This is a genomic window from Streptomyces sp. NPDC046215, assembly GCF_040646215.1.
Lineage (GTDB): Bacteria > Actinomycetota > Actinomycetes > Streptomycetales > Streptomycetaceae > Streptomyces > Streptomyces stramineus.
Window position 1 is genome coordinate 1 of record NZ_JBEYZW010000065.1, and the last position, 40,976, is coordinate 40,976.

A 40,976-nucleotide genomic window follows, 5' to 3' on the forward strand; every position below is an offset into this window, starting at 1 on the left:
TCCCTTCGGTGTTTCGTGTTTCCAACCTTACCAGATCCGTTTTCCGTTCCGTTTCCGGTTCGGATTCCATTTCCGGCCCCCTGCTGGAGCGGGGTCTGCCTTCTTGCTTTCGCTTTCCGGCTTTTCCGACTTTATCAGATCTCTCTGAGTCGGAATTCCCACCCGCCGGCCGGAACGGTCCTGGTCGCCCATGGCGTCCGGGGGTTCCCCTTGCGGTGGAGCCGTAAACGTACTGGACGGCCGCACCCGGATGCAAATCGAACCCGGGGCGGCCGCCCAAACGGCTGATGCGACGTCAGACCTCGACGACCACAGGGAGGATCATCGGGCGCCGACGGTACTGGTCGGACACCCACTTGCCCATGGAGCGGCGGACCAGCTGCTGGAGCTGGTGCGGCTCCGCGACCCCGTCCGCCGCGGCCTTGGCGATGGCTTCCTCGATCTTCGGGATCACCGCGTTGAACGCGGCGTCGTCGATACCGGAACCCCGGCCCTGGATCTGCGGACCGTTGACGATCTTGCCCGTCGTGCTGTCGACCACGACATAGACGGAGATGATGCCCTCGTCGCCGAGGATGCGGCGGTCCTTGAGGTGGGCCTCCGTGACATCGCCGACCGAGAGGCCGTCCACGTACACATATCCGGCCTGGACCTTGCCGACGATCTTCGCGGAACCGTTCACCAGGTCCACCACGACGCCGTCCTCGGCGATCACGATGTGGTTCTTGGGAACGCCGGTCAGCGCGCCGAGCTCCGCGTTCGCCCTCAGGTGGCGCCACTCGCCGTGGACCGGCATGAGGTTGCGGGGCTTGCAGATGTTGTAGAAGTACAGCAGCTCGCCCGCGGAGGCGTGGCCCGAGACGTGAACCTTGGCGTTGCCCTTGTGGACGACGTTGGCGCCCCAGCGGGTGAGGCCGTTGATCACGCGGTAGACCGCGTTCTCGTTGCCCGGGATGAGGGACGAGGCCAGGATGACGGTGTCGCCCTGGACGATCCGGATCTGGTGATCGCGGTTGGCCATGCGCGACAGGGCCGCCATCGGCTCGCCCTGCGAACCCGTGCAGACCAGCACGACCTCGTCCGCCGGCAGGTCGTCGAGGGTCTTGACGTCGACGACGAGCCCCGCCGGCACCCGCAGGTACCCCAGGTCGCGGGCGATGCCCATGTTGCGGACCATCGAGCGGCCGACGAAGGCCACCCGCCGGCCGTACTCGTGCGCGGCGTCCAGGATCTGCTGGATGCGGTGCACGTGGCTGGCGAAGCTGGCCACGATGATGCGGTTCTGGGCGTTGGCGAAGACCGTCCGCAGCACGTTGGAGATGTCGCGCTCGGGCGGTACGAAGCCGGGAACCTCGGCGTTCGTGGAGTCCGACAGCAGCAGGTCGATGCCCTCCTCGCCGAGCCGCGCGAAGGCGGGCAGGTCGGTGAGGCGGCGGTCCAGCGGGAGCTGGTCCATCTTGAAGTCGCCCGTGTGCACGGCCATGCCGGCCGGGGTGCGGATGGCGACCGCGAGGGCGTCCGGGATCGAGTGGTTGACCGCGACGAACTCGCAGTCGAACGGACCGATGCGCTCGCGGTGCCCCTCCACGACCTCAAGGGTGTAGGGGCGGATGCGGTGCTCCTGGAGCTTGGCCTCGATCAGGGCCAAGGTCAGCTTGGAGCCGATCAGCGGGATGTCCGGCTTCTCGCGAAGCAGGTACGGAACACCGCCGATGTGGTCCTCGTGGCCGTGCGTGAGCACGATGCCGTCGATGTCGTCGAGACGGTCCCGGATGGACGTGAAGTCCGGCAGGATCAGGTCGATTCCGGGCTGCTCCTCCTCGGGGAAGAGCACTCCGCAGTCGACGATCAGCAGACGGCCGCCGTACTCGAAGACGGTCATGTTGCGGCCGATCTCACCGAGCCCACCGAGGGGCGTGACCCGGAGGCCGCCCTCGGGGAGCTTCGGCGGAGGACCGAGTTCAGGGTGCGGGTGACTCAAAAGACTCTCCTCACCACGCACGCCACATGCCTTCTGGGGCACATGGCGCGCGTGACATTCGTGCACTTGCAGTTGTTTTCGGATGTTCAGTTATGAAGTCTGTGGGCCGGGCGCGTCCGTGCCGTGCCTCAAGGCTGCAGCCGGACGCCGCCGGCCGCGAGGTCGCGCCGCAGCTGCTCGGTCTCCTCCGGGGAGAGCTCGACGAGCGGCAGGCGCAGGGGGCCGGCGGGCAGGCCCTGCAGGGCCAGGGCGCCCTTGGTGGTGATGACGCCCTGGGTGCGGAACATACCGGTGAAGACCGGGAGCAGCTTCTGGTGGATCTCGGTCGCCTTGGTGACGTCACCGGCGAGGTGGGCCGCGAGCAGGGCGCGCAGGTCGGGGGTGACGACATGGCCGACGACGGACACGAAGCCGACGGCGCCGACGGACAACAGCGGCAGGTTCAGCATGTCGTCGCCGGAGTACCAGGCGAGGCCCGAGCGGGCGATGGCCCAGCTGGCGCGGCCCAGGTCACCCTTGGCGTCCTTGTTGGCGACGATCCGCGGGTGGTCGGCCAGGCGGACGATCGTCTCGGTGTTGATCGGGACGCCGCTGCGGCCGGGGATGTCGTAGAGCATCACCGGCAGGCCGGTGGCGTCCGCGATCGCGGTGAAGTGGCGGAACAGGCCCTCTTGCGGGGGCTTGCTGTAGTACGGCGTGACAGCGAGGAGGCCGTGGGCCCCCGCCTTCTCGGCCGCGCGGGCCAGCTCGACGCTGTGGTGGGTGTCGTTGGTGCCGGCTCCGGCAACCACATGGGCGCGGTCTCCGACCGCTTCGACCACGGCTCGGACGAGCTGGGCTTTCTCCGCATCGCTGGTGGTCGGTGACTCACCGGTGGTGCCGTTGACGATCAGGCCGTCATTGCCGGCGTCCACCAGGTGGGTGGCAAGCCGCTGTGCGCCGTCGAGGTCGAGTGCGCCTTCTGCCGTGAAGGGCGTGACCATCGCGGTAAGGACCCGCCCGAAGGGCGTCTGCGGTGTGGAGGTCGGAGCCATGGGGGCCACGCTACTCGTTGCTCACCGTGAGGTGCTCCCTCGGGGAGTGCGAAAGGGATCCCGGCACTGCCTGCTCGGGGGTTCAAGCAGTGCCGGGTCCGTTTGTTCAGCCTAGATGAAAGTCATGAAAGGCCGCAATACGGACATCGTTCCTACTGGTCCGTACGCCGGTCCTTCCCGACGTCCCTTAGGGGGCGACGCGGCCGTTCTTGTTGAAGGCGGCGTAGGTGAGCGGCATGAGCTCGGCCCACTCCGCCTCCATCTTCTCGCCGACCATCTCGATCTCCCGCTGCGGGAAGGAGGGGACGGTTGCCAGCTCGTGCTGGGTGCGCAGGCCGAGGAAGTGCATCAGCGAGCGGGCGTTGCAGGTGGCATACATGGAGGAGAAGAGGCCCACCGGCAGGACCGAGCGGGCGACCTCGCGGGCGACACCGGCGGCGAGCATCTCCTGGTACGCCTCGTAGGCGTCCCGGTAGGCGCTCTCCATGGCGCGGCTGGTGACGTCGTGCTGCTCCTGGGTGCCCTCGACGAAGACGTACTTGCCGGGGCGGCCCTCCTGCACCAGCTTGCGGTCCGCGTCCGGAACGTAGAAGACCGGCTGGAGCTCGCGGTAGCGGCCGGACTCCTCGTTGTAGGACCAGCCCACGCGGTGGCGCATGAACTCGCGGAAGACGAAGATCGGGGCGCTGATGAAGAAGGTCATCGAATTGTGCTCGAAGGGGCTGCCGTGGCGGTCGCGCATCAGGTAGTTGATGAGCCCCTTGGACCGCTCCGGGTCCTTCGTGATCTCTTCCAGGGACTGCTCCCCGGCGGTGGAGACGCGGGCGGCCCACAGGACGTCGGAGTCGGAAGCGCTGTGCTTGACCAGCTCGACGGTCACATCGCCACGGAATGTGGGCTTGGCGGTCTCGGTGGGGCTCTCGGTCACCGGCGGGGTCCTTCCACTTGCATGTGCTGGGGCGGCGCCCAGCCTACGGGCCACCACTGACACTCGGCCCGTGACGGAGCGGGGTGCGCGCGCGCCCCGGGGCGCCGGTTGAGATTTTTCACAGAAGTTACAGAAAACGGGCACCTCCAGCGCCTTTCGCACGTCCTTATGTGTGACAGCGCACTTTCGAGGTTCCTAGGAGAGCCCCTTCATGTTCCGCCGGCGAGAGCCCGTGCCGTTTGCCTTCGTCGCCGAGGCAGAGCGTTACCGCAGCAACGTCACGCCGCCGCCCCGAGATCGCGCCAGCCGCTCCCAGATAGCCGGCCGGACGCTCGTGGGGCTGACGGTCGCGTCGGGGCTGGTCGGGGCGCTGCTGTTCGGAATGCCGTCGTTGCAGGCGGGCACGCAGGAGAGGCACCACTCCCAGCAGTCCGAGGCTTCGGACGGCCGCTGACCGACGGCGCGGGGCCCGGCGGCGAGCCGGGTCCCGCACCCCTGGAGTCACCGGCTCCGGCCCGCATCGATACCCTCACCCGGCACAGCCATCGGAGCGTGCCCATGAGTGAGGATCCCCATCGTCGTGCCCCTGCCCTTCCTGACAGCTGACCGCGACGTCGACGCACTCGCGCCCGCCACCGACGACACCGACGCCATCACGCCGCTGTACGAGGACCGCAGCCGCTGGCACCGCGCGTACCGCCCCGGCCCCTGGCGGGTGGGCGGCGCCGCGCTGGTGCTGCTGCCGGCGGGCGGCGTCCTGTTCGCGGCCCTGGTCATGGGTCTCGCGGGGTCGCTGCCGGGCACAGCCGTCTGTCTCGTGCTCGCCGCGCTGCTGATCACGCTCGCCGTGCGCCTGGTGCGCGCGGGCCTCTGGGTGAGCACGCGGGGGCTGCGTCAGGCCCGTCTGCTGTCCTCGGTGACGCTCGCGTGGCCGGACGTCGCGGCCGTTCGCACCGTCCAGCAGCCCGTACGGTGGCTGGGCCTGCCCCGGACCGTGCAGGGGCAGGCACTGCTCGTGCACCGGGCGTCCGGGGGGCCGCTGCCCGCGCTGGTCACCGACCACAACGCGGACTTCCTGGGCCGCCCCGAGGCCTTCCGCATCGCGGCGGACGCGGTCGAGGACCGGGTCGCCGAACACCGCGGCTGAGCCGGCCGGCCCACCGCGGCGCCGGTGCCGCCGGCCGTCACACGGCGTCGGCGCGCACCGGCTTCCGGTCGTGCAGGGCGATGGCGCGCTGCATGGCCTTGCGGGCCCGCGGCGTGTCACGGGCGTCGTGGTAGGCGACCGCCAGCCGGAACCACGTGCGCCAGTCGCCGGGGGCGTCCTCCGTCTCCGCCTGGCGGCGGGCGAAGACGGCGTCCGCGGAGTCCCGGTCGATGCGGCCGCCGGGCGTCCGCACCAGCTCGTCGACCGGCAGCCCGCCCTCGGCGTCCAGTTCCCTGGCCAGGCGGTCGGCGTCCCGGGCGAACTTGGTGGTCTGGTAGAGGAACCAGGCACCGATGAACGGCAGGACCAGCACCGACACGCCGAAGGCGACGGTGACGAGGGTGCCCTGCTGGATGAGCATGACGCCGCGGCTGCCGACCAGGACGAAGTAGACGACCAGGACGGCGGCCAGGGCGAAATAGACGATCTTCGCGCGCACGGTTCTCAGCCCAGGTCCAGGAAGTTTTCCAGGCCGAACGTCAGGCCGGGCGTGTCCACGACCCGCCGTGCGCCCAGGAGGATGCCGGGCATGAAGCAGCTGTGGTGCAGCGAGTCGTGCCGGATGGTGAGCGTCTCGCCGGTGTCGCCGAACAGCACCTCCTGGTGGGCCAGGAGGCCGCGCAGCCGCACCGCGTGCACCGGGACGCCGTCGACGTCCGCGCCGCGCGCGCCCGCCAGGCCGTGCGTGGTCGGGTCCTCCTGGCGGGGCAGGCCGGCCTCCTCCCGCGCCGCCGCGATGAGCTGGGCGGTGCGGGTGGCGGTGCCGGACGGCGCGTCGGCCTTGCCGCGGTGGTGCAGTTCGACGACCTCTGCGGACTCGAAGTAGCGGGCCGCCTGCTGGGCGAAGACCATGGTCAGCACCGCGCCGATGGAGAAGTTCGGTGCGATGAGGACGCCGGTGCGGGGCGAGGCGTCGAGCCAGGAGTTCAGCCGCGCGAGACGGTCCTCGGTCCAGCCGGTGGTGCCGACGACGCCGTGGATGCCGTGGGTGACGCAGAACTGGAGGTTCTCCATCACCGAGTCGGGGTGGGTCAGCTCGACGGCGACCTGGACGCCCTTCTCGGTCAGGGTCTCCAGGCTGTCGCCCCGGCCCAGGGCCGCCACCAGTTCCATGTCGTCGGCGGCTTCCACGGCTCGCACGGCCTCGGAGCCGATGCGGCCCTGGGCGCCGATGACCGCCACGCGCAGCTTGCTCATCCTTGGTGCTTCCTTCTCTTCAGGATCTGTCCGGACCCGGCGGCCGCGCTCAGGCCACGACGTCGTCGAGCTTGGCCGCCTGCTTGTCCTTCAGCGGGCCGATGACGGACAGCGAAGGACGCTGTCCCAGTACATCGCGGGCCACCGAGCGGACTTCCTCCGGGGTGACGGCCGAGATCCGGGCCAGCATGTCGTCGACCGACATCTGGTCGCCCCAGCACAGCTCGCTCTTGCCGATGCGGTTCATCAGCGCGCCCGTGTCCTCCAGGCCCAGGACCGTGGAGCCGGAGAGCTGCCCGATGGCCCGGGTGATCTCCTCGTCCGTGAGCCCCTCCGACGCGACCTGGTCCAGCTCGTCGCGGCAGATCTTGAGGACGTCCTGGACCTGGCTCGGGCGGCAGCCGGCGTAGACGCCGAAGAGGCCGCAGTCGGCGAAGCCCGAGGTGTAGGAGTAGACGGAGTAGGCCAGGCCGCGCTTCTCGCGGACCTCCTGGAAGAGCCGGGAGCTCATGCCGCCGCCCAGGGCGGTGTTGAGCACGCCCAGCGCCCAGCGGCGCTCGTCGGTGCGGGCCAGGCCCGGCATGCCGAGGACGAGGTGCGCCTGCTCGGTCTTGCGGCCCAGCACCTCCACCCGGCCGGCGGTGCGGATGCCGCGCGCGCCGGCGCGCGGGGCGACGGGTACGGCGTCCGTGCGGCCCAGAGCACCGGCCTTCTCGAACGCGGCCCGCACCTGACGGACGACCTTGGCGTGGTCGACGTTGCCCGCGGCGGCCACGACCAGGTGGGTCGGGTCGTAGTGCTTCTTGTAGAAGCGCGCGATCTGGTCGCGGGTGAGCGCGTTGATCGTGTCGACCGTGCCGAGGACCGGGCGGCCGAGGGGGGTGTCGCCCAGCATGGTGTGCGCGAACAGGTCGTGCACGCAGTCACCGGGGTCGTCCTCGGTCATCGCGATCTCTTCGAGGATCACTCCCCGCTCGGCGTCCACGTCGGAAGCCTCGATCAGCGAGCCGGTCAGCATGTCGCAGACGACGTCGATGGCCAGCGGCAGGTCGGTGTCGAGGACACGTGCGTAGTAGCAGGTGTACTCCTTCGCCGTGAACGCGTTCATCTCGCCGCCGACCGCGTCGATCGCGGCGGAGATGTCCAGCGCGCTGCGCTTGGCGGTGCCCTTGAAGAGCAGGTGCTCCAGGTAGTGCGTGGCGCCGTTCAGCGTGGGGGTCTCGTCGCGGGAGCCGACGTTCGCCCAGATGCCGAAGGTGGCGGAGCGCACCGACGGCAGCGTCTCGGTGACGATGCGCAGGCCCCCGGGGAGGGTGGTCCGGCGCACCGTGCCGATGCCGTTCTCACCCTTGAGAAGCGTTTGGGTACGGGCGACGGCCCGCCCCTCCGTGGAGGTGCGGGCCGTCTTCCGTGTACTACGGGACGTCACTTGTCGGTCTCGTCCTTGTTCTCGTCGGCCTTGTCGGCGTCTTCGCCCTCGATCACGGGGATGAGGGAGAGCTTGCCGCGCTGGTCGATCTCGGCGATCTCGACCTGCACCTTGGCGCCGACGCCGAGCACGTCCTCGACGTTCTCCACGCGCTTGCCACCGGCGAGCTTGCGGATCTGCGAGATGTGCAGCAGACCGTCCTTGCCGGGCATGAGGGAGACGAAGGCACCGAAGGTGGTGGTCTTGACGACCGTACCCAGGTAGCGCTCGCCGACCTCCGGCATGGTCGGGTTGGCGATGGCGTTGATCGTGGCACGGGCGGCCTCGGCGGCCGGGCCGTCGGCGGCACCGATGTAGATGGTGCCGTCGTCCTCGATCGTGATCTCGGCGCCGGTGTCCTCCTGGATCTGGTTGATCATCTTGCCCTTGGGGCCGATGACCTCACCGATCTTGTCCACGGGGATCTTGACGGTGATGATCCGCGGGGCGTTCGGGGACATCTCGTCCGGCGTGTCGATGGCTTCCATCATCACGTCGAGGATGTGGAGGCGGGCGTCACGGGCCTGCTTGAGCGCGGCGGCCAGGACCGAGGCCGGGATGCCGTCGAGCTTGGTGTCGAGCTGCAGGGCGGTGACGAACTCCTTCGTACCGGCGACCTTGAAGTCCATGTCACCGAAGGCGTCCTCCGCACCGAGGATGTCGGTGAGGGCGACGTAGTGCGTCTTGCCGTCGATCTCCTGGGAGATCAGGCCCATGGCGATGCCGGCGACGGGGGCCTTGAGCGGCACACCGGCGTTCAGCAGCGACATGGTGGAGGCGCAGACGGAGCCCATGGACGTCGAGCCGTTGGAGCCGAGGGCCTCGGACACCTGACGGATCGCGTAGGGGAACTCCTCGCGCGAGGGCAGCACGGGCACGATGGCCCGCTCGGCCAGGGCGCCGTGGCCGATCTCGCGGCGCTTCGGCGAACCGACGCGGCCGGTCTCGCCGACGGAGTACGGCGGGAAGTTGTAGTTGTGCATGTAGCGCTTGCGGGTCACCGGGGAGAGGGTGTCCAGCTGCTGCTCCATGCGGAGCATGTTGAGGGTGGTGACGCCCAGGATCTGGGTCTCGCCACGCTCGAACAGCGCCGAGCCGTGCACGCGCGGGATGGCCTCGACCTCGGCGGCGAGGGTACGGATGTCCGTCACCCCACGGCCGTCGATGCGCTTCTTCTCCTTGATGACGCGCTCACGGACCAGGGACTTGGTCAGCGAGCGGTACGCGGCGGAGATCTCCTTCTCGCGGCCCTCGAACTTCGGGAGCAGCTTCTCGGCGGCCACGTCCTTGACGCGGTCCAGCTCGGTCTCGCGCTCCTGCTTGCCGGCGATGGTGAGCGCCTTGGCGAGCTCGCCCTTGACGGCGGCGGTCAGCGCCTCCAGGACGTCGTCCTGGTACTCCAGGAAGACCGGGAAGTCGCCGACCGGCTTGGCGGCCTTGGAGGCCAGCTCGGCCTGGGCGCGGCACAGGACCTTGATGAACGGCTTCGCGGCCTCGAGGCCCGCGGCGACGATCTCCTCGGTCGGGGCCTCGGCGCCGTCCTTGACCAGCTGGACGGTCTTCTCGGTGGCCTCGGCCTCGACCATCATGATCGCGACGTCGCCGTCCTCCAGGACGCGGCCGGCCACGACCATGTCGAAGACGGCGTCCTCGAGCTCGGTGTGGGTCGGGAACGCCACCCACTGGCCCTTGATCAGGGCGACGCGGGTCGCACCGATCGGACCGGAGAAGGGCAGGCCCGCGAGCTGCGTGGAGCAGGAGGCGGCGTTGATGGCGACCACGTCGTACAGGTGGTCGGGGTTGAGCGCCATGATCGTCTCGACGATCTGGATCTCGTTGCGCAGGCCCTTCTTGAAGGAGGGGCGCAGCGGGCGGTCGATCAGGCGGCAGGTGAGGATCGCGTCCTCGGAGGGCCGGCCCTCGCGGCGGAAGAACGAGCCGGGGATCTTGCCGGCCGCGTACTGCCGCTCCTCGACGTCCACCGTGAGGGGGAAGAAGTCGAGCTGGTCCTTGGGCTTCTTGGAAGCGGTGGTGGCCGACAGCACCATGGTGTCGTCGTCCAGGTAGGCCACGGCGGAGCCTGCGGCCTGACGGGCCAGGCGGCCCGTCTCGAAGCGGATGGTGCGGGTGCCGAAGGTGCCGTTGTCGATGACGGCTTCGGCGTAGTGGGTCTCGTTCTCCACCAGGGATATCTCCTCGTCGGCGTCCCCTGCCCGTGTGGCGGGGACGGTGATCCGTCCCTGCCCGTGTGGCGGGGGACGGTGGTGGAGGGGCGCCCGTGGCTCTGTGCGGGCCGGTCTTCGATCGAAGCACCCGGAATCCCTGTTCCGGGGGCCACTACCGAGGACCGGCGGAGAGGCCGGCGCCTCCTCCTCGTACTCTTCTTCGTTCTCTTCTTCGTTATGCCACTGTGGGGACCAGACTACAAAGCTTCTGCTTCCCACGAGATACGCGAAGGGAGCGGCCCCCAGATGTGGGAACCGCTCCCTCCACGGTGTCTTACTTGGCGCCCGCGGCGCCGCGGCGGATGCCGAGGCGCTCGACCAGGGCGCGGAAGCGCGTGATGTCCTTCTTGGCCAGGTACTGCAGCAGGCGGCGGCGCTGGCCGACCAGGAGCAGCAGACCACGGCGGGAGTGGTGGTCGTGCTTGTGCTGCTTGAGGTGCTCGGTCAGGTCCGAGATACGACGGGTGAGCATCGCCACCTGGACCTCGGGGGAGCCGGTGTCGCCCTCCTTGGTGGCGAACTCGGTCATGATCTGCTTCTTCGTAGCGGCGTCGAGCGACACGCGTACTCCTCAAATTCTCAGTTTTCAGCCGCCGAGTGCCCCTGGTCTGTGTCTCAGGGGAGCTTCCGTTACTCGGGAGGCGGGGTCCGCTGGGCGCTGTCCCCAGATCCCCTGCGGGGCGGTCCGGAGGCGCGTACACAAACGGCCACTGCACACAGTACCAGCCCGGGTCGGCGGCCCCGGCCGCGGCCGGGCTCTAGCTGCCTGCGAGGCCCCGCGCGGCGGAGTACAGGTCGAGGACCGCGAGGGCGAGCGGGACGAGGGCGAGGAGGAGGGCGTTCTCGAAAAGGTCGGACGCGCGCCCCCAAAAGGGTGACAGGCCCTTGCTGGGGACGATGAGCGCGACGGCCGTGAGCAGGGCGCCACCGAGGGTGACGGCGATGACGATCCACAGGGCCCGGAGATCCAGGGAGCCGTGGGTGGCGTCGGCGGGCGGCTGCAGGGCGAGGCCGAGGACCAGCAGGGCCAGGGCGGTGAGCCCGGCGCCGAGGACGGCGGCGACCTGCGCGGTGTAGCGGAAGAGCCGGGCGCGCAGCAGCATGACGAGGCCGGCGGCCAGGGCGAGGAGCCGGGCCCAGGGGCCGGCGGCGGGGGCGGCGAAGGCGAGGACGGCGGCGGAGCCCACGACGACCGCCGCGCAGCCGCCGACGAGGCCGAGGAGCAGTTCGTGGCCGCGCCGGACCTGGGCGGCGATGCGCTCGCCGTCTATGGGGTCGGGGCCTGGTCCGCCGCGGGGCGCCACGGGGTCGGCGGCGGGGGTGCGGGGCGTGGCGTAGCCGATGGGGAGGCGGGCGGCGCGGGCGGAGAGGCCGGGCAGGAAGGCGATGGCGCCGATGGCGACGGCGGCGCAGACGGCGGCGGCGTCGGCCGGGCGGGCGTCGGCGAGGATCGCGAAGAAGGCGGCGAAGGTGCCGGTGGCCGCGGCGGTGAGGGTGGCGACGAAGGGGGCGTCGCCGGTGGGCACCGTGGCGACGAGGGCCGCGGAGGCGATGAGGACGACTGTGCAGCCGAGCAGGAACTGCAGCCGCCCGGCGCTCTCCCCCGGGTCGGGGGCGACGATGCCGGAGCCGGCGATCATCAGGTGGGGCAGGGCGGCGAGCCCCAGGGCGACGGCGGAGGCGCGGTCGGCGTAGACGCGGGCGCGGACGCCGGCGAGGGCGGTCAGCAGGACGCCGGCGGCCGCGGCGACGAAGCCCGGCAGGCCGTGCATGTCGTGGCGGGGGTCGGCGAACCAGAGGGTGAAGCTCATGAGGCCGAGCAGCAGGGCGCCGCCGAACAGGCCGCAGGCGCGCAGGAGTTCGTCGGTCCACAGGGTGCGGTCGCGGGTGACCGCGGAGGCGACGGCGTCGGTCACGTCGTCGTGGACCGCGGGCGGGAGGGATTCGGCGAAGGGGCGCAGCGAGAGCAGTTCCCCGTCGACGACGCGCTGGGCGGTGAGGCTGCGGGCGCTGTCGAGGACGGTGCCGTCACGGCGTACGAGGTGGTAGCCGGTGGGGGCGCCGGGGGGCTGGGTCTGTCCGGTGAGGCGCAGGATCTCCGGGTACACGTCGGCGACGGCGATGTCGTCGGGCAGGGCGACGTCGATCCTGCTGTCTGGTGCGACGACGGTCACTCTGCTGAAGCCGGTCGCAGCGGACGTACTCACCTGTCAGGCCCCTTGGTTCGCTCTGCTTCGACGCTGCCGACCCCTCGCGCCCCAGCGCGCCGGTCGTTCGTGCATACGTGTGGCGGCCACCCTATCGGGGGCGGGCGGCCGTACGTCGATAGGATCACCGTTCCGCGCGGGGGAGGCCGTCGCCGTCGGGGCGACAGGCGGTGCCGCGCGAAACATCCTTGTGGTGCGGAGGGGTTGAGGCATCCGGTGAGCCAGATCGTGGTCAGTCGTCCACCGAGGTCCCTGCCGCCGGAGGTGCCCGGTGCGGAGATCCGGCTGGAGGCGCCACCGGAGTTGCCGCGCGGTCAGCAGGACGGCCTGTTGATGCAGTTGCTTCCCACGCTGGGCATGGCCTCGTCGATGGTCTATTTCTTCATGCCGGGCGCCGCTCCGATGATGAAGATCATGGGCGTGCTGATGATGTGCTCGACGCTGGGCATGACGGTCGCGATGATCGTGCGGCACCGGCAGGGCACGCAGGGACAGGCCGCGGACATGCGCCGCGACTATCTGAAGTACCTGGCGCAGACGCGGCGCACCGTGCGGCGGACGGCCAGGGCGCAGCGGGACGCGCAGTTCTATCTGCACCCCTCCCCCGATCAGCTGTGGTCGGTGGTGGCCGAGGGGTCGCGGATCTGGGAGCGGCGGGCGGGCGACGCCGATTTCGGGCAGGTCCGCGTCGGGCTGGGCGTCCAGCAGCTGGCGACGCCGCTGGTGGCGCCCGAGACGGCTCCGATAGACGATCTGGAGCCGCTGACGACCGGGGCGATGCAGCAGTTCCTCGCGACGCACAGTTCGCTGGACGGCATGCCGGTGGCGCTGTCGTTGCGGGCCTTCTACCACGTGACCTTGTCGGGTGATCCGGAGACGGTGCACGGGACGGCCCGGGCGCTGGTGGCGCAGCTGGTGACGCTGCACTCGCCGGAGGACCTCGTGGTGGCGGTGGTCTCGGCGCGGGGCGCGGCGTCGTACTGGGAGTGGACGAAGTGGCTGCCGCATGTGCAGGTGCCCGGTGCGGTGGACGGGGCGGGTGCGCGGCGGCTCATCGGCAGTGACCTCGGTGAGCTGGAGGACCTGCTGCGGCCCCGTCTGGAGGGGCGTACGCGCTTCAGCCGGGACGGGCAGCCGGCGCTGGACCAGCCGCATGTGGTGGTCGTGCTGGACGGGGGCGCGGTGCCCCCGGACTCGGTGTTCGCGGCGCCCGAGGGGTTGCAGGGCGTGACCATCGTCGAGGTGGTGCCGGGCGACCTGGGCGAGCCGCGCGGCGGGCTGTCGGTGGTGGTGCGGCCGGGTTCGCTGCAGCTGGTGTCGCAGGTCGCCGTCTACGACGGGGTGCCGGACACCTTGGCCATGGAGGCGGCGGAGGCGCTCGCGCGGCAGCTGGCGCCGCTGCGCATGGGCGGTGACGACGGCGACGAGCCGCTGCTGGCGAATCTGGACTTCACCGATCTGCTGGGCCTGGGGGACGCGGGTTCGGTGGATGTGGCGCGGACGTGGCGGCCCCGGTCGGCGGCGGAGCGGCTGCGGGTGCCGATCGGGGTCAGCGAGGACGGCGCGCCGGTGATGCTGGACCTGAAGGAGGCGGCGCAGGACGGTATGGGTCCGCACGGCCTGTGCGTGGGCGCGACCGGCTCCGGCAAGTCGGAGCTGCTGCGCACCCTCGTGCTCGGGCTCGCGGTGACGCACACCTCGGAGACGCTGAACTTCGTCCTCGCGGACTTCAAGGGCGGTGCGACGTTCACGGGCATGTCGTCGCTGCCGCACGTCGCGGCCGTGATCACGAACCTCGCCGACGACCTGACGCTCGTCGACCGCATGCGGGACTCGATCACCGGTGAGCTCCAGCGACGGCAGGAGCTGCTGCGCGCGGCGGGCAACTACGCCAACATGCACGACTACGAGAAGGCGCGGGCGGCGGGTGCGCCGCTGGAGCCGCTGGCGTCACTCGTCCTGGTGATCGACGAGTTCAGCGAGCTGTTGACGGCCAAGCCCGATTTCATCGACATGTTCATCCAGATCGGCCGGATCGGCCGCTCGCTGGGTGTGCACCTGCTGCTGGCCTCGCAGCGGCTGGAGGAGGGCCGGCTGCGCGGCCTGGAGACGTATCTGTCGTACCGGATCGGTCTGCGGACGTTCTCGGCGGCGGAGTCGCGGACGGCTCTGGGGGTGCCGGACGCGTACCACCTGCCGTCCGTGCCGGGTTCGGGGTACCTGAAGTTCGGTACGGACGAAATGACGCGGTTCAAGGCCGCGTACGTGTCGGGGGTCTACCGTTCGAGCGCGGGCGGTGGCCCGGGGAGCGGCGGTCCGCTGCCGATCGAGCGGCGGCCGGTGCTGTTCACCGCCGATCCGGTCCCGGTCACTTTCACCGCCCCGGCGCCGGTGACCCCGGCCGTGCCGCGGGGGGACGACGCGCTGGCGGACACGGTCCTGGACGTGATCGTGCGCCGGGTCGAGGGGCAGGGCCCGCCGGCGCACCAGGTGTGGCTGCCGCCGCTGGACCGGGCCGCGGCGCTCGACGAGCTCCTGCCGGCGCTGTCGGTGGTGCCGGGGCGCGGTCTGACCGCCCCGGAGCACCCGCGTCCCGGGCGTCTCACCGTGCCCATCGGTCTGGTCGACAAGCCCTTCGAGCAGCGGCGGGACGTCCTGTACCGCGACTTCTCGGGTGCGGCGGGCAACATGCTCGTCGTCGGTGGTCCCCAGTCCGGCAAGTCGACGCTGATGCGGACGCTCGTCTCGGCCTTCGCGCTCACGCACACCCCGGCGGAGGTGCAGTTCTACGGGCTCGACTTCGGTGGCGGCGCCATGAGCTCCATCGCGGACCTGCCGCACGTGGGCGGGGTGGCCTCCCGCCTCGACCCCGAGCGGGTGCGCCGCACGGTCGCCGAGGTGGCGGGGATCCTGGCCCGCCGCGAGGAGTACTTCCGGGCGCACAACATCGACTCGATGGGCACCTTCCGGCGGCTGCGCGCCTCGGGTGAGATCACCGACCAGCCGTGGGGCGACGTCTTCCTGATCGTCGACGGGTGGGGCAACTTCAAGCAGGAATACGACATGCTGGAGGGTGTCGTCACCGATGTGGCGGGCCGCGGTCTGGGCTACGGCATCCACGTCGTGGTGACCGCTTCCCGCAACATGGAGGTCCGGGCCTCGCTCAAGGACCAGCTGCTCAACCGGCTGGAGCTGCGGCTCGGCGACACCATGGACTCGGAGTTCGACCGCAAGGTCGCCGCGAACGTGCCCGCCGGTGTCCCCGGGCGCGGCCAGCTCCCCGAGAAGCTCCACTTCATGGCGGCGCTGCCGCGCATCGACTCCGACGCCGACCCCGAGACGCTCACGGACGGCACCGCCGCCATGGTCCGGGCCGTCGGTGACGCCTGGACCGGCCCGCGCGCGCCCGGCGTCCGTCTCCTGCCGCGCCGGCTGCGCGCCGACGAGCTTCCCAAGGGGTTCGAGTACCCGCAGCACGGGGTGGCCTTCGGCATCGACGAGACCAACCTCGAACCGGTCTTCGTCGACTTCGAGACCGATCCGTTCTTCCTGGTCTTCGGTGAGAGCGAGTCCGGCAAGACGGCGCTGCTGCGGCTGCTCGCCAAGCAGATCACCGAGCGCTACGGCCCGGAGGAGGCGAAGATCGTGGTCGGCGACTACCGCCGCACGCTGCTCGACGTCGTCCCCGACAGCCACCTGCTGGAGTACGCGCCGATCGCCTCGGCCCTGACCGTCCACGCGAACGCGCTCAACGGCCTGATGGAGCGACGGGCTCCGCAGCCGGACATCACCCCGCAGCAGCTGCGCGACCGGAGCTGGTGGACGGGCCCGCGGTTCTTCGTCTTCGTCGACGACTACGAGCTCGTGTCGACGAGCAGCGGGAACCCGCTGGCGGTGCTGACGGAGAACCTCCCGTTCGCGCGCGACGTGGGGGTGCGCTTCATCATCGCCCGCAGCGCGGCGGGGGCGTCCCGCTCGATGTTCGAGTCCTTCATGCAGCGGGTGAAGGAGCTCGGCGCCCAGGGCGTCCTCCTCTCCGGCGACCCGGGCGAGGGCGACCTCCTGGGCGGCGTCCGGCCCCGCCAGATGCCGCCGGGGCGCGGCTACTTCGTCTCCCGCAAGCGGGGGACTCCGCTGGTGCAGGTGGGGTGGGTGCCGGAGGAGTCGTAGGGGTGGGGCGGCCGTAGGGCCCCCAAGGACCGACAAAGATCCGAAGAAGGGGGGTGCGCCCAGGCCACCCCCCTTGTTAGTTTCGAACACATGACTGTCCCTGAGGTCTCGGGGAGCGGGTCTTGGCGTCCGGGGGGAACGGAACGACATGACATTCGACAACGAGTGGGAAGAGCTGCGGGCCGAGTCGGCGGCGCACTTGGGGGAGAGCCGGTCCGGGGCGGCGGAGTCCGGCACCCGGCTGAACGGCACCGGGCCGGTCGGTGGGGACGGGGGCGGCCACGCTGCCGGGCTCGCTTCCTCCGCCGCGAAGAAGAAGGCGGCCGTCGCGGCCCTGGAGCAGCACATACAGCCCGACACCCAGAAGGCCGGCAAGGTCATGGACGACACCTCGGAAGCCGCGGCCAAGGGCTTCAAGGACTGGGCCACGGGCGCGGGCATCAACGAGGCCCTGAAGGGCTGGCGCGCCTCGGTCAAGGCGCTGGAGAACCGTCTCGCCGGCGAGAAGGCCGGCCTGTCCGGTGCCAATGCGCTCTACCAGGGCACCGATCAGAGTCTCGGCGGCCGGTTCGGCCGGTACGCGCCGCCGCTGCTCCCGCCCCCGCCCGGTGGCGGCCCGCCCTTCACGTCCCGCGTGGCGGGCTTCTAGGCCCGCGAGCCACAGGCACGTCAGCACCCGGAGGATGTCTCAGAAGGAGCCGGCCGCAGCATGCTCACGTACCACCAGGTCATGACCACGGATCTCGCCCTGCTGACCACGGCCGCCGCTCAGTGGGACGCCGCCGCGAAAGACTTCGAGTCCGTGCAGAAGACCTACGACAGCCAGGTGCGCAACGTCACCGTCGACGGTCAGTGGGCCGGTGTCGCCAGCACATTCGCCCGGAGAGCCAACACTCTGACGTACGAGCAGTACTCCGCGGCGGCGAAGGAGGCTCGGGCGATCGCCTCCCTGCTGCGGGATGCCCACGAGCAGTTCGTGGAGCTGCGCGGCAAGGTGAAGTCGGCTGTCGCCGACGCCGAAAAGGCCGGTATGAAGGTCGGCGCCGAGGGTACGGCGACCTTCAACTACGACAAGGCCGACAAAGCCCTCGCCGACGCGGCCCGGCACGACCCGGACCTGCACCGGACGGAGTCCAACTGGACCGGCCGCATAGCCGATGCGGTGCGGGCCGTCGACGACGCCGACCACGGCGTCAAGCTCGCCCTCAAGGCCGCCACCGAGGACTCCGATCCGAACGACCAGATCTGGAACGGGTTCAACGCCAAGGCCGAGGGCGACATCGAGGTCGTCGAGGGGCGCAGGTCGACCGAGCTCGCGACCAAGCTGAATTCCACCGGCCGTCTCGACGCCGAGGAACTGGCCGAGATGCAGAGCCTGCTGCGTGACAACAGCCACAGCAAGGAATTCAGCCGAACCTTCCTCGCCGGGCTCAGCCCGGACAAGACCATCGGCTACGCCGACAAACTGCGCGGCCTGGCAGACGGTGACAGCAAGAAGGACTACGCGCCACTGCGGGACGGGCTCGCCGCCACCCTTGCGACGGCCACTCAGGACACGAAGGCGCCCTTCTACGACACGTGGCGCAAGGGCCTGCGCGAGGCGGGTGCGAAGAACTACGGCAGCAACACGAGCCCGGTGTACGGGTATCAGTCGTTCGTCGAGATGATGAAACATGGCAAGGGGTACGGGAAGCAGTTCCTCTCGGACATCGGTGACGACATCATCAGCACCGAGAAGAAGCGTCCCGGCATCTGGAACAAGATCTCCGGACACAAAGACGTCCCCCACGACCCGCTCGACGGGCTGCTGGGCATCATGGGCAAGCAGCCGGATGCCGCGACTTCTTTCCTCGACCCCGGCGCCGACGGCAAGAACGGCCGCTTGACGTACCTGCTCAAGGATCGCGACTGGCCCGGCTTGACCGTGATAGGTCCGGCCGGGGTGAAGAACTTCGACGACCCGGCGTCCCGGCTGGGTCTCGGGGCCGCACTGGAGGCGGCGGCCACCGGGGACGTGCCGGGGACGAAGCACGTGCTGGGTGGGCATACGGAGGCCGAGGCACGGGTCATGCAGCACACCGTCCAGGTCTTCAACGAGGGCAAGAAGATCGGCGACGTCCACGCCAACCTGCGACCCTCGCTGGGGCACATGCTCACGGACTACACGAGCGACACCCACGAGATCCTCTCCCTGACGAGACGCGCCTACACCGACGGGGCGCCGAGCGAGGGCATCGGCAAGGTCTGGACGGCCGACGGGACCACTCGCATGGCCGTGCACCCTGCGGACCTGGCCCGTCTCATGCGGGAGGTCGCCGAGGATCCGGCGGCCTTCGCGGGCATGTACAACGCCGAGCGTCAGTACACCGCCGACACCCTGACTCGGACCCCGTTCGACGAAGAGGAACCGCGGAAGCTGGCCATCAGGAACGCGTCATCGGCTTTCGGCTTCTACGACGGTGTGAGCGCCGATGTCGTGTACGACAAGCGGGACAAGGCCATCCAGTGGGCCCGCGACGTCAGCCACGCCGTGACCGCCACGTCCGGGGCGGCCCTCAACTTCATCCCGTCGGAGGTCGGCGGGGTGGAGGTCCCGAAAGGGGTCAAGATCGGGGCCGACGGTATCAACCGCATAGTCGACTTCGCCATGTACGACTGGACGAAGGAACAGATCGCGCATGCCAACGAAGCAGCCGGGCAGGACAACCGGCGCGACTACTACGCCGGCCAGTTGCAGGTCGACCATCTGGTCACGGAATGGGCGAAGAGAAACGGCCATGCCGATCCGGATGATCCGTTCGTGAGAAACCTTGTCGGTGGCGCCAAGGACAAGCACTTCCTGGCTCGCGAGCAGGGCCTCAACGCACTGGATCGCAACCATTAACCGATGGCGTTCCGAACGGCGCCCGACCATTCCGCAGAGACGGGGACCAGAACTGTGCACAAGCGCCGCCGATGGCTGATCGCGGGCTCCGCGGTTCTCGTCTTCCTCGTGGCCATCGCCGGTACCGCCTTCTACTTCACGGGCGGATACGAGAAATGGCGGGACGAGCGTTCCCTGGCCGGTGCCTGCGAGGGTGTGCTGTCGAAGGATGACGTGCGGGCAGCACTGGGAAGTGACCGGGTCCACGCTCAGTCCGGTGAGAAGCTCAATTACATCTTCTCCAACTTGGAGAAAGACCGCATCACCAAGTGTGTCCTGGAGAGTCGGGGCAGTGGTGAGAACGTCGTCATCAACGCCGGCTGGGCGACAAGGGACACCGACGTCAGGTGGCACTACGCGCATCTGTTCCTCGACGAAGGCGGGTATGGCACCGTGCCGATAGGCAGCGGCTGGCATGGCTCGCTGGTGTTCCTCAGAGACTCCCTCCAGGGTGCCGTCGAACTCACTTGCCGGAACCAGAAGGACAAGACACTTCTGGTGAACTTCAAGACTGTTCACACCGGGTATAACCAACCGCAGCTGGACTCCCAGCAACGCGCTGACGACCGCGCCGGCTTCGCCCGCCTGGTCACGAGCACGGCCGGCGGTCTGGCCGACAAATACGGCTGCGACGCCCCGCTGGGCAAGACCGTCGGCTCTGTCGCGCCCGATCCGGTCCGGAACCCCGCGCCACTCGACAAGTCGAGGGGCATCTGCGCACCGGTCGTCAGGCTCGGCGGCGGAGCCGAGCAGGCCGGCGCGGTGACCGCGTCGGACGCCCCCACCGACCCGACCACACCGGCTGAGGACTGCTACCTCAACAATGCCAAGGGGTACCCGCTGTATCGGCTGACAGCGCTCTACGGAGGTTTGGCAGAGAAAGGACGAGCCGAATCCACCTGGTCCGACCCGGCTGCTGACGCGGAATTCCAGGAGCGGTCCCACCGGGGCTTCGGCACCGCCCAGTGCGGCGACGGGAAATCTGCCTATTACTCGCTGACAGCTCCCTACACCAGCCTGGAGGAGGGCCGTACCGTCAAGAACCCCGACCCGCAATTCGAGCGCGCGGCGCTCAAGGCGTTCGCCGAGCAGTCCGCGAAGACACACGGCTGCCACGGCCTCCGGCTGCCGTGACCTGTCCGTCCGTCGGCGGACACACGTGCTCTGCCTCCCCGACCTTGTTCGAAGCAGGTCTCCGGCCCGCCGGGCCGGAGTACGCTGCTCACGGATTGCTCGCGATGGACGTCAACGCGCTTGACGCCGTTGCGCTTCGGCGAAGTTCGCGCACTGTGAAAGGCGGCCCCTGCCCCCATGGACGAACACGAGAAGGCCGAGCTGTACGCCCTCGACATCTCCGGCGTCGAATGGCTGAGCGCGCCTGACGCCACGACCGAGGAGCGCGTGGAGATCGCCTACCTCCCCGGTGGGGCGGTGGCGATGCGGTCCTCGGCGGACCCGGACACCGTGCTGCGCTACACCGAGGGTGAGTGGCGCGCGTTCGTGCTGGGCGCGCGCGATGGTGAGTTCGATCTGAAGTAGGCGGACGGGCATGCGCGTGGGGGTGGGCAGCCGGTGCTCCGGTTGCCCACCCCCACGGCGTTGTCGCGCTATCAGTAGCTGATGTCGAAGAGCTGCGACGCCTTGCGGTCGGTCGCGTAGTAGTTCTCGCTACCCGTCAGGACCAGGTCCGCGACCTGCTTGAGCGTTGCCTGGATGTGGGCACTGCGACGGCGGAACTCCGCGTCGACCTGCAGCATCATCGTGTGGGCCTCGCCCTCCCAGCCGGCCGCGACGTTGCTGACGGCGCTCCGCATGGCCTCGAGCTCCCGCTCGATCACGCCCGCGGCCTTCTTGATGTCCCGGGCCGTGTCCTGGAGAGAGCCGTAATGAACGACAAGCTCTCCGCCTTGGTCTGCCATGGTTCCCCACCCTCTGTGTCGTGGTTCGGTGTCGTTAAAAAAATCGGGTGAGTGCGTCGTGCGTCCCACCCGTGCCCGTGCCCGGTGGCCGGGTCGGGGTCAGTACCTGTCGATGCCGCTGCTGGGCCCGCCGCCCTGGCCGGCTGCGGGGGCGGTGGAGCCGCCGCCGACGTCGACGCCCTTCATCTTGGCGGCGATCTCCCCGTCGGTGGCACCCGAGGAGCGGTGCGTGAGCACGACGGCCTCCCGGACGCGGTCGACCATCCGGCGCACGCGGTCGTGGTCGTCGTTCAGGTCCATCTGCGCCTTGCGGAAGGCGCTGTGCGCCTCGCCCTTCCACGAACCGCCGTCCAGCGTGGCGATGACGTTCGCCAGCTGGCGCAGGTTCGCAGAGAAGTGCGAACTGGTCTGGTCGATGGCGTCCGTGAACGTCTTGAACGCTTGGTCGCTGACCTTCTGCTTGCCGTTCTCCGACATGTTCCGCCTTCCCCCCGAGGGGTCTGTTCTTGGTGGGTGAGTGATGTGTGGCTGTTACTGCCCGCGCCCCGGTTCATAGGGAGGCGGGGGCGGCACCGGGAAAGTTGTGGGGACCGGAGCGGCGCGCCGTCGCCGCTGGACGATCACGGCCGCTGTCGCGGCGGCGATGACCACTGCGGCGGCCGCGCCGACGCCGGCCCAGAGGGCGGTGTTGCCGCCTTCCTGACTGGTTGCGGGTTCCGCCGCGGATTCCTTATCGGGGGCCGGGGCCCCTTTCGCCTCCGGCGAGGCCGGGCTGTCCGGCTTGGCCTTACCGGAACGAGCGACGCCGAGCAGCGGGTTGACGTCAGGCGGGCCGGGGTCGCCTTCGCCGTCGAGGAGCACCTTGCGGGGGCGGATGATGCCGTAGCCGATGTACTTGCTGGGCACGGTGCCGGTGGTGGGCTTGCCGGCGGTGTCCATCATGACCCGCAGGACCTGATTGTTGGTCCAGTCGGGGTGCTTGGACCAGATGAGGGCGGCGGCGGCGGAGGTGATGGCGGTGGCTTGGCTGGTGCCGCGCCCGGCACACCACCCCTCGCTCTTGTTGCACCGCCCCGGGATCTCGTCCCCCGAGGCGGCCAAGGTCACGTTGCTGGCGCTGTTGGACCACTTGGTCACTGTGCCGGATCGGTCGGTGGCTCCTACCGAGACGACTCCGGGAATAAGCGCGGGGTAGTGCGGCAAGTTGCCGTCACCACCGTCATTACCCGCACTTGCGAAAATCAAGCTGCCTTTACTCAGAGCATATTTGACCGCCGCCTCGGTCCGGACCGACTGGTAAAGCTCACCTGGCCCACCGTGCGAGATGTTGATGACGCGCGCACCATGGTCCACCGCGTATCGGATGGCTTTCTCCCATAGTTCGTCGTCGGTGGTCATCCGATCGTCATCGGTTGTTTTCACAGGGAGGATTCTCGCTTCGGGAGCGATTCCATGGATGCCGTCGCCGACTGCTCGGCCGGCGATCAGGGCGGCCATGTTCGTGCCATGTCCGACCTGATCGTCATGGGCGCTCCCTGACTTTCTGGACATGTCCATCCCCGGAAGCACCCGGCCGTTCAGTTCGGGTACGGAGGAGTCCACACCCGTATCGAGAACAGCGACGGTCACATTCTCGCCCCGACTGACCTTCCACATGGCGTCAGCTTGCATGGCGTCCAAGTACCACTGTCTCGACCGCATGTCGTCCGCCACTGCCGACGGCATGCTGACGCCAAGGACAGCCGCTGCGGCACCGAGCAGAGGCAGGACGCGACGTAGTGCCCTGCGGGTTAGGCATGACATGGGATGGGCGGTCTCCTCTGGATCGCGCGAAGGTGGCGTGAAGGCAATCAATCGATGACAGGCGGGACAGTGTCACGACGCCCGGAGATCCACGTTTCCTCGTCCTCCACGAGGTAGTCGGCCCTGTGACCGGAACGCCGACGAGCGTCATTGGGCGCGGCAGTTGCCGGGTGGGGCAATGGGCCCATTGGCTGAGCTCCTCGTACGAGTCCGGTACCGCCCGGCGTGAACTCCGACGGCTTTCCGATCGGGGCTCGCGGCATTCCGACAGCACCGCCCGGCTCGGTGGCGAATCTACGACCAGTGGGGAAATTCCGTCCGCCAGAGGCTCCGCCGCCGGGCACCCCCGGGGCGCCGCCCATGCCCACGGGGCCGCGGCTCGTGGTGCCACGCTCCTCGCCTACGACAGTGCCCAGGGGTAGGCGCGGTGCGCCGGTTCCGGTGGCCGGGTTGCCCGACCGGGACGGCATGCCACCCACGATCCCATCTCGTGCGCCGATCGGAGGGAGACCGCCGGGCTGGGGCATCGGCATGCCGACTTCAGGGCGCCCTGCCCGACCCGGTCCCGGCCCGCCCTTGTGCGCAGACGGGCTACGGGGCAGGACGACATCCCTCCCCATCGGTCCCGGTGGCATGGTCGGGCCTCCGGGGGGACGGGCAGAATCCGATGAAGGCAGCGGGGTTTCCGGCCTCGCCAAGGCATCGAGCGGCGGGGCGACCGTCACCGAATCGATGTTTGTTCCTGATGGCCGGTGGGTGCCCGCCTCAAGGTCGGGGGAGTGCGTCGCAGCCGGGGCCGGGCTCAAATCGATTCCACGTGGCACGGACGTATCTCCTGCCTCGCGATACCGCGATACACCAGACGCGGCCCCGCTCGGCACGGCAGCACCGGACAGGGCGGCACGGCCTGATTCCGGCCCCCCGCCTGATGCTCCTCCGCCCGAGCCTGATGAGGCGTAAGGTCGCTCTTCCTCGCCGTCGATACCAGTGAGCCCAGGCGGCAACCCAAACGCCGGCTCCTCCAATTTCCCCAGGCTCTCATGCGCCACCTTGTAGTACGAGTCCAGGCCCGTCATCACATCAGCCGCGTCCTGGCGGTTGGCCTGGCGTGACATCTCCTTGACCACATCCGCGTAGCACATCGAATCCGGGGCCGGCATGCTCGACTTGGCCTTGCTGAGACCCTCGCCCGCCTTTTTCATCGCGTCGCCCGCCGACGAGACATAGGCGGCCAGCTTGACGGTCTGCATGACCATCTGCTCGCCCCACTTGTGGAACGCCTTTCCGCCCTGTCCCTCCAGCTTGACCCGGGTGACGTACACCTTGAGGTCCTTGCTGATTTTGTCGAGGTCGTCGAAAGCCTTCTCCAGCGCATCGGCGACCGCGGTCAGCTTCTCCGGCTTGGCGTTCGCCACCATCGCGTAGAGCTGGTCGTGGGTGTAGCCGTCGAACTTGCCCGTGCTCTTGTCGTCGCTCATCTACAACCCCCTAGTACCCGCTGCTCCCGCCGGTGCCCTTTTCGTCCGTGCCCGCCGGAGTGCCCCCCGGGCGGGGCCGGTCGTGCTCGTATTGCCGCGTACGCTTCTGGATCGCCCGCAGCCGCTCCGCCTCTTCCGCGTCGATGCCGTCGTAGCCCCGCTCCGCGATCACCGCCGCGAAACCCATCGCCTCGACCTGGTCGCCGAATACCTTCGACAGCGTCAGGAGCCTTTCGTGGACCTTGTCGTACAAGGTCGCCAGTTCCTTCGCCGAGCCGAAGCCCGTGCCGAACGAAGCCTGGGGGACTTTCTGGTCGCCCATGGATTTCGATGACGCCGCCGATTTCTCCAGCTTCGTCAGTACCTCTTCGATGCGCTTCTGGAAGGTCGCCAGCGTCTCCGGCTCCTTCGCCAGGCGGCTGTCCCCCGACGCCCCCGGCCCACTGTGCCCCTCGTGTTCGTCCACGCCGAGCCTCTCCCCCCATTCTCGTGCCCGCAAGGGGCACCAAAAGTCACTCTAGCCACTCTCGGTGCATGTCCCAACCGCTTACATTCCACGGGTGTTCGATGCCCGTCACCGGCCGCGCAGCGCCCGGCGGCGCCGGTGGTCCCGGCCCACCACCGTCGCTCCCGTGATCACCGCGACCAGCACGCCCGCGCCCCCGAGCGCGTACGTTGCGAGGCGCTCCTTGCGCTCCTGCGGGGACTCGCCGGCGGCAAGGGCGGTCACGTCGGGGGGCCGGACGTTGCGGGTCGCCGGCTTGTCGGGGGTGACGCGGTCGACGGGCCGGCTGTCCTCGGTCAGGGCGCGGACCGGGTCCACCACGCCCCAGCCGATGTAGCGGTCGTGGCCGTTGGTGGCCCGTTCCGCGGTCTGTTCGATCTGGGCGACGACCTGGTGCTGCTTCCAGTCCGGGTGCTTGGCGCGGATGAGGGCCGCGACGCCGGCGACGTAGGGGGCGGAGAAGCTCGTTCCGTTGTCGACGCACTGGCCGCCGAAGGGGACGGTGGAGACCATCTCCACGCCCGGTGCCGCCACGCCGACGAACTCGCCGGGCTGGGAGAACACGGCGCGTTCGTTGTTGCGGTCGGAGGCGCCCACGGCGAGGACGCCCTTGTACGCGGCGGGGTAGGTCTGCTTGACGTTGCCGTCCACGCCGTCGTTGCCCGCGGAGGCGACGACGACGATGTCCTTCGCCAGCGCGTCCTTGACGGCGAGTTCGAGATCGGAGTCGGGGAGCAGGGGTTTCGCCGTGTCCTGGGAGATGTTGATGACGCGTGCCCCGGCGGCGACGGCCAGGTTGATGCCCTGGGCGAGGGTCCGGGACGTGCCGGTGCCCTTCTCGTCGTTCTGTTTGATGGGGATGATGACCGATTCGGGGGCGATGCCGACGAATCCGCTGCCCGGCGCCGGGCGGGCGGCGATGATGCCGGCGACCTTGGTGCCGTGGCCGACGACGTCCAGGGTCGGATCGGGCTTGGCCTTCTCCGGTTCCTTCTCCACCGGCTTGTCCGGGGTCTTCGAAGGGCTCGGGCTTTTCTCCGGGCTCTTCTCCGGCTTCTTGGGCTCGTCCTTCGCTCCGGCCGATGTGCCGGGTGACGGGGTGGGGGACGTGCCGGGCTTCGGTTTCTTCTTCGGGTCCTTCGCCCCGGGGGACGGGCTGGGCGTCGCGGCGGGGGCCTTGGCCGCCGCTCGCACGGCCGTCCCGTCCTTGGCGGCGGTCTCCGTGCCGGTGAGGAGATCGGCCCCGCTCTCGACGTCGACGGCGCCCCTGAGCTGGGGGTTCTTGATGTCGACGCCGGTGTCGATGACGGCGACGCGCACCGGGCGGCCCTTGCTGTCCCGGCCCTTGGTGTCCTGCCAGAGCCGGTCGAGCAGGACCCGCTGGAGCGACCAGGGCGTGCCCTTGATCATCTTGGCGGGGAAGGTGCACTCGCCGCTGCCGTTCAGCGTCACGGGGGCGGGCGCGGCCGCCGCGGGGGCTGCCGAGAGGGCCGCCAGGAGCGTGGCGGCCAGGGTGAGGCGGAGGGGGGACGTGGTGGGTGGCATCGGGCGTCTCACGATCCCTGCGGCTGCTTGGCGCTGTTGGTGTCCAGCCGGGGCCCGGTCGGCAGGAACTGCGACCAGTTGGCGGGGACGGGCAGCGGGTCCACCTTCTGGTAGCCGAGCCGGATGCGCGCCTGGTCGGCCTCGGTGGGCCCGGCGGACCCCGTGCCGCCCTGCGCGTCGGACGAGCCGGCCGCTCCCGGCGAGGGCGGGGCCTTCTCGCCGATCTTCGACTTGCCGGCGCCGCTGTCGTTGTTGGACTGGACCGCGTAGCGCAGACCGGTGTCGGTGACGAGGAAGACCGAGCCGCTGTTGGTCTGCCGGCCGGTGACCTGGCGGTAGAGGATCCCGGAGCCGGGTGTGACGTACGCGCTGGTGGCCCCGTCGGGGATGGCGGCGGGGTACTCGGTGCCGGCCCAGGTGGCCAGTTCGGGGGTGCCGTCGGCCGACAGGCCGCCGAAGACGCTGCACACGGTGTCGTTGACGCTCTTGTCCGGCTTGTCCGGCGACGGGACGAAATTGGCCTGCCGGGGGACGTGCGAGGGCCAGCGGTACTGCCCGTAGAACTCCTCGTCGGCCGGCGTGAAGTCGGCCGCGCTGACCCGCTCCGCCGTGCCCGCCTGGCCGAGGGGGGTCAGCTCCTTGCTGTTGAGGAGGAGCTTGGCGACGAGCGGGGAGACGCGCTGGACCTTGCCCTTGAGCACGACGTAGTCCTGGGTGCCGTTGCCGGTGGGTGCTTTGAGGACCGTGCCGACGCGGTTGGCCTTGGCCGGCAGGGTGGGGACGCCCGCGTCCGCGCCGATCTCGCCGCGGAGCCGGGGGAAGACGATGGGCGCGCCGTCCTGGAAGGTGTCCAGCCAGTCCCTGGTGACGGGTTGCGGGTGGGCGCCGTCGTTGAAGACGGACCGGAGCAGGAGGTTGTGCTCGGCAGCGTCGGCGGTCCGCCAGTCGGCGCCTCCGAGCAGGTACTTGGTGCCCCGCGGGTCGACGAGGTAGCGGGCCTCGTCCGGGCCCTGCACGTACAGGGCCTGGTCGCCGCGCAGGCGCTGCTCCCCGGTGAGCTTCTTCAGCTTCGGGTCGTGCCCGGCGAAGAGGAAGACCGCCTTCTGGGTGCTCCTGCCGTTGGGGCCGGGCTGTTCGCAGACCGCCCACTGCTTCTTGCGGCCGGCCTCCTCGGCGCCCGGCATGCGGTCCGGGGCGTACGGGATGCCGAGGGTCGGGCCGCGCGGGATGTGGCCGTTGTCGAGCTGGGATTCCTTCACCTTGATGACGCTGGACTTGTCGGGGGCGAGGAGCAGCTTGGCGGAGGCGAAGTTGAGGACGGGGTGGAGCTGCTTCTTCCCGTCCGTGACCAGGACGACGTAGCGGGTGGTGGACTGGCTGCCGACGATGACGTGCGCTTCCGCGTCGTCCCACCCCTTGGGCGCGGTCGGCTTGAACATGCCCCAGGCCCCGAACCCCGCGACCAGCACCGCCGCGACGACGATGCCGGGCAGGACGGCGCGCAGCGGGCGCGGCGCCCCTTCCTCGGTGCCGTGGGGCGAGGGTTGTAGGAACGCCGCGACCGTGCGCTTCCTCGCGAAGATGTAGGCGTTGAGCTCATCCCGCCGTGATGCCATGTGTAGCCGCTTCTCCCCTGGTGTCGGCGTCGGTCGACAGGCACTGCCCTCGGTCCGGTTGTCGTACCGGCCCCCTACTATGCCGGTAGGGATCAGTGCACTCGTCAGGGAGGGCGCTGGCCGAGGGATTCGCCCGGACCGCAGAGTTGGCCGGGGACGGCGAGGGGGCTGTGACGGGCATGGGTGCCGCAACGCGCGTACGGGCGCCGGGGGTCACCACCCCCGGTGCGGGCGTGGCCGCGCCGCGGGCTGTGGCACGGGCGGGGCATGTGGGGCCGGTGCGGTTGCAGCAGTTGGTGCTGATCGAGGTGGCGGCGGCCCTGGTGCTCGTCGGCTGGCTCGCCGGTCCGCTGGTGCTGGCGCCGGCCGCCGTGGTGGCCGTGGTCCTGGTGCTGCTCGCGGTGGTCCGGCGGGGTCAGCGGCCGGTAGCGGAGTGGCTGGTCGCGGCGGTCGCGCTGCGCGGCCGGGTGCGCCGGGTGATACCGGCCCCGCCGGGCACGGACCCGGGGATCGCGCCGGTCGTGGAGTGCGAACCAGCCTTGCGGACCGCTTCCTTCACCGACCGTGAGCGCCGCGAGGTCGGCCTCGTCGGCGACGGTACGTTCCTGACGGCGGTGCTGCGGATCGAGACGGTCGACGCCCCGCTGCGGCCGCTGCGGGTGGAGAGGCCGCTGCCGCTCACGCTGCTGCGGGACGCGATGGATGTCGACGGCATCCGGCTGGAGTCCGTGCAGGTGGTGCAGAGCGCGCTGCCGGCGCCCGCACCGCACCTGCCGCCCGAGGCACTGGCCGCCCGGAACTACGGGCCGTTGCAGGCGCTGTCCGGGGCGCCGGCCGTGCGGCTGACGTGGGTGGCGCTGAAGTTCGACCCGGAGTTGTGCCCGGAGGCCGTCCAGGCGCGCGGCGGGGGCGTGGAGGGTGCCCGGCGCTGTGTGCTGCGGGCGGCGGACCAGCTGGTCAGCAGGTTGCGGGGGGCCGGGTTCCGGGCCGTGCTGCTGTCCGAGGAAGGGCTGACGGCCGCCCTCTCGACGGCCGCGCACGTCAACCCCGTGGCGTCGGCGCAGGCGGGCCGTGCGGGCGCGCCCGCACGGCGCACCCTGGAGAGCTCCCGGGCCTGGCGCTGCGACGACCGGTGGCACACCACGTACGCGGTGGGGCGCTGGCCCCAGTTGGGGCCGGGGGCCACTCCCCTGCCGCAGCTGGCCGCCCTGCTCACCTCGCTGCCCGCGCTCGCGACGACGCTGAGCCTGACGCTCGGGCGGGGCGGGGTGCGCGGCGGGCGGCACGCGCCGACACTGTCGGCGCACATCCGGATCACCGGGCGCAGCGCGGACGAACTGGGCGCGACGGGGCGGGAGCTGGAGCGCACCGCGCGCGCCGTGAAGGCGGGCCTGGTGCGGCTCGACCACGAGCAGGTGCCGGGCGTCCTCGCGACCCTGCCCCTGGGAGGGACACGCTGATGACCACGGCTTCACCGCCGCCTGCGCCCGTACCGGCGTCCGGGCGGCCGCGCTTCGGCCTGGGGCTGCTCGGGCCGCGGCGCGGGCGGCACGAGCTGTCGCACGAGCAGTTCGAGGCGCTGGCCCTGCCCATAGGTGACGACGGCGTGGTCATCGGGGCCGACAGCCGGGACGCGCCCGCTGTCCTCGGGCTGGGCCGTCCCACCCCGTTCGACGCCGTGCTGGTCGGCGGCGCGTGGACGGCGCAGGTCATCGCGCTGCGCACGGTCGGCACGGGTGCCCGGGTCGCCGTCGAGACCGGCCGCAAGCAGCTGTGGACCCCGCTCGCGCAGGCCGCCAACAGCGGGCAGCAGTGCGTCACCCTGCACGACGTCGGGCGGGTGCCGCCGCAGGGGCCGTCGGTGCACAGCCCGGTGCTCGTCATCCGGGACTGCGGCGCACGGCCGCCCCGCGGCCGGGTCGTCGCCGCACCCTGGCAGCCCGTGCTGACGCTGCTCCCCTATATGAGCCCCGAGGCGCCCCGGCTGATGGGGGGCGCGGACCTCGTCGGCGTTCAGCGGGTCTCGCCGGAGGAGGCCCGGCACGTCGGGCGGCTGCTGGGGCTGCCGGCCGACGACGTCGAGGCGTTGCCCACCCTCCCGGACGGGGTCACCCTCTGGTCCGCGCACCGGTCGCGGTCCTACGTCGACACCCGGCCGACCGAGCCGGAGACGGGCCTGCTGGGCGCCGCGCGCCGCGTGGACTGACCACGGGGTGTCCCTCGGACGCCTCCCGGGTCAGTCCTCACCGTAGGCCAGCAGCAGTTTGTTGTTGTCGCTCCGGTCGCTGCCGTTCAGGTACGTGGAGGCGATGAAGAAGCGGCCGTTCTCGTAGAGGTACCGGGCGCCGAAGAACATGGTCTCGGCGCTCCTGGTCGCGTGCGGGATCCGGAGCACGACCTCGGGGTCACCACCGCCGGAGCCGATGCCGACGACCGCGCCGGGCTTGTCGAACGTCGGCTTCCGGTAGGCGATGACCTTGTCGCCGTCCATCCGGAGCGGCACGAGCACCCGGCCCGCGCTCTTGGACGTCCACGTGCGCTTGCCGGTGTCGAGGTCGAAGGCGTGGACCTCGTTGCTCTGGAAGGACCCCGGCTTGTAGCCGGTCGCCAGGTAGAGCGTGCTGTCCGAGGCGACCGCGCCCTGGCAGCCGCCGACACCGCGGCCGGTGAGCAGGAGGCCGCCGCAGGGGCGCGCGTCGTCCTGCTTGCCGAGGTCGATGGCGGAGCGTTCCTTGCCGTCCTTGAGCGCGACGAGGACGGCGGTCTTGTCGTCCTCCGAGGCGAGGGAGACGACGGCGGGGTCGGTGGAGTAGATCTTCTTGGTCTCCAGGCCCTCGCGGCCCTCCCACGTCCAGGCGGCCTTGCCGGTGGAGGTGTCGATCCGTTCGACGTGCGAGGTTCTGTCGCTGACGCACCGCCATGAGCGCAGCAGCGCCCTGCCGCCGGCGAATCCGTCGACGGAGCAGCCGGATGCGAGCTCGGGGGCGGTGAGGGGCGCGCCGTCCCCGACCTTGATCATGGTGGAGCCGCCGAGCCAGGAGGCACCGACCACGTCACCGCTGAGTGCCATGTCCAGGCCGAAGTAGCTGCCCGAGAATCTGCCGGACTTCGGGATCGGCCGTTCCCAGACCTTTTTGCCCGCCGTGAGGTCGAGCATCGCGAAGCGGGAGCACTCGCCGTCCCGGCCGCCCTCGAACGCCACCACGACCTTGCCGTCGTCCGTGGCGTTCGGCGGGGCGGCGCAGACCCGCTTCGGGAGGGAAACGGACCACTTCTCCTTGCCGTCGGCGGTCGAGTAGGCGACGACCTTGCTCTGCACGGCCTTGACGACGCGGTCGCCCACCACCCAGGCCCCGGGGATCTCGATGCCGGAGCGGGACACCTCGGGGGCGCGCTCGTTGACGAGGACCTTCGCCTCGCCCGCCCGGCGCGCGTTGTTGGGGTCGTCGGCGTCGCCGCCGGGCCGCGGGCCCACGGTCGGCCCGCCGGCTGCGTCCCGGTCGCGCGCCCCGTCCTCGTGGGTGGTGCCGCCGTGCGCCGTGGCCTCGCCGGGTCCCTTGTCGTCGCTGGTGACGGCCCATATGCCACCGCCGGCGGCGAGGAGGAACGCGAGGACCGAGCCGATGACGACGGCCGTCCGCTTCCGGTCCGGGCGCCGGTCGGGGACGGGCGGCGGGAAGGCCGGTGCGCCGAAGGGCAGGCCGGGGGCCGTCGGGTAGGTGCCGTAAGAGTTCGGCGCGTACGGGCCCGGGAGCGGCGAGGCGGGTGGGGCGGCAGGGGGCTGCGGTGGTGCGGCGGCCTGCCGCTGTGGTGTGCCGGATCCGTCCCTTGAGGGCGGGTTCGGCGGCATCGGCGGGTGCGGCTGGGCCATCAGCGCGTTCCTTGCGTGTGCGGGCCCCGGCGGGCCTGGTGGGGTGCGGGACCGCTCGTCCGGCCGGCCCGTGCGATCGGACGGGATATGCCGAGCATTCCGTCGGAAAGGAGCGAATCGGGCGTGGATGCCGCGCTGTTGTGACACCCGAGCGGGGAATCTTTGTATCACCCGGCTCGGGGGGCCTCTGTCGCCGACGGCACCGGGCCGGGGGCGGAGTTGTGGTGAGAGGCATGGTCCCAGGTGACGGGCGGGGCGGCCGGTGGGGTGGGGGCGGGCCTGCCGCGGCGATGCGTATGACGATTAGTCTTGGTGGGCGTACGCACGGGAGGACCCGTACCGGGCCTCTCCCGTCGCACATGGGGGAACCCCGACGGTCGGACGACGGGAACGGTCGGGCCCGACAGGCGATTCAGGGCACTGGACCACATCAGCAGGAGGCAAAGTGAGCAGCGATCGGGACGAGATCCGCGCGGGCGGGAGCACAGCCGGCGAGGACCGGTCCGACGCGGGCCACGAGAACGAGCCGGATCACTCGGGCGAGTTCACGATCGACTACACCCCGCCTGCCTGGTACACGCAGAACGCGGCGGCGTCCGCGGCCGGTTCCGGCGGCGGTGCCGACGGCGCCGCCGAGGGCGGGACGGGCGCGGTGACACCGCCCCCGCCGTCGGGTGAGCCGCTGCCGGTTCCCGGCCCGGGGCCCGCGTGGACGCCGCCGGTTCCGGAGGCGGCTCCGGTCCCGGGCCCGGCTCCGGAGGCGGCTCCGGCTCCGGCTCCCGAGGTGACGCCGGCTCCGGAGCCGGCGGTCGCGTCGGCGTCGGCCGAGCCGGGCGAGGAGCCCGCCGGTGACGAGGCCCGCGGTGAGGCTCCGGCGAGTTCGGACGCCGGGGTCGGTGCCGATGCCGGAACCGGCACCGGTGCCGGTGGAGCGGACGTCCGCGACAACGGCACGATGCGGTTCTCGGCCGCCGCGCTCCAGGACGAGGTCGCGGCGCGTGCTGCCGACGGAGCGGCGGACGGACCGGCCGCGCCGGCGGCGCAGTGGAACCCGCCGCCCGCCCCGGTCGCGCTGCCGCCGCTGCCCCCGGACTTCCAGCCCGCGGCGCCCGCGCCGCAGGGCCTCCCGCCCGTGCCCGGCCCGTTCGCCTCCGCCGCCGGTCACGACGGCCCCGGCGCGCAGCCGGCGCCCGCGGCCCCGCCGGCCGCCGGCCCCGCGGAGGGCACCGCTCCCGCACCGCGGGACGACCACGCCCACCCGGACTCTCCCGAGCCCGCCCCGGCCGCCGAGGCCCCGGCCCCCGGCCCGGCTCCGAGCCCGCGGAGCGACCGAGCCCACCCGCTCCCGGAGGCGCCGGCCACGCCCGCCTCCGAGGCCGAGCCGACAGCGCCCCCACAGGTCGCCGCCCTCCCGCACGGCCACGACGGCACCCACCCGGACGCCCCGACGCCCCCGGCCGAGCCCACCGCACCGGCACCGGCCCCCAGCGCGCAGGGCGGCTACGGCTACCCGCGCCCGGAGGCCCCGCCCACGCCCGTCACCCACGCCGCACCCCCGCAGGCCCCGGCCCCGGCGTCAGCCCCGCAAGGCGGCTACGGCTACCCCGGCCCTGACACCGCCTCAGCCCCGGGCCCGGCCCCGGCCCCGGCCCCTGCCCCGGCCCCGCAGAGCGGCTACGGCTACCCCGGCCCCGACACCACCGCCGCCTCCCAGCCCGCACCTGCCCCGCTCCCGGCCCCGACGGCCCCGGCACCGGCCCCCGCCCCCCAGGGCGGCTACGGCTACCCCCGCCCCGACGCCGCCCCCCAAGCCCCCCACACCCCGCAGGCAGCGCCCCCCGCGTCCCCGTACGCGCCCGGTCCGCAGCAGGGCCCCGGCCAGCCCGGCCCGCAGGCGCCCCTCGGCCACCCGGGGCAGGCCGCTTCCGGCGCTCCGGCCGCGGCGCACCAGTCCGCCGCGCCGTCCCCGGCGCTCGGCGGCACCGCCGGCGGGCCCGCCGCTCAGCCGGCCCCCGGCCCGGTCCCCGTTCCGCCGCCGCTCGACGGCGTCGGGCCGCAGGCCCACCCGCAGCAGGCCCACCCGCAGCAGGGCTACGGCGGCCCGGCCGGAGCCCTGCCCCCGGCAGCCACCCCGGCGGCCCAGGCGGCACCCACCCCGCACTCCCCGTACGCCCCGCACGCCGGGGCCGGCGCCCTGCCGCCCCTCGCCGACGCGCCGTCACCGGCAGAACCGCAACAGCCCGTTCAGCCCGGCCCGCCCGTCCAGCCAGTTCAGCCCGGCCCGCCCTCCGACCCCCGCGCCGGCGGCTGGCCCACCGTGTCGCCGGAGCAGCGGCAGCGCTCGGTGCACGGCGCGCCGCTGGGGTTCACGGCGTCCATGGAGCTGTCCTCGGAGCGGCTGCTGCGGAACAAGCCCAAGCCGAAGAAGCAGCCCGTCAACAGCCGGTTCAAGTTCGGTGGCAAGAAGGAGGAGGCGGAGCGGCAGCGCAAGCTGGAGCTGATCCGCACGCCCGTGCTCTCCTGCTACCGCATCGCGGTCATCAGCCTCAAGGGCGGTGTCGGCAAGACGACCACGACGACCGCCCTCGGCGCGACGCTGGCGAGCGAGCGGCAGGACAAGATCCTGGCGATCGACGCCAACCCCGACGCGGGCACGCTGGGCCGCCGGGTGCGCCGCGAGACGGGGGCGACGATCCGTGACCTGGTGTCGGCGATCCCGAGCCTGCACAGCTACATGGACATCCGCCGCTACACCTCGCAGGCGCCCTCCGGGCTGGAGATCATCGCCAATGACGTGGACCCGGCGGTCTCCACGACGTTCAACGACGAGGACTACCGGCGGGCGATAGACCTGCTGGGCCGGCAGTATCCGATCATCCTGACGGACTCGGGCACCGGCCTGCTGTACAGCGCGATGCGCGGGGTTCTCGACCTCGCCGACCAGCTGATCGTGGTCTCCACGCCGTCCGTCGACGGCGCGAGCAGCGCCAGCACCACCCTCGACTGGCTGCACGCGCACGGCTACGCCGATCTCGTCGCGCGCAGCGTCACCGTCATCTCGGGCGTCCGCGAGACCGGAAAGATGATCAAGGTCGAGGACATCGTGTCGCACTTCGAGACGCGGTGCCGGGGGGTCGTCGTCGTGCCCTTCGACGAGCACCTGGCGGCCGGTGCCGAGGTCGACCTGGAGATGATGCGGCCGAAGACGCGGGAGGCGTACTTCGGGCTGTCCGCCCTGGTCGCGGAGGACTTCGCCCGGGCCCAGCAGCAGCACGGCCTGTGGACGGGCGAGAACCCGCCCGCGCACCAGGCGCCGCCGACCCCGGCCCCCGGCCCGTACGCGGCCGAGCAGGGCCACCCCGGCGGGCAGGCTCCGGCCCCGGGCCCGTACTACGCGTACGACCCGTACACCGGCCAGCCGCAGGCACAGCCCCAACCGCAGCCGCAGCAGCCCCAGCCGCCGCAGGGCGGCTGGCCGCAGCCCGGCGGCTACGGCTACCCCCAGCAGCCGCAGCCGTATCCCCCGCACCAGCAGTAGTCGGCACGACACGAGGGCCCCGGGCAGCAGTAGCGCCCGGGGCCCTCGTGTCGTCTTCAGCCGGCCTCAGCCCGCGGCGGAGGTCTCCCTGTGCGCCGCGACCAGGTCGCGCGACTTCTTCACGTCGCCCGCCATGCACAGCAGCAGCGCCTCGATGGAGTCGAACTTCTCCATGCCGCGCAGGTAGGCGAGGAAGTCGACGGCCACGTGGAGCCCGTACAGATCGAGGTCGGTCCGGTCGATTGCGTACGCCTCCACCGTCCGCTCGGTCGCGTCGAACTGCACGTTCGTGCCGACCGAGATCGCCGCGGGCATGGCCTCGTCACCGACGGTCAGCCAGCCCGCGTACACCCCGTCGGCCGGGATGGCGGTGTGCGGCAGGGTCTCGACGTTGGCCGTCGGGTACCCCAGCTCGCGGCCGCGCTGCGCGCCGTGGACGACGACGCCCTCGACGCGGTGCGGGCGGCCCAGGATCTCCATCGCGCCGGCGACATCGCCCTCGGCGACCAGGCGCCGGGTCAGCGTGGAGGAGAACGGCAGCCCGCCGCCCGCCTCGCCGGTCACATAGAGGTCGATGACCTCGACGTCGTAGTCGTAGGTGGTGCCGAGCTCCTTGAGGAGGTCGACATCGCCCGCCGCCCGGTGACCGAAGCGGAAGTTGGGGCCCTCCACGACCAGCCTGGCATGCAGTTTGTCGACCAGGACCTTCACCACGAAGTCGGCGGGCGAGAGCTTGGAGAACTCCGCCGTGAACGGCAGGATCAGCACCGCGTCCACGCCCAGCTCGGCCATCAGCTCCGCACGCCGGTGGTGCGGCGCCAGCAGCGGCGGGTGGCTGCCCGGCCGCACGACCTCGCTCGGGTGCGGGTCGAAGGTCACCACGACCGAGGGCACGCCCAGCTCCCGCGCCCGCTCCACCGCGCGCCCGATGATCAGCTGGTGCCCCCGGTGCACCCCGTCGTACGAGCCGATGGTGACGACGCTGCGCCCCCAGTCCTGGGGGATGTCCTCCAAGCCACGCCAGCGCTGCACTGTGCCCGCTCCTCGCCCGAACCCGAACTTTTGTCTGTCGATTACGCAGGACTAAGAGTGCCATGCCGGTTCTCGACGCCCCGCATCGGCCGGTCCACCGACTGTCAGGTCCCCGTCCGTTCCGTCCTTCCCGTCCTGCCCGCCCCTCCCGTCCTCGCCCTCCTGTCCCTCCTCGCCGCCGGCCGTCAGCCGGATCCGCGCCCGGGAGCCGACCACGACCGCCCACTGCGCCGGCGCCGACCTCAGCCAGCCGCGCACCTGCGCCCCGAACACCGGCACCTCCCGGGCGAGGTGCGTCAGCCGCCGGTCGAAGAGCGCCGCCCCGTCGGGGGTGCGGGCCATCAGCAGGCCCGTGCGGTGGACGAGGTCGCGGGTGCGGGCCTCGGTGCGCTCCTCGGCGCCCTGGGCCACGGCGCGCAGCAGGGCGTCCAGGACGGTGAGGTCGCGCTCGTACGGCCCGTACTGCTCCCGTTCCAGCAGCACCTCCAGCAACTCCTGGCGCAGGGGGCGGGACGCGGCGGTGCCGGGGTGGGCGAGGACGGGGGCGAGGGCGCGCCGGACCTGGGCGGAGCGGCTGCTCAGCAGGTGCACGACGAGCGGGAAGAGGACGGACCGCGCCGCCGGCCCCGCCTCCAGCCGACGGTCCACGAAGGCGGCGGCGCAGCCGGCGCCCTCCGGGTGGTGCTCGACGTGCTCCTGGACGAGCGCGGCGGCCCGGCGGGCGAGGGTGGGGGCGGTGACGCCGGCGAGGGCGCGCATCACCTCGCCCGGCCCGTCCCCCGGCTCGAACAGCCGCGCCCGGAAGACGGCGAACACGGGCTCGGGGTGGGTGCCCAGGGCGGCGGCGAGGGCTTCGGCCGGCAAGTGGGGGTCGCCCGCGGCGAAGAGGACGACGGCCCGTGGCAAGTACTTGGCGCGGGTCCCCCGGTCGCGGACGAGCAGGGAGAGCGCGGTGCCGTGCAGGGCGCCCTCGGCGGGGCGGGCGAGCAGGGCGAGGGCGGAGTAGCGCAACAGCTCGCGGTCGGCGTCGGTGGTCACGTAGGGCGCGGTCTTCAGGGCGTAGGCGGCGGCCGCCACGTGCCGCTCGATGCGGTCGTCGTGGGCCCAGCGGTCCACGGCCCGGCAGATCGCGGAGGGCTCGTCCTCGGCGAGGGCGACCAGCAGTTCGTCGGCGCGGGGGTGGCCGGCCTCCACGAGGGCCTCGGCGAGGTCGTCGACCGCGCGGCGGCGGTGGGTGTGCAGGAGGACCTGCGCGGCGGTGGAGACCGTCGGCCGGACGCTGTCCCCGTACGGCTCGGCCTGCAAGGGGCGGTCGTCGGAGAACCAGCGGCACAGGAGGGGCTGCGCGGCGCACGGGTCCTCGGCGAGCACGGTGGCCACGGCGGGCAGGAAGCGGTCCTTCTGCGCCGGCGGCCCCGCGGGCGCGTCTGGTGCCGGCGTCTGGGCGGCGCCCGGCGGCGGGCCGTCCGCGGGGACCAGGAGGCGCAGCAGGTCGAGGCGGTCGGCGAGGCCCAGCGGCAGCCGGAGCCAGAACCAGGGCCCGAACTCTGCGAGGCCCCCCAGGGCGCGGCGCGCCTCGCCGTCGAAGCCGCCGACGTCGAGGGAGCGCGCGGTGAGGCGCTCGGCGAGCAGCCGCAGGGGGCCCAGGTAGGGGGTGGCGTCCGGGACGCGGAGCAGTGTCTCGCCGAGCAGGTGGGCGGCCCACCAGTCGGGGTCGGGGAGGGCGGCCGCCCGGCCGGCGGCCTCCTCGCCGTCCTCGGGTTCGGCGGTGGACCTGCCCGCCATGGAGAGGGCCTCGACCGCGTAGACCAGGCCGCTGAGGCGGTAGGCCAGCTCGCTCGGGCCGGAGCGGCGGCCGAGGAGGAGCAGGGCCTGGAGGACGGGGCCGATGCGGTGGCGGGGCACGGGCAGCGGCTGCCTGGGCTGCTCCTGATCGCCGCTGCCCTCGTCCTTGCGGCCGCCGCGGGTGCGGCGGCGGGCGGACGCCGTGCGCGGGGGGCGCCTCGAACCCGGGGGCGGTGGGACGTGGCCCTCCGGCGCGGGGCCCGCGCCCGGCCGGGACGGCAGGCGGGCCTCGGTCTCGGCGGGCGGCCCTTCGGGCTCGTACCAGCGGTGGACCAGGGCGTGCAGGGCCGCGTCGAGGTCGAGGTGGGCCCCCTGCAGCCAGTCGGCGAACTCCTCGTGCGCGAAGCGGTAGCCGGTGCCGGCCGGGACGAGCAGCCCTTCGGTGAGGACGGCGGACGCCCAGCCGTTGCGCCAGGGGAAGAGCTCCTCGAACGCCTCGCGGTCCAGTTCCCCCTGCCCCGGCCCGAGGCACCGGCGGGCGGCCTCGTGGACCTGCCCGGCGACCCGGGCCGCGAGCCGCCGCACGGTGGTGCCGCGCAGCGGTGGCCTGCGGTCGGCGGAGAGCCGCACGGCGATGCGCAGGCAGATCAGGTCGAGGTGGGCGGAGAAGATGCCCCAGCGGTCGGGGGGCCGGGCGCCGTCCCCGTCCGGGCCGGCCTCCTCCCCCGGGTCCGTGTCCCCCGGGTTCGTGGCGTCCGGGAGCGCGGCCCGGACTTCGGAGTAGAGGCGCAGGGCGAGGGGGTGGGCCGCGTCCCCCGGGTCGATCGCCTCCGCGGGCACGCCGTACGCGGTGCGGGCCTCGGCGGCCTGGCGGGGGCTGAGGTCGGCGAGGTGGACGCAGGGCGGCAGGCCGCGGGGCGCCGCCACGGCCGGGGAGCTGTGGAGGAGGCGGCGGGGGAAGAGCGCGCCGGCCGTCTCCCAGTGCTCCGGGCGGCAGGCGATGACGAGCCGGGCGGAGGTCTCCTCCAGCCACTCCGCCGTCGCGGCCGTCCAGGCGGGCAGCGCGTGGGCGAGGACGGGCGGGATCTCCTCGGGGCCGTCGAGGACGACGAGGAGGGGGCGATGCACCCGGCTCGCGAGCGCGGCGACGGCCTCGGGCGTGGCCTCGGCCGGGTCCCCGATGGTGCCCTCGGGACCCGCGGAGGCGGTGACGATCCGCCCGGCGGCCTCCAGGGCACGGGCCACGGCGTCCCGGACGCTCTCGTCGCCCTCCTGGAGGTCGGCGCCCCGCAGCCAGACCGTGGGCGCGGGCTCCTCGCCCCGGGCGCGGCGGGCGGCGAGCGCGGCGAGCTCGGTGGTGCGACCGGTGCCGGGCCCGCCGACGAGCCCGAACACCAGGCGCCGGGCCGGCGGGGACTCCTCCGCCAGGGGCTGCTCCTGCGGCCGCGGCGGCCCCTCGCCTCCCGGGCTCCGCTCGTCGGCGGTGAGGCCCCGGCTGTCGGCGGCGTCCGGGGCGTCGGTGCCCGCCTCGCCCGGCCGGCCGCCGGGGTCGAGGAAGCGGGCGAACTCCCTGGTGATCTCCGGGCGCTCCACCGGTTCGCGCCAGACCCGCGAGGTGGTGACCGGGCCCAGTGACGTCCCGGTGAGATCGAGGGCGCCGGCGAGATTGAGGTCGGGGCCGTAGGCCGCGACGGTGGCCGCGTTGCGCTCCAGGAGGGCGGCCAGCGGGCCGTCCGGGGAGGCGGTGGCGGCGGCCCGGAGGGGGATCGCGAAGCCGCCGGACCGGCGCTCCGCGTGAAGTGCGGTACCGAGGACGGCGACGACCGTTCCGGTACGGGCGTCGAGCACCGGCCCGCCGGTGGCCTCCTCGCCGAGCCGCAGCCCGTCGCGCTCGCCGAGGGAGAGCTCCACCGCGGCGTCCAGCAGATGGAAGCGGTCGGTGGCGGTGTACGTCACCAGGGCGTCGCCGATGACCTGGGCGCTCTGCCAGCGGCCCGCCCGCAGCCGCACCTCGGCGCCCTCCTCGATGCAGTCGGCCGCAGCGACCGGCAGGGGCGCCACACCGAGCCCCTCCGTCCGCACCAGGGCCAGGTCGCAGCCGGGCAGCGCGGTGACCGCCTCGGCACCGACCAGGCAGGTGCGGTCACCGGCCGCGAGGAGGACGAGCCGGGCCAGGCCGTCGACCGCCTCATGGCTGGTGATCATGGTGCCGCGGTCGTCCGCCAGGAAGCCCGTGCCTCGGGGCCGCCCGGCGAGATCTCTGATGCGCACCAAGGTCTCGTCCGCATCGGTCCGCCGCCCGTTCATCCGCCGAACCTCCCCGCCGTGCAGTTACCCCGACGGTAGGCAGAGGATGATCGGCAGGACAGATCACACCCGGAACGCGCCCCCAAACACCCCCTCTCTTCACTCCGAGCGCCTGCCCAATGGGGTGAATGGGCCGCACGAAGTGGATAGATCAGGGGAGGGAGGGGGATCGTGGCTGGCGCGTCGGCATCGACCGGCGCGACTGGGACGAGCAGCGCGTCCCCGCCGCCGACCTGC

Annotated in this window: 29 protein-coding genes; 10 read left to right on the forward strand and 19 right to left on the reverse strand. The window is 71.9% G+C overall.

The genetic code is table 11. The features are described 5' to 3' along the window. Positions 1-295: 295 nt before the first annotated feature. The 3 genes from ABZ951_RS24440 to thyX all read right to left on the reverse strand — a co-directional run bounded on the left by ABZ951_RS24440 (position 296) and on the right by thyX (position 3,943). Entirely contained in the window at positions 296-1,981 is a 1,686-nt protein-coding gene (locus tag ABZ951_RS24440) for a ribonuclease J (RefSeq protein ID WP_344094511.1), read from the reverse strand. 128 nt (positions 1,982-2,109) lie between these two features. Next, the gene (dapA, locus tag ABZ951_RS24445; protein ID WP_344094509.1) at positions 2,110-3,015 is read right to left on the reverse strand and encodes a 4-hydroxy-tetrahydrodipicolinate synthase; all 906 of its coding nucleotides are present in this window, start codon (positions 3,013-3,015) and stop codon (positions 2,110-2,112) included. A 187-nt stretch (positions 3,016-3,202) separates the two neighbouring features. Beyond that, positions 3,203-3,943 (reverse strand): FAD-dependent thymidylate synthase, encoded by a 741-nt coding sequence (gene thyX, locus ABZ951_RS24450; protein ID WP_344094507.1) that lies wholly within the window; start codon positions 3,941-3,943, stop codon positions 3,203-3,205. Positions 3,944-4,154: 211 nt separating this feature from the next. On the opposite strand from thyX, the gene ABZ951_RS24455 reads away from it, so the two are divergent. Continuing rightward, positions 4,155-4,397, forward strand: a complete 243-nt coding sequence (locus tag ABZ951_RS24455) for a hypothetical protein (RefSeq protein WP_344094505.1) — start codon at positions 4,155-4,157, stop codon at positions 4,395-4,397. A 126-nt stretch (positions 4,398-4,523) separates the two neighbouring features. Next, entirely contained in the window at positions 4,524-5,090 is a 567-nt protein-coding gene (locus ABZ951_RS24460; protein ID WP_344094513.1) for a hypothetical protein, read from the forward strand. Between the two features lie 37 nt (positions 5,091-5,127). Here ABZ951_RS24460 and ABZ951_RS24465 read toward each other — a convergent pair whose 3' ends face one another. The 6 genes from ABZ951_RS24465 to eccD all read right to left on the reverse strand — a co-directional run bounded on the left by ABZ951_RS24465 (position 5,128) and on the right by eccD (position 12,247). After that, a complete protein-coding gene (locus ABZ951_RS24465) occupies positions 5,128-5,589 on the reverse strand; it encodes a hypothetical protein (protein WP_344094503.1) in 462 nt (153 codons plus the stop codon). A 5-nt stretch (positions 5,590-5,594) separates the two neighbouring features. Next, complete coding sequence (gene dapB, locus ABZ951_RS24470) at positions 5,595-6,347, reverse strand: 4-hydroxy-tetrahydrodipicolinate reductase (protein WP_344094501.1); 753 nt, start codon at positions 6,345-6,347, stop codon at positions 5,595-5,597. 49 nt (positions 6,348-6,396) lie between these two features. After that, positions 6,397-7,776 carry a pitrilysin family protein gene (locus ABZ951_RS24475; RefSeq protein ID WP_361280683.1) on the reverse strand — a complete coding sequence of 460 codons (1,380 nt, stop codon included), beginning with the start codon at positions 7,774-7,776 and terminating at the stop codon, positions 6,397-6,399. Then, entirely contained in the window at positions 7,773-9,998 is a 2,226-nt protein-coding gene (locus ABZ951_RS24480) for a polyribonucleotide nucleotidyltransferase (RefSeq protein ID WP_344094496.1), read from the reverse strand. The genes ABZ951_RS24475 and ABZ951_RS24480 overlap by 4 nt, the downstream gene beginning before the upstream one ends. Before the next feature lie 316 nt (positions 9,999-10,314). Then, a complete protein-coding gene (gene rpsO, locus ABZ951_RS24485; protein WP_344094493.1) occupies positions 10,315-10,602 on the reverse strand; it encodes a 30S ribosomal protein S15 in 288 nt (95 codons plus the stop codon). A 196-nt stretch (positions 10,603-10,798) separates the two neighbouring features. Continuing rightward, positions 10,799-12,247, reverse strand: coding sequence for a type VII secretion integral membrane protein EccD (eccD, locus tag ABZ951_RS24490; protein WP_344094490.1), 1,449 nt, complete (start codon positions 12,245-12,247; stop codon positions 10,799-10,801). A gap of 216 nt (positions 12,248-12,463) precedes the next feature. Between eccD and eccCa the strand changes: the two genes are divergently transcribed. The 5 genes from eccCa (at position 12,464) to ABZ951_RS24515 (ending at position 20,879) form a co-directional block, all read left to right on the forward strand. Further along, the gene (eccCa, locus tag ABZ951_RS24495) at positions 12,464-16,417 is read left to right on the forward strand and encodes a type VII secretion protein EccCa (RefSeq protein ID WP_344094487.1); all 3,954 of its coding nucleotides are present in this window, start codon (positions 12,464-12,466) and stop codon (positions 16,415-16,417) included. Positions 16,418-16,565: 148 nt separating this feature from the next. Beyond that, the gene (locus ABZ951_RS24500; protein ID WP_344094484.1) at positions 16,566-17,066 is read left to right on the forward strand and encodes a hypothetical protein; all 501 of its coding nucleotides are present in this window, start codon (positions 16,566-16,568) and stop codon (positions 17,064-17,066) included. Between the two features lie 60 nt (positions 17,067-17,126). Then, on the forward strand, positions 17,127-19,301 hold the full coding sequence (locus ABZ951_RS24505) for a DUF6571 family protein (protein ID WP_344094480.1): 2,175 nt from the start codon (positions 17,127-17,129) through the stop codon (positions 19,299-19,301). Positions 19,302-19,355: 54 nt separating this feature from the next. Further along, on the forward strand, positions 19,356-20,474 hold the full coding sequence (locus ABZ951_RS24510; RefSeq protein ID WP_344094476.1) for a hypothetical protein: 1,119 nt from the start codon (positions 19,356-19,358) through the stop codon (positions 20,472-20,474). Between the two features lie 177 nt (positions 20,475-20,651). After that, positions 20,652-20,879, forward strand: coding sequence for a DUF397 domain-containing protein (locus ABZ951_RS24515; protein ID WP_344094472.1), 228 nt, complete (start codon positions 20,652-20,654; stop codon positions 20,877-20,879). Between the two features lie 71 nt (positions 20,880-20,950). On the opposite strand, the gene ABZ951_RS24520 is transcribed toward ABZ951_RS24515, so the two are convergent. From ABZ951_RS24520 to eccB, 7 genes are all read right to left on the reverse strand, one after another. Next, on the reverse strand, positions 20,951-21,259 hold the full coding sequence (locus ABZ951_RS24520; RefSeq protein WP_344094469.1) for a WXG100 family type VII secretion target: 309 nt from the start codon (positions 21,257-21,259) through the stop codon (positions 20,951-20,953). A 99-nt stretch (positions 21,260-21,358) separates the two neighbouring features. Then, a complete protein-coding gene (locus ABZ951_RS24525) occupies positions 21,359-21,736 on the reverse strand; it encodes a WXG100 family type VII secretion target (RefSeq protein WP_344094466.1) in 378 nt (125 codons plus the stop codon). Between the two features lie 54 nt (positions 21,737-21,790). Next, positions 21,791-22,915, reverse strand: a complete 1,125-nt coding sequence (mycP, locus tag ABZ951_RS24530) for a type VII secretion-associated serine protease mycosin (RefSeq protein WP_344094463.1) — start codon at positions 22,913-22,915, stop codon at positions 21,791-21,793. 194 nt (positions 22,916-23,109) lie between these two features. Then, positions 23,110-24,540 carry a hypothetical protein gene (locus ABZ951_RS24535; RefSeq protein WP_344094462.1) on the reverse strand — a complete coding sequence of 477 codons (1,431 nt, stop codon included), beginning with the start codon at positions 24,538-24,540 and terminating at the stop codon, positions 23,110-23,112. 10 nt (positions 24,541-24,550) lie between these two features. After that, a complete protein-coding gene (locus ABZ951_RS24540) occupies positions 24,551-25,006 on the reverse strand; it encodes a hypothetical protein (RefSeq protein ID WP_344094461.1) in 456 nt (151 codons plus the stop codon). Between the two features lie 108 nt (positions 25,007-25,114). Further along, positions 25,115-26,590 (reverse strand): type VII secretion-associated serine protease mycosin, encoded by a 1,476-nt coding sequence (mycP, locus tag ABZ951_RS24545; protein WP_344094459.1) that lies wholly within the window; start codon positions 26,588-26,590, stop codon positions 25,115-25,117. A gap of 8 nt (positions 26,591-26,598) precedes the next feature. After that, entirely contained in the window at positions 26,599-28,206 is a 1,608-nt protein-coding gene (gene eccB / locus ABZ951_RS24550; protein ID WP_344094457.1) for a type VII secretion protein EccB, read from the reverse strand. A 179-nt stretch (positions 28,207-28,385) separates the two neighbouring features. Here eccB and eccE point away from each other — a divergent pair, with 179 nt between their 5' ends. Beyond that, positions 28,386-29,666, forward strand: a complete 1,281-nt coding sequence (gene eccE, locus ABZ951_RS24555; protein WP_344094455.1) for a type VII secretion protein EccE — start codon at positions 28,386-28,388, stop codon at positions 29,664-29,666. After that, positions 29,666-30,412: a hypothetical protein gene (locus ABZ951_RS24560; protein ID WP_344094453.1), complete on the forward strand. Its 747-nt coding sequence runs from the start codon at positions 29,666-29,668 to the stop codon at positions 30,410-30,412. Before eccE ends, ABZ951_RS24560 begins: the two co-directional genes overlap by 1 nt. Before the next feature lie 30 nt (positions 30,413-30,442). Here the strand turns inward: ABZ951_RS24560 and ABZ951_RS24565 are convergent, their stop codons facing one another. Beyond that, positions 30,443-32,077: a PQQ-binding-like beta-propeller repeat protein gene (locus tag ABZ951_RS24565; RefSeq protein WP_344094451.1), complete on the reverse strand. Its 1,635-nt coding sequence runs from the start codon at positions 32,075-32,077 to the stop codon at positions 30,443-30,445. A 445-nt stretch (positions 32,078-32,522) separates the two neighbouring features. Here ABZ951_RS24565 and ABZ951_RS24570 point away from each other — a divergent pair, with 445 nt between their 5' ends. Beyond that, the gene (locus tag ABZ951_RS24570) at positions 32,523-35,615 is read left to right on the forward strand and encodes an SCO5717 family growth-regulating ATPase (protein WP_361280690.1); all 3,093 of its coding nucleotides are present in this window, start codon (positions 32,523-32,525) and stop codon (positions 35,613-35,615) included. 66 nt (positions 35,616-35,681) lie between these two features. Here the strand turns inward: ABZ951_RS24570 and ABZ951_RS24575 are convergent, their stop codons facing one another. Further along, positions 35,682-36,647 carry a bifunctional riboflavin kinase/FAD synthetase gene (locus ABZ951_RS24575; RefSeq protein ID WP_344097793.1) on the reverse strand — a complete coding sequence of 322 codons (966 nt, stop codon included), beginning with the start codon at positions 36,645-36,647 and terminating at the stop codon, positions 35,682-35,684. 51 nt (positions 36,648-36,698) lie between these two features. Then, entirely contained in the window at positions 36,699-40,739 is a 4,041-nt protein-coding gene (locus ABZ951_RS24580; protein ID WP_344097795.1) for a serine protease, read from the reverse strand. Between the last annotated feature and the right edge of the window lie 237 nt (positions 40,740-40,976).

Excerpts from the sequence above, each read along its gene's own strand:
- ABZ951_RS24525 (WP_344094466.1), bottom strand. The coding sequence starts at position 21,736 with ATGTCGGAGAACGGCAAGCAGAAGGTCAGCGACCAAGCGTTCAAGACG.
- dapA (WP_344094509.1), bottom strand. The coding sequence starts at position 3,015 with ATGGCTCCGACCTCCACACCGCAGACGCCCTTCGGGCGGGTCCTTACC.
- eccE (WP_344094455.1), top strand. The coding sequence starts at position 28,386 with ATGGGTGCCGCAACGCGCGTACGGGCGCCGGGGGTCACCACCCCCGGT.
- eccB (WP_344094457.1), bottom strand. The coding sequence starts at position 28,206 with ATGGCATCACGGCGGGATGAGCTCAACGCCTACATCTTCGCGAGGAAG.
- mycP (WP_344094459.1), bottom strand. The coding sequence starts at position 26,590 with ATGCCACCCACCACGTCCCCCCTCCGCCTCACCCTGGCCGCCACGCTC.
- ABZ951_RS24535 (WP_344094462.1), bottom strand. The coding sequence starts at position 24,540 with ATGAGCGACGACAAGAGCACGGGCAAGTTCGACGGCTACACCCACGAC.
- mycP (WP_344094463.1), bottom strand. The coding sequence starts at position 22,915 with ATGTGGAAGGTCAGTCGGGGCGAGAATGTGACCGTCGCTGTTCTCGAT.
- dapB (WP_344094501.1), bottom strand. The coding sequence starts at position 6,347 with ATGAGCAAGCTGCGCGTGGCGGTCATCGGCGCCCAGGGCCGCATCGGC.
- ABZ951_RS24565 (WP_344094451.1), bottom strand. The coding sequence starts at position 32,077 with ATGGCCCAGCCGCACCCGCCGATGCCGCCGAACCCGCCCTCAAGGGAC.
- ABZ951_RS24505 (WP_344094480.1), top strand. The coding sequence starts at position 17,127 with ATGCTCACGTACCACCAGGTCATGACCACGGATCTCGCCCTGCTGACC.
- ABZ951_RS24500 (WP_344094484.1), top strand. The coding sequence starts at position 16,566 with ATGACATTCGACAACGAGTGGGAAGAGCTGCGGGCCGAGTCGGCGGCG.
- ABZ951_RS24580 (WP_344097795.1), bottom strand. The coding sequence starts at position 40,739 with ATGAACGGGCGGCGGACCGATGCGGACGAGACCTTGGTGCGCATCAGA.
- ABZ951_RS24455 (WP_344094505.1), top strand. The coding sequence starts at position 4,155 with ATGTTCCGCCGGCGAGAGCCCGTGCCGTTTGCCTTCGTCGCCGAGGCA.
- ABZ951_RS24520 (WP_344094469.1), bottom strand. The coding sequence starts at position 21,259 with ATGGCAGACCAAGGCGGAGAGCTTGTCGTTCATTACGGCTCTCTCCAG.
- ABZ951_RS24515 (WP_344094472.1), top strand. The coding sequence starts at position 20,652 with ATGGACGAACACGAGAAGGCCGAGCTGTACGCCCTCGACATCTCCGGC.
- ABZ951_RS24560 (WP_344094453.1), top strand. The coding sequence starts at position 29,666 with ATGACCACGGCTTCACCGCCGCCTGCGCCCGTACCGGCGTCCGGGCGG.